This window comes from Methylobacterium sp. J-070 (assembly GCF_022829385.1).
Lineage (GTDB): Bacteria > Pseudomonadota > Alphaproteobacteria > Rhizobiales > Beijerinckiaceae > Methylobacterium.
On the sequence record NZ_JAKSXX010000066.1, the window covers coordinates 54,056 to 107,023 of the forward strand.

Annotated in this window: 47 protein-coding genes and 2 pseudogenes (1 of these 49 running past the window's edge); 33 read left to right on the forward strand and 16 right to left on the reverse strand. The window is 68.2% G+C overall.

What is annotated here, in order from left to right; translation table 11 throughout:
• From coaBC to MKL01_RS04930, 5 genes are all read left to right on the forward strand, one after another.
• Positions 1–334, forward strand: the 3' end of a protein-coding gene (gene coaBC / locus MKL01_RS04910; RefSeq protein WP_243904103.1) for a bifunctional phosphopantothenoylcysteine decarboxylase/phosphopantothenate--cysteine ligase CoaBC. It extends 935 nt beyond the left edge of the window; only the last 334 of its 1,269 coding nucleotides appear in the window; the start codon falls outside the window, past its left edge; it ends in the stop codon at positions 332–334.
• Positions 335–616: 282 nt separating this feature from the next.
• Positions 617–2,716 (forward strand): methyl-accepting chemotaxis protein, encoded by a 2,100-nt coding sequence (locus MKL01_RS04915; protein ID WP_243904104.1) that lies wholly within the window; start codon positions 617–619, stop codon positions 2,714–2,716.
• Between the two features lie 106 nt (positions 2,717–2,822).
• A complete protein-coding gene (locus tag MKL01_RS04920; RefSeq protein ID WP_243904105.1) occupies positions 2,823–3,239 on the forward strand; it encodes an FKBP-type peptidyl-prolyl cis-trans isomerase in 417 nt (138 codons plus the stop codon).
• 34 nt (positions 3,240–3,273) lie between these two features.
• A complete protein-coding gene (locus tag MKL01_RS04925) occupies positions 3,274–4,644 on the forward strand; it encodes a Wadjet anti-phage system protein JetA family protein (RefSeq protein WP_243904106.1) in 1,371 nt (456 codons plus the stop codon).
• Complete coding sequence (locus tag MKL01_RS04930; protein ID WP_243904107.1) at positions 4,637–5,257, forward strand: DUF4194 domain-containing protein; 621 nt, start codon at positions 4,637–4,639, stop codon at positions 5,255–5,257. Before MKL01_RS04925 ends, MKL01_RS04930 begins: the two co-directional genes overlap by 8 nt.
• 24 nt (positions 5,258–5,281) lie before the next feature.
• Here the strand turns inward: MKL01_RS04930 and MKL01_RS04935 are convergent, their stop codons facing one another.
• The gene (locus MKL01_RS04935) at positions 5,282–6,958 is read right to left on the reverse strand and encodes a methyl-accepting chemotaxis protein (protein ID WP_243904108.1); all 1,677 of its coding nucleotides are present in this window, start codon (positions 6,956–6,958) and stop codon (positions 5,282–5,284) included.
• Between the two features lie 172 nt (positions 6,959–7,130).
• Here MKL01_RS04935 and MKL01_RS04940 point away from each other — a divergent pair, with 172 nt between their 5' ends.
• Positions 7,131–10,568 carry an SbcC/MukB-like Walker B domain-containing protein gene (locus tag MKL01_RS04940; protein WP_243904109.1) on the forward strand — a complete coding sequence of 1,146 codons (3,438 nt, stop codon included), beginning with the start codon at positions 7,131–7,133 and terminating at the stop codon, positions 10,566–10,568.
• A gap of 207 nt (positions 10,569–10,775) precedes the next feature.
• Here MKL01_RS04940 and MKL01_RS04945 read toward each other — a convergent pair whose 3' ends face one another.
• Complete coding sequence (locus MKL01_RS04945; RefSeq protein WP_243904110.1) at positions 10,776–10,991, reverse strand: hypothetical protein; 216 nt, start codon at positions 10,989–10,991, stop codon at positions 10,776–10,778.
• Positions 10,992–11,395: 404 nt separating this feature from the next.
• On the opposite strand from MKL01_RS04945, the gene MKL01_RS04950 reads away from it, so the two are divergent.
• Genes MKL01_RS04950 through MKL01_RS04960 form a run of 3 tightly spaced genes read left to right on the forward strand, consistent with a single transcriptional unit; the run spans position 11,396 to position 13,551 of the window.
• The gene (locus tag MKL01_RS04950) at positions 11,396–12,523 is read left to right on the forward strand and encodes a S1C family serine protease (protein ID WP_243904111.1); all 1,128 of its coding nucleotides are present in this window, start codon (positions 11,396–11,398) and stop codon (positions 12,521–12,523) included.
• Positions 12,520–12,786: a hypothetical protein gene (locus MKL01_RS04955; protein WP_243904112.1), complete on the forward strand. Its 267-nt coding sequence runs from the start codon at positions 12,520–12,522 to the stop codon at positions 12,784–12,786. Before MKL01_RS04950 ends, MKL01_RS04955 begins: the two co-directional genes overlap by 4 nt.
• A gap of 3 nt (positions 12,787–12,789) precedes the next feature.
• Complete coding sequence (locus MKL01_RS04960; protein WP_243904113.1) at positions 12,790–13,551, forward strand: DnaJ domain-containing protein; 762 nt, start codon at positions 12,790–12,792, stop codon at positions 13,549–13,551.
• A 105-nt stretch (positions 13,552–13,656) separates the two neighbouring features.
• Here the strand turns inward: MKL01_RS04960 and MKL01_RS04965 are convergent, their stop codons facing one another.
• Positions 13,657–15,135 carry a D-alanyl-D-alanine carboxypeptidase gene (locus MKL01_RS04965; RefSeq protein ID WP_243904151.1) on the reverse strand — a complete coding sequence of 493 codons (1,479 nt, stop codon included), beginning with the start codon at positions 15,133–15,135 and terminating at the stop codon, positions 13,657–13,659.
• 292 nt (positions 15,136–15,427) lie between these two features.
• On the opposite strand from MKL01_RS04965, the gene MKL01_RS04970 reads away from it, so the two are divergent.
• The 5 genes from MKL01_RS04970 (at position 15,428) to MKL01_RS04990 (ending at position 20,745) form a co-directional block, all read left to right on the forward strand.
• A complete protein-coding gene (locus MKL01_RS04970; RefSeq protein WP_243904114.1) occupies positions 15,428–15,760 on the forward strand; it encodes a phasin family protein in 333 nt (110 codons plus the stop codon).
• Between the two features lie 305 nt (positions 15,761–16,065).
• Positions 16,066–16,452: an ATP-dependent Clp protease adapter ClpS gene (gene clpS / locus MKL01_RS04975; protein WP_243904152.1), complete on the forward strand. Its 387-nt coding sequence runs from the start codon at positions 16,066–16,068 to the stop codon at positions 16,450–16,452.
• Positions 16,453–16,489: 37 nt separating this feature from the next.
• Positions 16,490–18,979, forward strand: coding sequence for an ATP-dependent Clp protease ATP-binding subunit ClpA (gene clpA, locus MKL01_RS04980; protein ID WP_243904115.1), 2,490 nt, complete (start codon positions 16,490–16,492; stop codon positions 18,977–18,979).
• Positions 18,980–19,073: 94 nt separating this feature from the next.
• Complete coding sequence (locus MKL01_RS04985; RefSeq protein ID WP_243904116.1) at positions 19,074–19,364, forward strand: hypothetical protein; 291 nt, start codon at positions 19,074–19,076, stop codon at positions 19,362–19,364.
• Between the two features lie 49 nt (positions 19,365–19,413).
• A complete protein-coding gene (locus MKL01_RS04990; RefSeq protein WP_243904117.1) occupies positions 19,414–20,745 on the forward strand; it encodes a flavin monoamine oxidase family protein in 1,332 nt (443 codons plus the stop codon).
• Between the two features lie 150 nt (positions 20,746–20,895).
• Here MKL01_RS04990 and MKL01_RS04995 read toward each other — a convergent pair whose 3' ends face one another.
• Genes MKL01_RS04995 through egtB form a run of 3 tightly spaced genes read right to left on the reverse strand, consistent with a single transcriptional unit; the run spans position 20,896 to position 24,256 of the window.
• On the reverse strand, positions 20,896–21,960 hold the full coding sequence (locus MKL01_RS04995; protein ID WP_243904118.1) for an adenylate/guanylate cyclase domain-containing protein: 1,065 nt from the start codon (positions 21,958–21,960) through the stop codon (positions 20,896–20,898).
• A 34-nt stretch (positions 21,961–21,994) separates the two neighbouring features.
• Positions 21,995–22,969 (reverse strand): L-histidine N(alpha)-methyltransferase, encoded by a 975-nt coding sequence (gene egtD, locus MKL01_RS05000; protein WP_243904119.1) that lies wholly within the window; start codon positions 22,967–22,969, stop codon positions 21,995–21,997.
• A gap of 18 nt (positions 22,970–22,987) precedes the next feature.
• Positions 22,988–24,256: an ergothioneine biosynthesis protein EgtB gene (gene egtB, locus MKL01_RS05005; protein ID WP_243904120.1), complete on the reverse strand. Its 1,269-nt coding sequence runs from the start codon at positions 24,254–24,256 to the stop codon at positions 22,988–22,990.
• A 263-nt stretch (positions 24,257–24,519) separates the two neighbouring features.
• On the opposite strand from egtB, the gene murI reads away from it, so the two are divergent.
• Together murI and MKL01_RS05015 are read left to right on the forward strand one after the other, a co-directional pair.
• Positions 24,520–25,395, forward strand: coding sequence for a glutamate racemase (gene murI, locus MKL01_RS05010; RefSeq protein WP_243904121.1), 876 nt, complete (start codon positions 24,520–24,522; stop codon positions 25,393–25,395).
• A gap of 122 nt (positions 25,396–25,517) precedes the next feature.
• Positions 25,518–26,234, forward strand: a complete 717-nt coding sequence (locus tag MKL01_RS05015; RefSeq protein ID WP_243904122.1) for a cache domain-containing protein — start codon at positions 25,518–25,520, stop codon at positions 26,232–26,234.
• Between the two features lie 43 nt (positions 26,235–26,277).
• Here MKL01_RS05015 and MKL01_RS05020 read toward each other — a convergent pair whose 3' ends face one another.
• Positions 26,278–26,463, reverse strand: a complete 186-nt coding sequence (locus MKL01_RS05020; protein ID WP_243904123.1) for a hypothetical protein — start codon at positions 26,461–26,463, stop codon at positions 26,278–26,280.
• A gap of 610 nt (positions 26,464–27,073) precedes the next feature.
• Between MKL01_RS05020 and MKL01_RS05025 the strand changes: the two genes are divergently transcribed.
• Positions 27,074–27,283, forward strand: coding sequence for a hypothetical protein (locus MKL01_RS05025; RefSeq protein ID WP_243904124.1), 210 nt, complete (start codon positions 27,074–27,076; stop codon positions 27,281–27,283).
• A gap of 162 nt (positions 27,284–27,445) precedes the next feature.
• On the opposite strand, the gene MKL01_RS05030 is transcribed toward MKL01_RS05025, so the two are convergent.
• Complete coding sequence (locus MKL01_RS05030) at positions 27,446–28,171, reverse strand: GntR family transcriptional regulator (protein ID WP_243904125.1); 726 nt, start codon at positions 28,169–28,171, stop codon at positions 27,446–27,448.
• A gap of 151 nt (positions 28,172–28,322) precedes the next feature.
• Here MKL01_RS05030 and MKL01_RS05035 point away from each other — a divergent pair, with 151 nt between their 5' ends.
• From MKL01_RS05035 to MKL01_RS05045, 3 genes are all read left to right on the forward strand, one after another.
• Complete coding sequence (locus MKL01_RS05035) at positions 28,323–29,621, forward strand: MFS transporter (protein WP_243904126.1); 1,299 nt, start codon at positions 28,323–28,325, stop codon at positions 29,619–29,621.
• Between the two features lie 91 nt (positions 29,622–29,712).
• Positions 29,713–30,792, forward strand: coding sequence for a tartrate dehydrogenase (locus tag MKL01_RS05040; protein WP_243904127.1), 1,080 nt, complete (start codon positions 29,713–29,715; stop codon positions 30,790–30,792).
• A gap of 169 nt (positions 30,793–30,961) precedes the next feature.
• Positions 30,962–31,921, forward strand: coding sequence for an amidohydrolase family protein (locus tag MKL01_RS05045; protein ID WP_243904128.1), 960 nt, complete (start codon positions 30,962–30,964; stop codon positions 31,919–31,921).
• On the opposite strand, the gene MKL01_RS05050 is transcribed toward MKL01_RS05045, so the two are convergent.
• Positions 31,900–33,666, reverse strand: a complete 1,767-nt coding sequence (locus tag MKL01_RS05050) for a sensor histidine kinase (RefSeq protein ID WP_243904129.1) — start codon at positions 33,664–33,666, stop codon at positions 31,900–31,902. The two genes, MKL01_RS05045 and MKL01_RS05050, sit on opposite strands and share 22 nt — an antisense overlap.
• Positions 33,667–34,402: 736 nt before the next feature.
• On the opposite strand from MKL01_RS05050, the gene MKL01_RS05055 reads away from it, so the two are divergent.
• The gene (locus MKL01_RS05055) at positions 34,403–35,722 is read left to right on the forward strand and encodes a polyhydroxyalkanoate depolymerase (RefSeq protein ID WP_243904130.1); all 1,320 of its coding nucleotides are present in this window, start codon (positions 34,403–34,405) and stop codon (positions 35,720–35,722) included.
• Between the two features lie 22 nt (positions 35,723–35,744).
• On the opposite strand, the gene MKL01_RS05060 is transcribed toward MKL01_RS05055, so the two are convergent.
• Positions 35,745–36,632, reverse strand: coding sequence for a histidine kinase (locus MKL01_RS05060; RefSeq protein WP_243904131.1), 888 nt, complete (start codon positions 36,630–36,632; stop codon positions 35,745–35,747).
• 1,194 nt (positions 36,633–37,826) lie between these two features.
• Here MKL01_RS05060 and MKL01_RS05065 point away from each other — a divergent pair.
• A complete protein-coding gene (locus MKL01_RS05065; RefSeq protein WP_243904132.1) occupies positions 37,827–38,651 on the forward strand; it encodes an outer membrane protein in 825 nt (274 codons plus the stop codon).
• Positions 38,652–39,043: 392 nt separating this feature from the next.
• Here MKL01_RS05065 and MKL01_RS05070 read toward each other — a convergent pair whose 3' ends face one another.
• Positions 39,044–39,298, reverse strand: a complete 255-nt coding sequence (locus MKL01_RS05070; protein ID WP_243904133.1) for a hypothetical protein — start codon at positions 39,296–39,298, stop codon at positions 39,044–39,046.
• Positions 39,299–39,409: 111 nt separating this feature from the next.
• On the opposite strand from MKL01_RS05070, the gene MKL01_RS05075 reads away from it, so the two are divergent.
• Positions 39,410–39,949: a hypothetical protein gene (locus MKL01_RS05075; RefSeq protein ID WP_243904134.1), complete on the forward strand. Its 540-nt coding sequence runs from the start codon at positions 39,410–39,412 to the stop codon at positions 39,947–39,949.
• Positions 39,950–40,046: 97 nt separating this feature from the next.
• On the opposite strand, the pseudogene MKL01_RS36110 reads toward MKL01_RS05075, so the two are convergent.
• Positions 40,047–40,235, reverse strand: a pseudogene (locus MKL01_RS36110) (HU family DNA-binding protein); the annotation flags it as partial.
• Between the two features lie 635 nt (positions 40,236–40,870).
• Here MKL01_RS36110 and MKL01_RS05080 point away from each other — a divergent pair.
• Complete coding sequence (locus MKL01_RS05080; RefSeq protein ID WP_243904135.1) at positions 40,871–41,047, forward strand: hypothetical protein; 177 nt, start codon at positions 40,871–40,873, stop codon at positions 41,045–41,047.
• A 309-nt stretch (positions 41,048–41,356) separates the two neighbouring features.
• Here the strand turns inward: MKL01_RS05080 and MKL01_RS05085 are convergent.
• Positions 41,357–41,659 (reverse strand): annotated as a pseudogene (locus MKL01_RS05085) (hypothetical protein); the annotation flags it as partial.
• Positions 41,660–41,748: 89 nt separating this feature from the next.
• Positions 41,749–42,804: an SDR family oxidoreductase gene (locus MKL01_RS05090; protein WP_243904136.1), complete on the reverse strand. Its 1,056-nt coding sequence runs from the start codon at positions 42,802–42,804 to the stop codon at positions 41,749–41,751.
• A gap of 796 nt (positions 42,805–43,600) precedes the next feature.
• On the opposite strand from MKL01_RS05090, the gene MKL01_RS05095 reads away from it, so the two are divergent.
• Positions 43,601–44,287 carry a hypothetical protein gene (locus tag MKL01_RS05095; protein ID WP_243904137.1) on the forward strand — a complete coding sequence of 229 codons (687 nt, stop codon included), beginning with the start codon at positions 43,601–43,603 and terminating at the stop codon, positions 44,285–44,287.
• 153 nt (positions 44,288–44,440) lie between these two features.
• Here MKL01_RS05095 and MKL01_RS05100 read toward each other — a convergent pair whose 3' ends face one another.
• The gene (locus tag MKL01_RS05100) at positions 44,441–45,028 is read right to left on the reverse strand and encodes a hypothetical protein (RefSeq protein WP_243904138.1); all 588 of its coding nucleotides are present in this window, start codon (positions 45,026–45,028) and stop codon (positions 44,441–44,443) included.
• A gap of 364 nt (positions 45,029–45,392) precedes the next feature.
• On the opposite strand from MKL01_RS05100, the gene MKL01_RS05105 reads away from it, so the two are divergent.
• From MKL01_RS05105 to MKL01_RS05135, 7 genes are all read left to right on the forward strand, one after another.
• The gene (locus MKL01_RS05105; protein WP_243904139.1) at positions 45,393–46,145 is read left to right on the forward strand and encodes a hypothetical protein; all 753 of its coding nucleotides are present in this window, start codon (positions 45,393–45,395) and stop codon (positions 46,143–46,145) included.
• Positions 46,146–46,337: 192 nt separating this feature from the next.
• Entirely contained in the window at positions 46,338–46,628 is a 291-nt protein-coding gene (locus MKL01_RS05110; protein WP_243904140.1) for a hypothetical protein, read from the forward strand.
• A 21-nt stretch (positions 46,629–46,649) separates the two neighbouring features.
• The gene (locus MKL01_RS05115) at positions 46,650–47,027 is read left to right on the forward strand and encodes a hypothetical protein (RefSeq protein WP_243904141.1); all 378 of its coding nucleotides are present in this window, start codon (positions 46,650–46,652) and stop codon (positions 47,025–47,027) included.
• Between the two features lie 348 nt (positions 47,028–47,375).
• Positions 47,376–47,969: a helix-turn-helix domain-containing protein gene (locus tag MKL01_RS05120; protein WP_243904142.1), complete on the forward strand. Its 594-nt coding sequence runs from the start codon at positions 47,376–47,378 to the stop codon at positions 47,967–47,969.
• A gap of 95 nt (positions 47,970–48,064) precedes the next feature.
• Positions 48,065–48,844, forward strand: a complete 780-nt coding sequence (locus tag MKL01_RS05125) for an aldolase (RefSeq protein WP_243904143.1) — start codon at positions 48,065–48,067, stop codon at positions 48,842–48,844.
• A 66-nt stretch (positions 48,845–48,910) separates the two neighbouring features.
• Complete coding sequence (locus tag MKL01_RS05130; protein WP_243904144.1) at positions 48,911–50,257, forward strand: MFS transporter; 1,347 nt, start codon at positions 48,911–48,913, stop codon at positions 50,255–50,257.
• Positions 50,258–50,318: 61 nt separating this feature from the next.
• A complete protein-coding gene (locus MKL01_RS05135) occupies positions 50,319–50,552 on the forward strand; it encodes a hypothetical protein (protein WP_243904145.1) in 234 nt (77 codons plus the stop codon).
• 117 nt (positions 50,553–50,669) lie between these two features.
• Here the strand turns inward: MKL01_RS05135 and MKL01_RS05140 are convergent, their stop codons facing one another.
• Entirely contained in the window at positions 50,670–52,049 is a 1,380-nt protein-coding gene (locus MKL01_RS05140) for an MFS transporter (protein WP_243904146.1), read from the reverse strand.
• Positions 52,050–52,372: 323 nt separating this feature from the next.
• Between MKL01_RS05140 and MKL01_RS05145 the strand changes: the two genes are divergently transcribed.
• The coding region (locus tag MKL01_RS05145; protein ID WP_243904147.1) for an alpha/beta fold hydrolase at positions 52,373–52,968 on the forward strand (596 nt) is incomplete at its 3' end.

Sequence of the window (52,968 nt, forward strand, 5' to 3'; positions counted from 1 at the left end):
GGACGGCAGCGGCCCGGCACCGCTGCCCCTCGTCGAGAACCCCGACATCCTCGCCACCGTGGCCCGTCTGGACACGGGGCGTCCGCCCCTCGTGGTGGGTTTCGCCGCGGAGACCGACACGGTGCTCGACCACGCGCGCGCCAAGATCGCCCGTAAGGGCTGCGACCTGATCGTGGCCAACGACGTGTCGGCCGCGGGCGGCGTCATGGGCGGGACAGAGAACGCGGTCCATCTGATCCACCGCGACGGCACGTTGGATAGCTGGCCGCGCCTCGGCAAGGACGAGGTCGCCCGCCGCCTCGTGGCGCATCTGGCCGGCCTGCTGGCTCGCTGACGCCGGTACGCCGCGCCCGGCTCCGGCCGTAGGGCGTTGGAGGACGACCGGACGTCTCCGTGATCGCGATCCAGGATGTATATTGTCTTCGGTAAATATTTTCCTACTTCTCTTACTCTCCGAACGGATCATAATTCAATTTTGCAAATCAAGTGCCATTCGTCGCGCGACTACATGCGAAGGTTTTTCTTGAAAAATAATTGAGCACGTCCGATTTTTCTGTCCGGAAACGTGATTCGCTGCGGATCCGTCTCTCTTTCATCGCGCCGCTGGAGATGAGCGATGGTCCGCCTGCGAAACGTCTCGATCCGCTCGACGATGGGCCTGGTGTTTGTCGTCCTGGGATTGATCATCGTCATTTACGCGACGCAAGCCCTCATCGGGGCACGGCGCCAGGCGGACCGATCGGAGGCGAGCATCGCCCTGGTGCGGGCCAGCCGCGCACTGCTCCAGACGCTCTACGCGATGCGGCTGGAACGCGGCGCGACCCTGCAGTTCCTCGCCGCCGCCGAGCCCATGGATGCGGAGACCCTGGCGTCGCTCTATGCGGATCGGCAGCGCGCGGTCACCGGCCTGGATAAGGTGACGGCGCTCGTGGGCGACATGGGTCTGCCGGCCGTCAGGGAGGCGCTCGGTCCGCTCCGGACGGCGCGCGAGCGGGTGGAGCGCCTCCGCCCCCGGGTCGATGCCGCCCTGCGCGTGTCCAGGATCCAACGCGACGGGGCCGTCACCCAGGAGGCGCAGACCGCCTTCCTGGCCATGCTCGACGCCCTCGGGGCAACGACGGATGCGGTGGATGCCGCGATCCCGCGCTCCGACACGATGCTCGGGCGCGACCTCACCCTCAAGCGGGCCGCTTGGGCGACCCGCATGGCGAACGGGGCCGTCGCCCTGCGGGTACAGGCCTCCCTATCGGCCGGCACGTTCTGGTCGCCCGCGGAGGCGATGGCCGCCGCCGAGGAGCGGGGCCGGCTCGACGCCTCCTGGAAAACCGTCATCGAGACGGCATCCGGCCTCTCGGACCCGGTCCGGGCGGCCTTCGAGAAGGCCCGCGCCAACAACTTCGAGGGGGCGGCCCTCGCCCGTCGCCTCACGGTTGCGACCGCGCTGGCCCAGCACGCTCCGCCGGGGATCACGCTTCAGGAGGCCCGGAAGCTCGACACGCCGGAACAGGCGACCCTCGTGGACCTCGCCTCTGCGGCCCTCGACGAGATGGTCGAACGGGCCGAGGCCCTGGCGCGGGAGGCGCGGGGCGGCCTGATCCTCAACCTTGCCGCCCTGCTGGTGTCCGGCGCGCTGGTCGCCCTCGGCCTGGTGGCGCTGTTCCGCGTCGTCCTCGGGCCGATCCGGACGATGACCGGAACCATGCAGGCCCTGGCTGACGGCGACGTGTCCGTGGCGGTACCGCTGCGCGACCAGGACAACGAGCTCGGCGCCATGGCCAGGACGGTGCAGGTGTTCAAGGACAGCCTGATCCGCACCCGCGCTCTGGAGGCCGAGGCCGCCCAGACGCGGATCGCCGCCGAGGCGCATCGCAAGACCGGCATGCATCAGATGGCCGAGCGCTTCGAGACCGCCATCGGCGGCATCATCGGTCGGGTCTCCGCGTCCGCCACGCAGCTGCAGGCCACCGCCCAGACCATGACCGCCACCGCGACCCGGACCGCAGGCCAGTCCACCGCGGCCGCGGCGGCGGCCGAGCAGGCCGCCTCCAACGTCAACACCGTGGCGGCCTCGGCCGAGGAGTTGGGTTCGTCGGTCCAGGAAATCGGCCGGCGGGTCGACGGCTCCGTCAAGCTGGCGGTCGATGCGTCCGCCGAGGCCGGCCAGACGGGGGCGCTGGTGCAGGAGCTGAGCAGCGCCGTCGGCCGGATCGGCGACGTGGTCGGCCTGATCTCGGATATCGCCGGGCAGACCAACCTGCTGGCGCTGAACGCCACGATCGAAGCCGCCCGCGCCGGCGAGGCGGGCCGCGGTTTCGCGGTGGTCGCCTCGGAGGTCAAAGCCCTGGCCGATCAGACCGCCAAGGCGACCGGGGAGATCTCGGCACAGATCGCCAGGGTCCAGGCCTCAACCGGCCAGGCGGTGAAGGCGATCGGCTCGATCACGGCCCGCATCCAGGAGATCAGCGACGTGGCGCTCTCGATCGCCGCCGCCGTCGAGGAGCAGGGTATGGCGACCCGGGAGATCGCCCGCAATGTCGGCCAGGCCGCCGCGGGAACCGGCGACGTGACCGGCAACATCAACGGCGTGGCTGTGGCCGCCGAGGAGACCGGCAGGGCGGCGAGCCAGGTTCTCGGCGCGGCCTCCGAGCTGTCACGCGGGGCCGACCATCTCTCCGTTGAGGTCGAGCGCTTCCTCGACACCGTGCGGGCGGCCTGAGCGACCGCCCGGACGAGGATCGCCGGCCTCCCTGGCCTGCACCGGCCCGAGTCGATAGAAGGCCCCCGACGGCCGGCGCGCACGGCGCCGGCTCCAGGGAGAAACCATGCCTCGCCTGTCCCTCATCGCCGGAGCCGCGTTCATCGCCATGACAGCAGCCGCGAATGCCGAGATCGTCACCCTGCCCTCGGGCCTGAGATACCAGGACGAGGTCGTCGGCACCGGCCCCGAGCCGAAGGCCGGGCAGCAGGTCACCGTCCAGTACACCGGCTGGCTCGACGAGGGCGGCAAGAAGGGCACGAAGTTCGACTCGTCCCGCGACCGCAACCAGCCCTTCTCCTTCCCCCTCGGCGCCGGACAGGTCATCAAGGGCTGGGACGAGGGCGTCGCCACCATGAAGACCGGGGGCAGGCGCACCCTGATCATCCCGCCGGCGCTCGGCTACGGCGCCCGGGGTGCCGGCGGCGTGATCCCGCCGAACGCCACGCTGATCTTCGACGTCGAGCTTCTCGGCGCGAAGTAGGCCACGCCTGCGCGACGGCGCGAGACCCCAGAGAATGCTGTTCGCGCAGCTGCCCGACGAGCTGTTCAAGCCGCTGGCCTCGTCGAGCCGCGGCTTCAACGCCGCCCTGCTCCTGCACCTGCACCGGCGCGTCCTCGGGGCGGAGCCGGTGCGCAAGGCCGAGCTCCTGGCCGAGATCGGTGATTTCGCCGCCGGCTGGAGCGATCCGGAGGTCGGCGGCGACGAGCCGATCTCCGCCGACCCGGCGGAGCGCCGGGCGGCGCTCTACCGGCGTCTCCTCGAGACCGGCTGGCTGCTCGAGCGTCGCGAGCGCTACGTGCCGGTCGTGGAATTCGACCCCGAGGCCCGGCTCCTTCTCGAGGAGCTGTCGCGGCTGGAACGGGGCGAGACCCGCTCGTACGGCGGGGCCGTGCTGGAGGTGCTCGGCGGCCTGGAGAGCGCCCTGTCGGATCCGGGAAGCCGGTCGGAGGCGCTCTCGAACGCGGCGCGGGCGGCGGCGGCCTTCCTGGCGCACGTGCGCGGTCTCGCCGCCGGCATGCGCAAGGTCGAGGAGCGGATCCTGCGCGAGCCCGACCGCGCCAAGACCTTCCGGCTGTTCTTCGAGGAATTCGTCGAGCGCCACCTGATCAGCGACTACCGGACGCTGCACACCCGCTTCAACCCGTTCCGCTTCCGCGCCAGCGTGGTGCGGGAGGCCGGCCGCGCCCTGCGCGACGTCCTCACCGTCCGGGCTCTAGCCGAAGGCCTGATCCGCGAGGGCCGCAGCCCCGATCTCGACGCGGCCCAGCGGGCGGTCCGGGGGGACCTCGCCCAGATCCTGACGGTGTTCGAGGGGCTCGACAACCATCTCGACGCGGTCGACGCCGTCGTGGCGCGCCTGGAACGCCGGATCGGGGCCGCCCTGCACGTCATGGACCGGCCGGATCCGAGCGGGGTCGAGCGAGTTGCCGCGATGCTGCGCGCCGTCGGGGGCTCGGAGATCGCCCCGGAGGTGCCGCCCGATGTCTCGCTGGTGCGTCCCCCCATCGGCCACGCGCATCTCCAGGCGCCGCGGGCGCGCAGGAGCGCGATCGACGTCGAACCGCTGCCGGACGTGGACGACGATCCGGTGGTCGACGCCTTCGCGGCCGCCAAGGCGGCGTTCCGCCGCCGCACCACCGTGACCCCCGAGAGCATGACCGCCTTCGTGGAGGCCCGGCTCGCCGAGGCGCCGAAGCTGCACGGCTCCGAGATCGTCATCGCCACCGTGGACGACTTCATCGTGTTCCAGCGCCTGCGCGAGATCGACGTATTGTTCGATGCGGCGCTGGGCGCCCGATACGCGCTCACGCGGCTGCCCGAGCGGGTCGCCAACGGCTGGCTCGACTGCCCGGATTTCGTCCTGGAGCGGCAACGCGGTGCTTGAGGGGTTCCGCGCCATCATCGACGGCGACGAGCCCCCGCCCCCCGGGGCCCGGGCGCCGGACGCCGAGGAACTGACCCGCGCCCTCCAGGTCCTGCTGAAGGGCCAGGTGATCTACGCGGATACGCAGGGCATCGGCCGGTCCTACGAGATCGCCCGGCACTACGCGCCGTTCTTCACCGATTACTTCGCCTGCCTCGGCTACGCGGTCACGCTGTCCCACCGCGACCAGATGGTCTCGCTGAGCCCGGCCGCAGACGCGCCGCGCCACGACATCGTCTCCGAACGCCTGCGCAAGGACGAGACCCTGGTGCTGCTCGCCCTCCGGCTCCTCTACGAGGAGGGCCTGCGCGACCACCGCGCCGGCACCGACGGGATCGTGGCCTGCACCACGGACGAGATCGTCGAGAAGATCCGCAGCGTGGCGCGGAACGAGCCCCCCGAGGAGGGGCGTCTCGCCGACATCCTGCGGCTCTATGCCAAGCGCGGGGGCCTGCGGCTCGGCGAACGCGACCGGGTCGAGCGGGTCACGCCGCTCGCCCTTCTGCCGGGCCTGACGGTGCTGGCGTCCGACGCGTGGCTGGAGCGCCTGCGCGCCTGGTCCGAAGCCGGCTGAGGCCGACCGGGGCCGGATCGCCGATCAGGCCGCGCGCACCGTTGCGAGGAAACGCTCGACCTCGGCCCCGAGATGGTCCGCTTGGCCCGTCATCTCGGAGGCCGAGGCCAGCACCTCTTCGGCCGCCGCCCCGGTCGCGTCGGCCGCGTCGGCGACATCCGTGACGTTGACCGTGACGGCTCCGGTCCCGACCGCCGCCTGGGCAACGTTGCGGACGATCTCCTGGGTGGCCGCCCCCTGCTGCGCCACCGCGGACGCGATCGAGGTCGCCGTCTTGTCGATCTCGCGGATGCGCGTCGCGATACCGTCGATCGCCCGGACGGCGTTGCCGGTCGAATCCTGAATCTGCCCGATTTGCCGGCCGATCTCCTCGGTGGCCCTGGCGGTCTGACCCGCCAGCGCCTTGACCTCGGCCGCCACGACCGCGAAGCCGCGGCCCGCCTCCCCGGCCCGCGCGGCCTCGATCGTCGCATTGAGCGCGAGCAGATTCGTCTGTTCGGCGATCGCCGAGATCACCGCCACGACTTCCCCGATCCGCCGCGCCCCGTCGCTCAGATCCTGGACCAGACCGGTCGTCGAGGCCGCCTCCCGGACGGCCACCTTCGCCAGGTTCGCCGAAGACACGACCTGACGGCCGATCTCGTCCACTGAGGAACCGAGTTCCTCGGCTGCCGACGCCACCGTGTTGACGTTCGCGGCGGCTTCCGCGGCGGCCGCGGTCGCGCCCGTGGAGCGGTGGGCCGTCCTGGCTGCCGTCGCGGCGAGGCTCTGGGCGGTCCCCTGCAACTGCGTCGCCGCCCCCGCGACCGTCCGGACGATACCGCCGATGGCGGTCTCGAAGCTCTCCGCGAGGTCGCGGATCGCCTGCCGGCGCCGGGCTTCGGTGTCGGCGCGGGCCTGGGCGGACGCGTCCTCCAGGGCGCGGGCGTTCAGCAGGCTCTGCTTGAAGACCTGCACGGCCGCCGACATGTCGCCGATCTCGTCGCGCCGCCCCACGGAGGGCACCGCCACCGCAGTCTCGCCGCCCGCGAGCCGGCGCATGGCGTCGGCCATGCGGGAGATCGGGCGCGAGACGCCGAGCAGGGCGTAGAGCGCGGCGGCCACCGCGACCGCCAGCGTGATCGCCAGGATCACCACGGTCCAGGAGACGGCGCTCGCCTGGCTCGCCCGGACGGACCGGCCGGCCTCCGTCATGGCCCTGACATGCAGATCCACCAGCGCGCGTGCGGCCTTCGATGCCTCCTGGTAGTGGGCGTTCATGGCACCCCGGTAATAGGCCATCGCGGCCTCGCGCTGACCGAGTCCGAAGCCGCGCAGGCGATCCCAGTCGTAGAACTGGACCTTGAGCTTGGCGGCCAGGGTGTCGAACAGGGCCTGCTCGTCCGGCGCGGAGATCCGGGCCCGATAGGCCTCGACCGCGGCGGTCCGGTCCTTGAGCAGGTCTTCCACCGCCTTGCGGCTCGTATCGCGCTCGGCCTCCGTGTCCGCCGTGGCCGACCGGACCTGGAGAAGGCGCGCCTTGACGACCATCCCGTCGATCGCTTCCGCCGCATTCAAGGATGGGATCGCGCGATCGAGCAGCTCGGTCAATCTCTGATCGATAAATCGTATTCGCGCGATCGTCGTACCGCCCTGAATGCAGGCTGCCGCCAGCATCAGGAGAAAGAGACCGCTGAGCTTCAGCTTGAGGCCGGCGCGCATAACGTCACCGTCTGTTTCAAAGTCCGCGAGGATAAGCTTGAGATGACTTCCGGCAAGCGCGTGTTTCGATGACGAGTTGATCGGCGGCGGGCTCTGTCACCGGCTTGCATCCGCCGCCGAGTCCGGCCAACTGGGCCGGTCATCGTCCGCCCCGGCCCGGCTCACCGACATCGTGTACGTCCTCACCGACATAGCCCTCTCGAACTGGTACCTGATCCGCCGCGAGCAGATCCGTCTGCGTGGCGCCGCGGCGCTGGTCGGGCCGACCGGGGCCGGCAAGTCGACGATCTTCGATGCGGTCGGCACGGTGCTGGCGGGCAACAACGCGAGCCGGCTCGCCCTCAACGCCTCGGCCTCCGGGCGCAGCGCCCGCACGGTCCGCGACTATTGCCTCGGCTGGATCAGCGACCCGGCGGAGGGCGGCCGCCCGACCCGGGAATCCTGCGAGACCGTGCTGGCGCTGGTCTTCGAGAACCCCGCATCGGGCCGGGTCGTGACGGTCGGGCTGGCGCTGGCGGCCCGTGCCGCGGAGCCGAAGGAGACCGTGCTGTCGCGCTTCATCGCGGTCGGCCACCGGTTCGAGATCGCCGATTACGCCCGCACGGCCCCGGGCGGCAGCTTCACGGCCCCCTGGAACGAGATCGCCGCGGACCTGCGCGCCCGGGCGGCGAGCTTCACCGAGTACCGGACCTCCGGCGAGCGCTTCACGGCCGATGTCCTGGCCACCCTGCGCGAGGGGGCACCGGCGCCCGAGCCGCGCCATTTCCTGCGCAGCTTCGCCAATGCGGTGGCGTTCAAGCCGATCTTCGACACCAGCGCCTTCGTGCGGGCCTTCGTGCTCGACCCGGAGCCGCTGGATGTCGAGCGCGTGCGGCTGTCGATCGCCAACTGGCGCCGCCTCCTGGAAACCATCGCCGAGCTGGAGAGCCGGCTCGCGCGGCTCCGCCGCCTGCGCGATCGCTACGACGCCTGGAGCGAGGCGATCCTGGCGGCGGCGAATCACGAGCTGCGCGCAGCGAGCGCCGATCTGCGCCGCCGCAGCCTCGACCTCGTCGCGGTCCGGACGCGGCTGCGCGAGGGCGCCGATACGTTGCGCATCGCCCGGGAGCGGGTGGCCGCGAGCCGCGGCTACGTGCGCGAGATCGATGGCGAGATCGCCGAGAAGAAGGCGCTGGCCGCCGGCGCCGGCGCCGAGGGGCGGCTCGCCGCCTCGACGCTGGGCCTGTCGATGCTGGACCGCGACCGGAAGGAGCTGGTCGGACGGATCGCGGAGCTCGTCGGTCTCGTCGGCCAGATGGGCAAGCTTCTGCCCGTCGCCCCGATCCTGCGCCAGAGCTGTCCGCAGGCGGCCCGCCTGGCCGAAGCCTGCGCCCGCGCCGGCCTGCGGCGGGAAGCGCCCCCCGAGGAGGCCCTGCGCCCCGACGGTCCGCTCGCCGAGCTGAGGGACGGACTGGCACGCCTGCCCGAATTCGACGAGGCCCTGGAGCGGGCCGCCGAAGACGCGGCCCTGAAGGCGCGGGCCCAGGAGAGCGTGGCCGAGCGCACCGCGCCGCGCACCGGCGCCGGTCCCGTGGCGCGCCTGTCGTCGGACACGGTGGCGTTCCGCGGCGAGCTGGCGAAGCGGGGCATCGACGCGGTGCCGGTCTGCGAACTCGCCGAGATCGTCGATCCGAACTGGGGACCGGCCCTCGAAGGCCTGCTCGGGCGCGCCCGCGAGGCGCTCGTGGTCGCGCCGGACCGGCTGAACGAGGCGCTCGGGGTTCTCCAGTCGGGCCGCGACCGGTTCCACCGCTGCATCCTGGTGAAGACCACCGACACCGCCAAGCAGCGGGCGCGCCGGTACGACGATGGACCGCTCACGGTGATCGAGACCGCCGATCCGCACGCGGAGGCGTTCCTGGGCGTGCGGCTCGGCGGTTACGACCTCGCCCGCGACGATGCCGAGCTGGGGCGCCTCGCCCGGGCGGTCGCCCCCAGCGGGCGCACCACCGCCGGCATGGCCTACTCGGTCACGCGCAGCGTCGATCTGCTGATGACCCGCGGCCATCGGGGACCGATCGCCGACAGCCGCCGGAGCCACGAGGTGGCGGTGGCGGAGGCGCGGCGCCTGCGGGGCGAGGCGGCGGTGCTGCGCGAGGCCGCCCGCACCGCGGCGGCGATCCGCGCCCGGATCGCCCGCGGGCTCGACGACGTGGACGCCCTGCGGGCGGAGCTCGACGGGTTGGACGGCCGGCGGCGCACGCTCCAGACCGAGCGCGAAGGAATCGCCAAGCAGGATTCGACCGGGCTCGCCGCCGAGATCGCCGCGCTCACGGCGGAGCGGACCGGCTACCTGCGGGAACTCTCGGAGGAGCTGGAGCCGAAGCTCGACCGGCTCCTCGCCGACGAGGCGGCCCTGCGCGCCCGGCTGGTGCCCATGCGTGAGGCGGCCCGGGCCGCGCTGGCGGCCCGACGCGCGGCGCTGCGCCAGCTCGTGGGCGGCGACGCCGCCCGCGTGCGTCTCGCGCGGTCCGAGCCGTTCGAGCCGGGCCCGATCGCCGAGGCGCGCCGTGCCCTCGCGGGCCTGGACGCTAAGGCCGCCGGCTCCCGGGCGACCGCCGAGCGCGCCCTCGCCCGGGACTCCGCCGAGGCGGCCCGCTCGCACGGGCGGATCGCCGAGCGCGAACTCGCGGAGGCCTGCGCGGCGTGGCGGGTGGAGAATCCCCTGAACGCGGGCGACGCACCGGCCATCGACGGGTTCGCCTGGGTCCGGCGCGAATACGAGGCCGTGGAAGGCCACGAGCTGCGGCGCTACCGGGCCCAGGCCGAGCGGGCCGAGACCGAGATGCGCCGCCTCATGACGGAGGATCTGCTGACGCGGCTCGCCGACCGCTTCGAGCGGGTCCATGCCCGACTCGAAGCCCTGAACGAGCGGCTGTCGGCCCGCAGCTTCACCGGCCAGACCTATGCGTTCGAGGCCGCGGTGGACCGCCGCTACGCCGCCGTCCACGCCCTCGCCACCGAGACCGCCCGCTCCCCCGAGGCCGCCCAGGCGCTGCTGGCCGGCGAGGCCGAGGGTCCCATGGCGGCGGCGCTGGCGGAGATCACCGCGCTCATCGCCGGGGACGAGGACGCAGGCCGGCTGGCGGATTACCGCAATTATTTCGTGTACGAGATCGGCATGCGCGACCGGGCGGGCAACCGCACGACCATGTCGGCGCGGGCCCTGCGCGGTTCGGGCGGCGAGGCGCAGGCGCCGTTCTACGTGGCGATCGCTGCGTCGCTCGCGAGCGCCTACTATCCAGGGGATCGGCCCGGCGACGAGAATCCCGGGCTGGGTCTCTGTCTCCTCGACGAGGCGTTCTCGAAGCTCGACGTGCGCAACAGCCAGGCGCTGGTCGACCTCTACCGGGCCTGGGGCCTGCAGCTGCTGATCGCGGCGCCGGAGGACAAGCGCACGACACTCACCGAGGTGATGGACACCATCGTGACCGTCTACAAGAGCCCGGACCTGACCTCGGTTCGCATCGAGGCCGAGCATCCCCTGGAGGCGGCCCGGCGGGCGCTCCACGCAATCAACCCCGATCAGGTCGGGATCGAGGCGTTCCGCCCGTCGGACGCCGCGGAGTGAGATCCGACGTGACGCGTGTCCCGACGCGTCCGCGCTTCGTCATGCTGGATCGCCGGCGTCCCCGGATCTCAAGCCCCGTGGCGCGGCCCTCAGATGGCGGGGCCGGGGCGAGCCAGACCGTCCTCGACGCCGCGCGGGTGGTCGCGTCGCGTCATCGGTGGCCGGGGCCGCGATCCCCGGTATCCGCGATCTTCGTCGCGCCGATCGTCAGTTCAGGTAGGTGCGGATCCAGTTCGGCGAGAGGATCTCGCCCTCTTCGGTGATGATCCAGGGCTGCTTGGCGGGGTCGGCCAGGGCGCCGGCGGCGGCCTTGATTGCCTCGCGCAGGGTGCCAAACCGCTCGGGCTGCGCCAGCGGGGTGCTCGCCGGGGCCGTGCGCCAGATCGTCAGATCGGCGGGCCGTTCCAGAGCTTCGGTTTCCATGGGTACTCGTCCTTCCGAACCGTTTTGGACCGTTCAGATCGCCGCCGCGCGGCAGAGCCAGAGAGCGGCGGGGATCGGTGGTCTGAGCGTCAATGCAAGCATCTCTGCGGCAGCTTTGCGATCAATTCGGGCGGTTTCCGAAACCAGAGCCCTGTGCCGAAGCACCAGAACAGGCCTGGGAGGAAGTTCCGTCACCGTAAAGCCCGCATAGGGCCCGCCGTGAACTTGCGAGAATTGTGGCTCTCGAATGATGACCATTCCGTTAGCCGGTCTGCGCCGCCCGCCGCCGTGCGCCAGAACACGTTCCGGGCGCGTCGGCGGCGCCGCCTCTCCGTGTTGACGCCCCGATCCTGAACGCGCACTTAAGGCCCGCGCCCGCCGAGGGCCCTGTTTCGGAGACGCCCGTGCCGGATCGCACCGTGCGCATCGTGCTCGCCGCGGTTCTGGTCCTGCTGGCGCTCTATGTCGCCGAGCCCTACCTCCAGCCGCTGCTCTACGCGGCCAACACTCCCCGGGCGGTGACGGCGCGGGGCGATCTGGCCCAGTCGGAGACGGCCACGATCGCCCTGTTCGAGCGGGCGAGCCCGTCCGTCGTCCACGTCTTCGCACAGGGTGCGGCACAGAACCGCGATCTGCTCGACCTCGACGAGGGCGGCGAGCAGGGCGGAACGCAGACCGGAACCGGCTTCGTCTGGGACGGCGCGGGCCACGTGGTGACGAACACCCACGTGGTGCAGAACGCCGCGCAGAGCGGCGGCTCCGTGTCGGTCCGGATGAGCGACGGTACCGTGGTGCCGGCATCCCTCGTCGGGTTGGCTCCGTCCTACGACCTGGCGGTCCTGCGGCTCGGGCGCGTGGCGCAGATGCCGCCGCCGCTGGCGATCGGCACCTCGGCGGATCTGAAGGTCGGCCAGTCGGCGTTCGCCATCGGCAACCCGTTCGGTCTCGACCACACGCTGACCACCGGTGTGATCAGCGCGGTCCGGCGGCGGATGCCGACCAGCGAGGGCCGTGAGTTGTCCGGCGTCATCCAGACGGATGCGGCGATCAACCCCGGCAATTCCGGCGGCCCGCTGCTCGATTCCGCCGGCCGGCTGATCGGCGTCAACACCGCGATCGTGTCGCCCTCGGGCGCCAGCGCGGGGATCGGCTTCGCGATCCCGGTCGATGTGGTGAACCGGGTCGTGCCGGAACTGATCCGGGTCGGCCGGGTGCGCAACCCCGGCATCGGCATCATCGCCGCCCAGGAGGCGGCCACGGCACGCCTCGGCATCGACGGCGTGGTGATCGTGCGGGTCCTGCCCGGATCGCCGGCGGCCCAGGCGGGCCTGCGTGGCGTCGCTCCGCAGACCGGCGACATCGGCGACGTCATCGTGGAGGCCAACGGCCGCGCGGTCCACCGGCTCGCCGACCTCACCGCGGCCATCGAGGAGACGGGGCTCGGCGCGCCGGTCACGCTGAAGGTCGAGCGCGACGGGCGGGTCCGGCAGGTGCGCCTCACCACGACGGACGTGGCGGAGAACCGGCGATGAAGGCCAGGACCCGTCTTTCGCTGTCCCCTCTCGTCCTTGTTGCCGCGCTCGCCGCCGGCTCGGTCCGGGCCGCCGAGGCGCCGCGGCGGTCTCGCCTCTGCCCGGAGGATCTGCCGGAGGGCGTGCACCTGCCGCCGCCGCCGGGCTGCGGGATCGATGCCGGCAAGCCGGTGCCGCGCCGGAGCGGTGTCTACGACCTCGGCGACGGAACGACGGTGCGGGTCGGCGGCCGGGCCTCGGCCGAGTACGGTGTGCGGCGCTGAGCCATGGTGCTGATCGCCGGGCTGCTCGCCTGCCTCACGCTCTGGTGGCTGTCGAAGAACAGCCGCGGGCTCGGCCGCAGATTGGCCCGCGCCGCGGGCCAAGGCGTCGGCGCCGCGTTCGGGCCGGCGCGCCTGCCGACCTTCGGGGCCTTCGCGCTGCTCGCCGCCGGCTTCCTCCTGCTGCACGGAAACCTCGTGCTGGCGGCGCTCCTCGGCCTCGGCGGCGTCTGGATGATCGAAGGGCAGGCCTCGATGACCGCCCGGCTGAGACGCCTCATCGGGCGTGCGACCGGTCGCGAGCGCGTCGACCGCCCGGAGCGCCGGCTGCGGACGCCGATGCTCGAGGCGATGCTGAACCCGGACGGCAGCCTGCACACGGGCCGGGTCATCGCCGGGCCGAACGCGGGCGCGTGGCTCGACGCCCTGCCCACCGAGGCGGTGGTCGACCTGCTGCGCCTCTGCCGCCGGAGCGACGCCGCCGGTGCCGTGCTGCTAGAGCCGTATCTCGACCGCCGGGCGCCCGGATGGCGTGTAGACGCTGAGCGCGATCGAGACCCGCGGCCGGGCCGCGCGCCGAACCCAGGGGCGATGACGCAGGAGGAGGCGTACCAGATCCTGGGGCTTCAGCGCGGGGCGACCGCTCAGCAGATCCGGTCGACCCACCGGTCTCTGATGAAGCGCGCCCACCCCGACCAGGGAGGCAGTGCCGAGGAGGCGGCGCGCGTCAACGCGGCCCGGGACAGGCTTCTGAACCGACATCGCTAAACTCCACGCGCGTTGTCAGAAAGTGACTGATGCTGGACCGCGGAGGGAACGCTTCCGCGGCCTTACCGTGCCGACGCGCCCGCGCGTCGCCTGGTGTCGTTCCGCTCAGCTCCGGGTCGCGAAGCAGCTGAAGCCGCTCCGCTTGACCGCCGAGCAGGCATCCTGGGCGGAATCCTGTTCGGCGAAGCCCGAGAAGCGGGCGCGGAAGAGCGTGGTCCCGCCATGCTCGACCTTCACCGTGTAGGGGGCCGCCTTCGAGAGGCTGCTGCCGACCTTGGCGCGCGCCTCCGAGAGCATCGCGCGGGCCTTGGTCTCGTCATCCATGGCGCCGAGCTGGATCACCCAGGCGGTCGGCACGACGCGGGCGCCGGAGACCGCCTTCGGGGGCTCGTCGCGCTCGGTCGAGGCGACGCGGGCGGCCGACTTGGTCGCGCCGGGGAAAGGCGGCTGGGCGTTGCCGGCCCCGGCATAGGCCTGCGCGGCCTTGGGCAGGCCCTGCGGACCGGGCTTCCAGGTGCCCCCCGGTGTCGTGGTCGAAGCGGCGGCCTTCGGCGCGAGGTCGAGGGGCTCGCCGGTGGTGCCGGTGGTCTCGACGTCCTCGTCGTCCGCGGAGGCGACCTGCGTGCGGGTCCGGGAGGCCGCGTCGGCGACCACCGCCGGGCGGGCGCGCTCGGCCACCTCGGTGACCGGCGGCGACACCCGGGCGCCGGCATAGGCCCGCGGCAGGCTCGCGCGAACCAGATCGACCATGATCCGGTCACGGCTCGCGCCGGACTTGCCGCCGAGCACGATCGCGACGATCTGGCGGCCCTCGGACTTCGCCGCGGTCATCAGGTTGAAGCCGGAATCCCGGGTGTAGCCGGTCTTGATCCCGTCCACGCCCTCGACGTTGCCCAGCAGATGGTTGTGGTTGCCGATCACCCGGCCGCGGAACGCGAAGGACCGGGTCTGGAAATAGCGGTAGTAATGCGGGAAGCGGTCCTGGATCGCCCGGGCGAGCACGGTCAGGTCGCGGGCGGTGGTGAGCTGATCCGGGTCGGGCAGGCCCGAGGCGTTGGCGTAGTGCGTCCGGCTCATGCCGAGGGCGTGCGCCTTCGCGGTCATCATCTGGGCGAAGCGCTCCTCGGAGCCGGCGATGTTCTCGCCGATCGCGCAGGCCACGTCGTTCGCCGACTTGGTCACGATCGCCTTGATGGCGTCCTCGACCGCGATGGTCTGCCCCGGGCGGAGCCCGAGCTTCGAGGGTGCCTGGGCGGCCGCGTGGGCCGAGATCGTCAGATCGGAATCGAGGGCGAACTTGCCGCGCTCCATCTGCTCGAACAGCAGGTAGAGCGTCATGACCTTGGTGATCGAGGCCGGGTGGCGCAGGGCGTCCTCGTTGACCGCGTGCAGGGTCTTGCCGCTCTTCACGTCCACCACCATGGCGGCGTAGGGCGGGCTGTAGCCGCCGCCGGCCCGCGCGTGGTGGTGATGACGCCCGCGCCGCGCCTCGGCTGGCGCGGCCAGCGCCGTCAGGACCGCCGCGGCCGCGAGGGCGGCCGGCAGCGCGGGAATCGTCCGGGAGCGGCCCATTACGCTACGCATCACGCCTGATTGCCTCGCGGAACCGGCCCTCGCCGGTCGTGTGTCCTGGCAGGGTCCGCGCCGATCGCGTGGCCCTGCTGCATCATCGGAGAGTTAGGCAAGCGCAGTTACAGGCCCGTTAATGCCGGCGGTTCGAAGACCGGATCATGCCGGCACGGACACAACTTATCGGAGCCCGAGGCTCCGGCTTGACGGTGGCCGTTGCGGCGCACACAGTCGGCGGCGATCCGAAGGCGCCGTCGCCGCTGGTCGCGCTCGGCCCTTCGGGACGGTCCCGATCTGGAAGTCCGCCATGCAGCCGCGCCCCGCCTCCCTAGCATTCCCGCCGGCCGCCGGGTTCAGCCTGGCGCTGCGGTGCTTCGGGCATGCGAGCCGCGCGGGCCAGGCCATCGGGATCGAGTGGCTCGACTCCGCCAAGCAGGGGCTCGACGACCTCGCCGCCACGACGCGACGGCTCGCGACCGCCCGGGGTCCGGGGGAGGTCCTGGCGCTTCAGACGGCGTATCTGAGCCGCGCCGGCGCGCGCGCCTCGACCCGCTCGACGGTGGCCGGCGACCTGATGGCGCGCTGCGCCGGCGATCTTCTGCAACCGGCGGCGACGCCGCGTGCCGGCCGGGCCGCTTGAGGCACCCGCCGCCGGGACGGGCAGCCGACCCGCGGACGCGCCCGCCCCGGCCGCGGCGCCGGTCTGTCGACCCCTGCTGCGCGGCCCCGCATGACCCGAGCGCGTCGGCAGGCGTGCGCCCGGCGCAAGCTTCACGGGGCGGACAAGTGCGCACAGGAGTCTGGCGAAGTCGGCTCACCGTCTGTAGATTAACGATCATGGAGCCGGGCGCTGCTCCCGGCAGGGTCAGGACAGGATCGTCCGCTAGGATCGGCGACGCCCGCTCCAATCGAGGGATCGGTTCGACGCACATGAGACAGGTCCCCATGCAGGGCACCGCGAGTTCGACGAGGAGTCACCAGCGGGCACGCGCCGCGGCCACGGCGTCCGGATCGCGCTCCCCGGGAGGCGATGACCGGTCCAACACCGCGATCATCACCCGCACCAAGACGCGCACCAAGCGGCCGAGCCTGTACCGCGTGCTCCTCCTGAACGACGACTACACGCCGATGGAGTTCGTCGTGCTGGTGGTCGAGCGGTTCTTCAACAAGAGCCACGAGGATGCCTACCACATCATGATGCACGTGCATCAGAACGGGGTCGGCGAGTGCGGAATCTTCACCTACGAGGTCGCGGAGACCAAGGTGACGCAGGTCATGGACTTCGCGCGCAAACACCAACATCCTCTCCAGTGCGTTATGGAAAAGAAATAGGCGCCGCTCGCGGTAGGCACCCACACAGAGGCCAGCTTTGCCAAGCTTCTCACGCAGCCTAGAACAAGCTCTCCACCGCGCCCTGGCGCTCGCCGGGGAGCGCCGTCACGAATACGCGACGCTGGAGCATCTCCTGCTCGCCCTCGTGGACGACCAGGATGCCGCCGCGGTCATGCGCGCCTGCAACGTCGAGATCGACGCGCTCAAGCGCAGCCTCGTCGACTACGTCGACACCGAGCTGTCCAACCTGACCGGCGACGGGCGGCAGGACGCCAAGCCCACGGCCGGGTTCCAGCGCGTGATCCAGCGGGCGGTGATCCACGTCCAGTCCTCGGGCCGCGAGGAGGTGACCGGAGCCAACGTGCTGGTGGCGATCTTCGCCGAGCGCGAGAGCCACGCCGCCTACTTCCTGCAGGAGCAGGACATGACCCGCTACGACGCGGTCAACTACATCAGCCACGGCATCGCCAAGCGCCCCGGCGCCTCCGAGTCGAAGCCGGTCCGCGGCGCCGAGGACGAGGGCGCCGCCGAGCGTCCGAGCGACGACGGCGATCCCCGCGGCGGCGCGAAGAAGAAGGGCGACGCCCTGGACGCCTACTGCGTCAACCTCAACAAGAAGGCGCGGGACGGCAAGATCGACCCGCTGATCGGTCGCGAGACCGAGGTCCAGCGCACCATCCAGGTGCTCTGCCGCCGGCAGAAGAACAACCCGCTGCTGGTGGGCGACCCCGGCGTCGGCAAGACCGCGATCGCCGAGGGGCTGGCGCGCAAGATCATCCAGCACGAGGTGCCGGAGGTGCTCGCCGACGCCACGGTGTTCTCCCTCGACATGGGCACCTTGCTCGCCGGCACCCGCTACCGGGGCGACTTCGAGGAGCGCCTCAAGCAGGTGATGAAGGAGATCGAGGCGCACCCGAACGCGATCATGTTCATCGACGAGATCCACACGGTGATCGGCGCCGGCGCGACCTCGGGCGGGGCCATGGACGCGTCGAACCTGCTCAAGCCCGCCCTGGCTTCGGGGACGCTGCGCTGCATCGGCTCGACCACCTACAAGGAGTACCGCCAGTACTTCGAGAAGGACCGCGCCCTGGTGCGCCGGTTCCAGAAGATCGACGTCAACGAGCCGTCGATCCCCGACACGATCGAGATCGTGAAGGGCCTGCGCCCGTATTTCGAGGAGTTCCACAAGCTCAAGTACACGACCGAGGCCGTGAAGGCCGCGGTGGAGCTGTCGGCCCGCTACATCAACGACCGCAAGCTGCCCGACAAGGCGATCGACGTGATCGACGAGACCGGCGCCTCGCAGATGCTGGTGCCGGAGGCGCGCCGCAAGCGCGTCATCGGGATCAAGGAGATCGAGGCGACCATCGCCACGATGGCGCGGATCCCGCCCAAGACCGTCTCCAAGGACGACGCGGTGGTGCTCCAGCACCTCACCGAGAACCTGAAGCGGGTGGTCTACGGCCAGCCGAATGCCATCGAGGCCCTGACCTCGGCGATCAAGCTGGCCCGCGCCGGCCTGCGCGACCCGGACAAGCCGATCGGCTCGTACCTGTTCGCCGGCCCGACCGGCGTCGGCAAGACCGAGGCGGCCAAGCAGCTCGCCTCGTCGCTCGGCGTCGAGATGCTGCGGTTCGACATGTCGGAATACATGGAGCGCCACACGGTCAGCCGCCTGATCGGCGCGCCCCCCGGCTATGTCGGCTTCGACCAGGGCGGCCTGCTCACCGACGGGATCGACCAGCACCCCCACTGCGTGCTGCTCCTCGACGAGATCGAGAAGGCGCACCCGGACCTGTTCAACATCCTGTTGCAGGTCATGGACCACGGCAAGCTCACCGACCACAACGGCAAGCAGGTCGATTTCCGCAACGTCATCATCATCATGACGACGAATGCGGGTGCGTCGGATCTGGCGAAGTCGGCCTATGGCTTCACCCAGAGCAAGCGGACCGGGGACGACGTGGAGGCGATCAACCGCCTGTTCGCGCCGGAATTTCGGAACCGCCTCGACGCGATCATCTCCTTCGGTCATCTGCCGAAGGAGGTCGTCGCGAAGGTCGTCGACAAGTTCGTCCTCCAGCTCGAGGCGCAGCTCGCCGACCGCAACGTCACGATCGAGCTCTCCGACGAGGCCCGGGACTGGCTGGTGGAGCACGGCTACGACGACGCCATGGGCGCCCGCCCGATGGCGCGGCTGATCCAGTCCACCATCAAGACGCCGCTCGCCGACGAGGTGCTGTTCGGCAAGCTGAAGGACGGCGGTGCGGTCCGGGTGGTCGTGCGCAAGCCGGAGGATGCCGAGGCCAAGGCCGGCGCCAAGGACAGCCTGGGCTTCGACTTCCCGGCGGGCCCGGTGACGCCCAAGCCCGAGAAGGACGTGACCAACGCCGCCAAGCGCCACAAGCGCGCCAAGCCGCGCACGGCGGCGCGCAAGAAGAGCCCGAAGGACGACAAGGGCGGCGGCGGCGGTTCGGGCGGCGGCGTCCGGACCGTGCCGAAGGTGCCACTCGTGCGTGCCTAATGGTGTGCAGGCGGGTCGGCGGCCTTCCGGACTAGGGGCCGCCGGTCTATGACCGCCGCCGCGACGCGCATGCGCCGCGGCGAGGAGGCGCCCGATGACCGACAACCTGCACGAGGGACCTCTCTCCCCCGTCGCTCAGCCGGCGCCCCCGAAGCAGCAGCTGACGCGGCGCGAGGAGCGCCGGCGTCGGCGCCGTCGTCGCCGCCGCGGTGAGGAGGTGCTCGCCTGGGTGCTCGTGCCGTTGATCTGTTTCGGCGTCTACTGGGGCGTGAGCGCCGGCTTCACCTTCTTCGGCACCTCCCCCGGTCAGGTCTGGGACCAGCTGATGCAGGTCAAGGCCATGATGGAGAAGCGCTCCAGCAACCCGGCGGCGGGGCGCGGATAGCGGAGGGCCCGCAACCGGCGGCTCCGGGATGTGTCCCAGTGGAGGCGCCATGGAACCGGCCCGAGCGCACCCGACCCTCTCGAGGCCCACCCGCCGGGCGATCCTCGCATCCGCCCTCGTGGCGGCACCGGCGCTGCGCGCCACCGCCCGCGGCGGCACCGTGGTGATCGTCGGCGCCGGATCGGCCGGCCTTGCCGCCGCCGCCGCCCTGCGCGCAGCCGGGCAGAGCTTCACGGTCGTGGAGGCGCGGGACCGGATCGGCGGGCGCGCCTTCACCGAGCGGGCCCTGGGTGCCGACTGCCCGTTCGATGCCGGCGCCGAATACATCCACTGGGCCGAGCGCAACCCGTGGGCGCCGATCGCCCGGCAGGCCGGGGTCCGCTTCGCCCAGGAGGACGGCTGGGCGCGGAGCTTGGTCATCGACGGCAGGCCCGCGACCGACGCCGAGAAGGCCGAGCGGCGTGCCGGCTTCTCCGGCCTCGATGCGCGCCTGCAACCCAAGGGAACCGGCGACCCCTCGCTGGCGGAGGTCGCACGGACCGGCGGACCGGCTGCCGAGCAGGCCGCCGCGGGCTTGAGCCGGTTGTCCCTGGGCGAGGATCCCGATCGGGTCTCGGCCGTGGATTACGATCGCCTGTGGTCCGGCGGCGACCTGTGGGTGGACGGCTACGGCGACCTGGTCGCGCGGCATTTCGCCGATGTCCCGGTCCGTCTCGGCTGCCCGGTCCAGGGGATCGACTGGTCCGACCGCGAGGTTCGGGTCGAGACGGCGCGGGGTACGCTGACGGCGGCGGCCGTCATCGTCACGGCCCCTGTCGGCGTTCTGAAAGGCGGCGCGATCCGGTTCTCGCCCGGCCTCCCCGACCCTGTGCACGGTGCACTCGCGGGGCTCCACATGGGCGCCTATACCAAGATCGGCCTGCGGCTCGACCCGGCGAAGTTCGATCCGGCGGCGTTCGGCGATGCGGTGTCGATCGGGACCGGCGGCCCGACCCTCTATTTCGAGATGGGGCCGTTCGGCCGATCCCTGGCGGTGGCCAATCTCGGCGGCGATCTCGCCCGCGACCTGTGCGACGCCGGCGAGGCGGCCGCGGTCGCTTTGGCGACCGAGCGTCTGGGTGCGATCCTGGGCGCCAAGGCGTCCGGCGCGGTGCTGTCCGGCCGGCTCGCCGGCTGGTGGACGGATCCCCATGCCCGGGGGTCCTACTCGATCGTAGCCCCCGGACACGCGGACGCCCGGGACCGCCTGCGTGAACCGGTCGGCGGGCGGATCTTCTTCGCCGGCGAGGCAATGGCCGGCGGCGGAGCCATGACGGTCGGCGGCGCGACCCTCGACGGCGAGCGCGCCGCCCGCGACGTGCTCCGGGTGCTCGGCACCTGATCGGTTCACCTCGCACTCGGACCGGGTGCGCCGGCCTCCCGCACCGGCACACCTGTGGCCACGATGCATGATCCGCCCCGGTCGCAGGCGTCGGCATCAGAACGCTCGGGCTCCGCCGCATCGCGGTGGTCGACCCGCGCGTGCCGCGCTTCATCCCGGCGTCGCACTGCCAGGATCGGGCGGCGCCGGCATGCCCGTGGCGGCCCGGCAGCGGATCGAGGCCAGGGACAGGGGCTCCTCGCGCCCGCGCAGGGCGTGGGAACCGAGGTCCTCGGCGACGAGGTCGTCGGGTAGCGCACCGATCCGGCCGAGGAGATCGGCCGAGACCAGGACGTGGGCATTCAGGGTCTTGGACAGTGCCTCGAGCCGGGCCGTCGTGTTCACGACGTCGCCGAAATACGCGATCTTGTGCCGCTGCAGCCCGATCTCGGCGGTGACCACCGGGCCGCAATGGAGCGCGGCGCGGAACTCCGGCACCTGACCGAAGCGGCTCCGCCAACTCTCGGCATCCGCCGCGAGACGGTCGGCGAAATCGAAGACGCAGCGCAGGCAGGCGGCGTCGCGCAGGCCCTGCTTCATCGTCCAAGTCACCAGCGCCAGATCGCCGATGTAGTCGTCGATCGAGCCGCGCGTGCGCGATACCGGCAGCGCCAGGGCGTTGAAGACCTGTCCCAGATAGGCCTGCGCCGCGTGATCGCCGTATCGATCGGCGAAGCGGGTCGAGCCGGCGACGTCGAGGAACAGGAAGATGCGCTCCTCCCGGATCGGCCGATGGTATCGGCCGATCAGCAGATTGACGAAGACCCCCGGTCCGATCAGGTCGCGGACGCGGAACACGAACGCCACGAGGGCCGAGATGCCGAGCGCGTAGAGCAGGCCCGTATCGGTCATCAGCATCGCGTTCCGCTCGCTGTACATGAACCGGAACAGGCGATTGAGCACGGTGCTGGCCAGCGCGTTACCGGCGATGATCATCGCGATGTACAGCGCCACCGTGGCGAGCAGGAACAGCGGCGTGGCGAGGCCACGGATCCGCTCGCGCACAGCCGGGAGAAGGAGCCGGCGCTCGTAGAGCATGATCGGCGTGCCGATGATGGCGCCGCGGATCGCCGATCCCGCCAGCGGCCCGACCGCGAAGATCGTTCCGTAGAGCACACCCGCCAGGGCCCCGAGCGCCGGCGCGACCAGGAAGAAGCCGGATCGCGGGAACCGCATCGGTGCGTTCACCGGCCGGCGCGCCGGTCGCCCCTCAATCCAGCCGCAGGGCGTGGACCGAGAACAGACCCTCCGGATCGCTCCAGACTTCGAGCCACGTCCAGCCGGCCCGTTCCGCCAGGGCCCGGAAGGTCGCGACCGTATACTTGTAGCTGCTCTCGGTATGGATCGTTTCGCCCGCCGCGAAGGTGAAGGTGTCGGATCCCACAGCGACCGCCTGCGCCTCCCGGGCGACGAGGTGCATCTCGATCCGCGACGCGTCCGGATTGAAGACGGCCCGATGGGCGAACGCGGCGGGGTCGAAACGGCCGGCGAGCTCGCGATTGATCCGGGTCAGGAGATTGAGGTTGAACGCTGCCGTCACCCCGGCGGCGTCGTCGTAGGCGGTCTCCAGGGTCGCGGGATCCTTCACGAGGTCGACGCCCACGATCATAAGGGCGCCTTGCCCCAGGATCCGTCCGAAGCGACGGAGCAATTCCTCGGCCTCGGCCGGCTCGAAATTGCCGATGGTCGAACCGGGGAAGAACCCGGCCCTCGCCTGCCCGTCGAGGCTCGCCGGCAGGGCGAAGTCGCGGGTGAAGTCTGCGACCACGGGCTCGACACGCAGATGCGGGAAGTCGCCGCTCAGGGTCTCGGCCTGCGCGCGCAGGAATTCGCCCGAGACGTCCACCGGGACATAGGCGGCGAGCTTGTCGAGGTGCCGGAGGAGCCTGCGGAGCTTCACCGTCGAGCCGCTGCCGAACTCCACGAGGGCCGCCTTCGCCGGCAGCAGCGCCGCGATCTCAGGTCCCCGCCGGTCGAGGATGCCGATCTCCGTGCGGGTCGGGTAGTATTCCGGCAGCCGGGTGATCGACTCGAACAGGGCCGAGCCGGCGGCATCGTAGAAATACTTCGGCGACAGGGTTTTCTGCGGCTTGGACAGGCCGTCCCGTACGTCGGCGAGGAAGGCGAGTTCGGCCGAATCCAGCGCGACCGGGGTCGCGTCGGGGAATGTGGGCTTGATCGTCAAGGGGGCCTCCGGGGCGCGTCAGGCGGCGTCTGCGAGGCGCAGGCCCGTGAACTGCCAGCGCTGGTGCGGGTAGAAGAAATTGCGGTACGGCAGTCGGGCATGGCCGGCGGGAGTGGCGACCGACGACCCGCGCAGCACGAACTGGTTGGACATGAACTTGCCGTTGTACTCGCCGAGGGCACCCGGCAGCGGCCGGTATCCCGGATAGGCAAGATAGGCGCTGCGGGTCCATTGCCAGACGAGGCCGAAGGCGTCCGGCAACTGCCCGTCCCGGGCGGCGACCTCCCATTCGAACTCGGTCGGCAGGAAGCGCCCCGCCCACCGGGCGTAGGCGTCGGCCTCGTAGTAGCTCACATGCGTGACGGGCGCGTCGAGGTCCACCGGACGCAGGCCGCCGAGGGTCATGGTGGCCCAACCGGCCCCGTCCCGGCGCCAATAGCCCGGAGCGTCCCAGCCTTCGGCCGGGCCCGCATACCAGCCGTCGGAGAGCCACAGCTCCGGCTTGGCGTAGCCGCCATCCTCCATGAAGGCGTGCCACTGGCGGTTGGTGACCAGAGCCCGGTCGATCCGGCCCGCCGGGATCAGCGCCTCGTGCCGGGGCGACTCGTTGTCGAACGAGAACCCCTCCCCGTCATGCCCGATCCACGCGATGGCCCGGTCGAGGCGGACCTGACCCGGGAGCGATGCGGCCGCCGGAAAACGCCACTCGAGTTCGTAGGCCGGTCCGAGCGGGTTCTGCCCGAAGGCGTGCAGGATGTCGGTGAGGAGAAGCTCCTGGTGCTGTTGCTCGTGGTAGAGCCCGATCTCCAGGATCGGCAGCACCGCCTCCAGCCCGCCCTCCGAGGCCTGCCCGAGGAGCGCTACCACCGCCCGGTCGACATGCGCGCGGTAGGCCGTGACCTCCGCCATGGTCGGTCGCGTGATCAGGCCGCGCTGGAACCGCGGCTGCCGGGGGCCGGCGGCCACGTAGTAGGAATTGAACAGGTAGTGCAGACGCTCGTCGTAGATCGCGTAGCCCGGCAGGTGCTCGCGCAGGAGGAACTGCTCGAAGAACCAAGTCACGTGAGCCCGATGCCACTTGGTCGGGCTGGCGTCGGCCATGGATTGAACCTGCTGATCCTCCGCCGAGAGCGGCGCGGCGCGGCGCTCGGTCTCCCGCCGCACGTGGCGGAAGGCGGCGATCCAAGCCGCGCGGTCGATCGGACGGGCGGTCACGGCGGGCGGCGGGAAGGCCGCGGCCTCTTGCCCGGATGCCTGGTCCAGGCGCAGTGCGGCCGTCGCTGCCATGACGCGTGTCCTTTTCCTCAGACCGACTCCAGAACGATTTCCTCGAACGCAGGTCGGCGCGCAGAAGATATGTCCCGCGGGGGTCCAGACAACCTCTGCCGAGGAGGTCGCCTACCGAGCGCGTTCGCCGGCCTGTTCGCGCCGGCCCCGCCGGGGTTAACCGAACCTGTTGGGGATTGCGGGTCTTTCTCTCGCCGCAGTCAGTTCGCTTTAACCCTCGCGACGGAGAGTTCGGGACGCGCGTTCGGGAGTCCACGGTACCCATGCGGATCGATCTGATGGCCGGCGCCAGCCTGTCCGCCGCCGCGTTGCGCGGTGCCGCCGAACCGACCATCCTGGTCTTCGATTCCGGGCTCGGCGGCCTGACCGTCCTCGACGCCGTGCGCCACGCCCGTCCGGACGCCCGCTACGTCTATGTCGGTGACGATGCGGCCTTCCCGTACGGCCGGCTCGGTGAGGCGGCGCTCGTCGCCCGGGTGCTCGCCGTGATGGAACGGCTCGTCGCGGTTCACCGGCCCGACCTCGTGGTCATCGCCTGCAACACGGCCTCGACCCTGGTCCTGCCCGCCCTGCGGCAGCGTTTCGCAACGCCCTTCGTCGGCGTGGTGCCGCCGATCAAGCCCGCGGCGGCGGCGACGCGCTCGCGGCTCGTCTCGCTTCTGGCGACGCCCGGGACCGTGGCGCGCTCCTACACGCACGACCTGATCGCGACCTACGCCGGCGCCTGCGCGGTGACCCTCGTCGGCTCGCCGAACCTCGCCGGGTACGCCGAGGCCGAGCTCGCCGGCGCCCCCGTTGACGATGCCGCCCTCGCCGCCGAGATCGCTCCCTGTTTCGTGACGGAGCCGGATGGCCGGCGCACCGACGTCGTGTGCCTCGCCTGCACGCACTATCCGCTCCTGCTGCCGCGCCTCGAAGCCGTGGCGCCCTGGCCGGTGACTTGGATCGATCCGGCGCCCGCGATCGCCCGGCGCGTCATGCAGCTGATCGGTGCCGTCCCCCGCCAGGCGGACGGGCACGGCACGGCGCTCGGCGCCTTCACGGCCGGAAGCTGCCTGACAGCCCCGTTGCGGGCCGCGCTCGCCGACAGGGGGATCAGCGACGTCGCCGTCGAGGCGATCCCGCTGCTTCTGCAATAGGGAGGCGGCGACCGAGGCAGCACGGGCCGATCCGGCAAAACCGTCCCGGGCGCTTGCCAATTCAGTCGGCACAGTCTCTGATTGACCCGATTCGACGCGATGTCTGAATTCGGGAGAAGCCGATGACGCTGAAAGCTTCATTGCTGGCGGCTACATTATTCATCGCGGTGTCGACGATCGCGCCGGCCCTGGCGTGCGGCGACGGCGAGGCTCCGACCTCCTGCGACGATCCGAGCCCGAACGGGTTCGCGTCTTGGATGCTGGGCCGCGTCGATCGGGCCCTGAAGACCGACAAGGCGCAGGCGCTCCAGGATTTCACCGACGGAGCGCGCGGGTTCCGGACCGCCGACACCTACGTGTTCTGTGTCGGGCCGGACGGCATCATGAACGCCCATCCGAGCCCGCTGCTCAAGGGACACGACGTGCGGGACCTGCACGACAAGACCGGCAACCACTTCATCCGGACGATGATGGACACCGCCAAAGCGGGGCAGATCTCGGTGATCCGCTACCTGTTCCCCAAACCCGGCAGCACCATCGAGGAACCCAAGACCACCTACTACACCCGGACCGGTGACCAGACCTGCGCGGTCGGCGTGTACGATGTGGACGTCAACGCTCCCGCGGTCGCGACGGCGGAGGGCCGCATCGCCGCCCTCCGTAAGAAGCTCGACGGCGAGATCCCGAGCAGCGCGCGGGCGGACTGGACCGCCTTCCTCGAGGCGTTGAACGCCCGGGGCGACGAGAAGGCGACGGCCATCGCGCAGGCGCGGCGGGAGCTGACGGCAGCGGCGACGGCGCTGGATCAGGCCGGATCGAAATCGGCGGGTGGCGAGTAGCCCAGGGGCGGCTCAGGTTCCATCCGGCGCTTCGGCGGCGGCGTTAAGGCCGTGCTGCGGGGCTCGGCTGGCTCATTGCCGCGACGCTCCGCTCGGCGGATGCGTCCGCCTCCGTCGGGACGATCAGATGCACGAAGAGCATCCCGGCGGCGACGATCAGCGCGAGCGCCACGATGCGCCACAATTCGAGGATCGGCTCCTGAGGCGGCCCGTTCGTCTCGCTCGGCATCGCTTCCCTTTCCGATCCCCGCGGACCCTGATGGGACACCCGGAGGATGAACGCTTCGTTAAATGCACCCCCGCGCCCGGGCCTCGGTCCGGCCGGATCCGAAGCACCATCCCGCGGCCGCGCCCGGGATGCGGAGAGCCGCCACAACCATGCTGGCGTCAGCGAAGGACCGAGCGGGGGGATGCACCCCGGCACGGCCCTCGCCGGATCCTCTGCTCATCGCGGAGCCGAAATGGCCGATGTCGGCGGCGGCGCGCGGTGCGTGATCGCACAGACGTACCGCGGCGCGCGCCGCCGTGCCCGACCGTGCCGTCGCCAAGACGACGCCCGGCCGAAGCCACGGAGGCGGTGCGCTGCTCCGGCTCTGCTCCAGACAGGGGTTCTGTCCGCGCGCGCCACGGGTTTTCGCGATCCGGCAGGCGATAAGAGACCTTCGCTGACTTGCGTAGGGGAAATTCCGCCGCTGTGCAGAATTCCCGACCGGGATTTCCACAGCCGGTGCTCCGCCGATACTGTATATCCTCCTCAGAGCTCAAGCTTGTCCAGATTCCGCCGCAATCTCCTGCGGTTCTGGTCTCTGGCGCGTGGATCTCCGACGCAGGAGTGCCCGATGTTCGAGAGCTGTTTCTGGGGTGCGGCGCTCGTGGCGCTGCTCGGCACGGCCGGGCTGGTGGCGATCGGAGCCAGCTATCAGCCCCGTATCGGTCTGTTGGAGGATGATCCGCGCATCCTCGATCCGCGCCGGGTCTTCGGGCGCAAACGGCGGTGGCGCCGCGTCCCCGCCGTCGCGCGGCGCCTCGGCCTGTCCCTGCTCCGCTGATCCGAGTCGCCGCCCAGGTGGCGATTGCAGTGCGGGAATCTGATTGCGCCGGACAGCCCGACCCAGCGAGGCCGGACGATCTGCGCGAGACCGGGATTTCGGACGACGCGACGGCGCTAACCCCAGCCGCAGCCGGTAGCCTCCGCACCGCTGGCCGAGGCCCTAGAGGTGCTTGAGGCCGTAGCTGTCCAACAACGGCAGCAGTTCGTCCCGGGCGCGGATGCGGTGCTGGCGCGCGGCATCGAGGGCCTCGACGGCATCGCCCGCCCGCACTGCGCGGGCGATCCGCCGATGCTCGGTCACCGACGCCTCCAGCGTCCGGCGCAGATTGAGCGTCAGCATCCGCGCCCGGTGCGACTGGTCGTTGATCGCCTGCACGATCCGGCTCATCCGCCCGTTCCGGGCATGCTCGATCAGGGCGGCGTGAAACGCCCCGTCGGCCCGCCCCCAGGCCGGGAGGTCGCCGCGCGCGTGCGCGTCGGCCATCGTGTCCGTGTGGGCATCGAGCGCCTGCGCCGCGGCGAGGCGCTCGCCGTCCGGGAGTGCCGCCACGAGTTCGGCCGCGCGGCCCTCCATGGCAATGATCACGTCGTAGATCTCGCGCATGTCGTCGGGCGCCAGCGCCAGGATCAGGATGCCCTTGCGAGGCAGGACCCGGACCAGCCCGTCCTCTTGCAGCCGGATCGCCGCCTCGTGGACTGGCGTGCGGCTCATGCCCAGCCGGAGGGCGATCTCCTGCTCGGAGGCCTGATAGCCGGGCGCGAAGCTGGCATCGCGGATCGCGGCCCGCATCGCCGCGTAGGCGTCGTCGACCAGCGATGGGCGCTTCTCGCCCTCGTCGGCGCCCGTCGGCACTGCCCGACCGCCGCTGGGCTGCATCCGCGCCATCGCCCGCTCCCCCCGACCCTGATGCCCTATCACCAGCCAAGCCGGCCGTGGAACAGCCGTTGACACGTCGTCCTGCCCGATCTAGCAGTATTCAAGCTTGCATGGAAGATGGCGCGCAAGAAGCCGTCACCCGGTGCAGCGGGAGGATACGATGGGCGGCTCGCTCGAACAGGCTACCATGCGGCGCGTCGCGTGGCGCCTCATCCCTTTCATCTGCCTGCTGTACTTCGTCGCCTTCATCGACCGCGTGAACATCGGCTTCGCGGCGCTGACGATGAACAAGGATCTCGGCTTCTCGTCGACCGTCTTCGGGTTCGGGGCCGGGGTGTTCTTCTTCGGCTACTTCCTGTTCGAGATCCCCTCGAACATCATCCTCGACAAGGTCGGCGCGCGGCTGTGGATCGCCCGGGTGATGATCAGCTGGGGGTTTCTCTCGGGAGCCTTCGCCTTCATCACCGGAGCGACGAGCTTCTACGTCCTGCGCTTCCTCCTCGGCGCCGCCGAGGCCGGGTTCTTCCCGGGCATCATCCTGTATCTGAGCTTCTGGTTCCCGGCCCGCTACCGCGCCGCGGTGGTGTCTCTGTTCATGGCGGCGGCGCCGCTCTCCGTCCTGTTCGGCTCCCCCGTGTCGAGCCTGCTCCTCGAGATGGACGGTCTCCTCGGCCTGCACGGCTGGCAGTGGATGTTCCTGGCCGAAGCGCTCCCGGCCGTCATCCTCGGCATCGTGGTGCTGTTCTACCTGACGGATCGACCCGAGAAGGCGACCTGGCTGGCCGACGAGCAGCGGGCGTGGCTCGTCGCCGAGATGGAGGCGGAGCGTGCCGGCAAGCGGGCGAACGCCCGGCACAACCTTCTGAGCGGGCTCGCGGATCCGCGCGTGCTGGCCCTCGCGCTGATCTACTTCGGCACGTCCGCCGGCCTCTACACGCTGGGAATCTGGGCGCCGCAGATCATCAAGGGCCTCGGCCTGTCGACGATGCACGTAGGCCTGCTCAACGCCGTGCCGCCCACCGTCGCGGTGGTGGCGATGGTGCTCTGGGCGCGCCATTCCGACAGGACGGGCGAGCGCACGTGGCACGTGGTCATCGCCTGCCTTGCCGCCTCGCTCGGTCTGGTGCTGGCGGGGGCCGCCAGCACCGTGGTCGCCGTCATCGCCGCGCTGAGCCTCGTCAACGTCGGGATCAGCGCCGCCAAGCCGCCGCTCTGGGCCATGCCGACCATGTTCCTCTCCGGCTCCGCGGCCGCCGTGGGCATCGCCACCATCAACGCGATCGGCAACCTCGGCGGCTTCGTCGGCCCCTGGGTGATCGGCTGGATCAAGGACCGGACCGGCAGCTTCGCGGGCGGCCTGATGTTCGTAGCCGGGCTGCTCGTCGTCTCGGCCATCCTGACTCTCGTCGTCGCCCGCGCCGGGCGGCGCAGCGCACCCGCGGGGGTCGTGGCGCGCTGAAGTTCCCCCGGTCGCTTCGATCGTTCACGGTCGCACGCTTCCGCCGCAAGACCGACGACCCCTTTGGCACAAACCGTTCAGGAGACTCATCATGACGAAGACCTATACGATCGCGGCCATCCCGGCGGACGGCATCGGCGTCGAGGTCATCGCGGCCGGCATCGAAGTCCTCGACGCACTGGCCGAGAAGACCGGGTCGTTCAACTTCCGCTTCGACCATTTCGACTGGGGTTCCGACTACTACAAGGCCCACGGCGTCATGATGCCGGCCGATGGCCGCGAGCAGATCCGGAACCACGATGCGATCTTCTTCGGTGCCGTGGGCGCGCCGGACGTGCCCGACCACATCACCCTATGGGGCCTGCGGCTCGCGATCTGCCAGCCCTTCGACCAGTACGCCAACGTCCGGCCGACCCGGATCCTGCCGGGCATCACCAGCCCGCTGCGCCACGTCTCGGGCCCCGAACTCGACTGGGTGATCGTGCGCGAGAACTCGGAGGGCGAATATGCCGGGGTCGGCGGCCGGGTGCACCAGGGCCATGCCAACGAGGTCGCCACCGACGTCTCGATGATGACCCGTTCGGGCGTCGACCGGATCATCCGTTACGCGTTTCAGCTCGCGCGGTCCCGGCCGCGCAAGCTCCTGACCGTCGTGACCAAGTCGAACGCTCAGCGCCACGCGATGGTCATGTGGGACGAGATCGCCGCCGAGGTCGCCAAGGACTTTCCGGACGTGACCTGGGACAAGATGCTGGTCGACGCCATGACCATGCGCATGGTGACGAAGCCCGAGACCCTCGACACCATCGTGGCCACCAACCTGCACGCCGACATCCTGTCGGACCTCGCCGCGGCCCTCGCCGGCTCCCTCGGCATCGCCCCCACCGCCAACATCAACCCGGAGCGCACCTTCCCGTCGATGTTCGAGCCGATCCACGGCTCGGCCTTCGACATCACCGGCAAGGGCATCGCCAACCCGGTCGCGACCTTCTGGACCGCCTGCCAGATGCTGGAACACCTCGGCGAGCCGGCCGCGGCCGAACGGCTGATGCGCGCGGTCGAGCGTGTCACTGCGGATCCGGCTCTGCACACGCCCGATCTCGGCGGACGCGCGACGACCCGGCAGGTCACCGACGCGGTCATCGCGGCGATCCGGGGTGACAACGCCTGAGGCGGACCATCGTGGAGGCCGCCGGGAAACCGGCGCCTTCCTCCAGGCGTTCGAACCGGACGCGCTTCGTAGCCGCCGCTCTCCGGACCGCCGATGCGGCCGGTCCAGCCTCTGTCACACAGGAGGGCCGCCGCACGCACGGCAGGTCCCGCAGCATCGGGAGGATACGATGACCTCATGGAACCCCAGCCGGCGCGGCGTCCTCGGCGGTGCCGCGGCGGCGGCCATCGGCGGCTCGCTCGGCGCGGACCCGCGACCCGCCCACGCCCAATACGCCGTCCGCTACTCGACCGGCAGCGAGGCGCCGACCTTCAAGGTCCCGCCGAACGCCACGGATTGCCACTTCCACATCTACGACAACCGCTTCCCGCCAGCCCCCGGTGGTCTTCCGGCGCCCGACGCAACTCCGGACTACTACCGGGCGCTGCAGGCACGCATGGGCACGAGTCGCGGCGTCGTTATCCAGCCCTCGCTCTACGGGATCGACAACCGCCCGACGCTCGAAGGCATGGCGGCCCTCGGCCCGAACTTCCGCGGCGTGGTCGTGGTGAACCCCTCCGTGAGCGATGCGGAGCTCCGTCGGATGCACGATCTCGGGGTGCGCGGGATCCGCTTCAACCTCGCGCAGGCGGGGGCCACGACGCTCGACATGCTGGAGCCGCTGTCGCGGCGGGTCGACGCGCTGGGCTGGCACTGCCAGATCAACATGACGGGCGCCGATATCGCGGCCGCCGCCGACACCTTCCTCAAGATCCGCGGCAAGCTGGTCTTCGACCATCTGGCCCATTGTCCGCAGCCGGCCGGCGTCGCGAGCGACACGTTCAAGCTGATGCAGCGTCTCCTCGACCAGGGGAACACCTGGGTGAAGCTGACCGGCCTCTACGCCGACACCAAGGTCGGGCCGCCCACCTACGGGGATGCGGTCGCGGTGGCGCGCGCCTTCGCGGCCGCGGCACCGACGCGGTGCGTCTGGGGGACCGACTGGCCGCATCCCACCGAAAGCCAGTCCAACAAGCCCGACGACGCCCTGCTGCTCGACCTCCTGCCGACCTTCGTTCCCGACGAGGGAACCCGCACCCGCATCCTCGTCGACAATCCGGCCGAGCTCTACGACCTCCCGAAGAGCTGATCGGAGGCTGCCCCCGATGTCTGCGTGACGGCGGACGCGGGATCGCGGAACGACGTGAAGCGGTCCGGCTCATCGAGAGGCACCCGCAGGGCGCAGCGGACGCCATCGGGCGGAAATGTCAGGTCGACGGTTCCGCCGAGTTCCCGGCTGATGCCGCCCGCGATCAGGCGCGTGCCGAAGCCGCTGCGCCGGGTCTCCGCCACGGGCGGTCCCCCGCTCTCGCGCCATTCCAGGGCCAGGACCCGGGTGTCGTCGTCCGTCGCGGCGACGCGCCACCGGATGTCGATCCGACCGTTCTCGGTGGCGAGCGCCCCGTACTTGACGGCGTTGGTCGTCAACTCGTGGATCGCCATGCCGAGCGCCAGGACGTAACGGGGCAACAGTTCGACGTCGGGGCCGTCCAGCGCGAAGCGGCGCACCGTCGCATCCTCGAACGGCGCGAACGCGTTCTCCAGCACCGCGCGCAGCGATGCGCCGCCCCAATCGTCCTGCGCCAGCAGGTCGTGCGTCTTCGACAGCGCCAGGATCCGCCCCTCCAGACGCACGCCGCCATCGTCGTCGCGCGGTCGCTGACGAACCAGTGACTGAACGGTCGCCAGGGTATTGCGCACCCGGTGATTGAGTTCGTGCAGCATCAGCGTCTGACGCTCCTGCAGGCGCCGGCTCCGGGCGATCTCGGCGCGCAACTCGCCCTCGCGCGTCTGGAGCGCGGCCGCCATGGCGTCGAAGGCCTCGCCCAGCTGACCGAACTCGCCGGGACCGGCGAGGCCGCTGCGCGCGTCGAGCGCGCCGGCCCGCCACGCCGCGGCGGTCTGGATCAGCCTCTGGACCGGCTGCCGGATGAAGGCGCGCCCGGCCAGCAGCGCCGCCGCGATCGCCAGGGCGGCGCCGAGGCCGATCAGCACGAGTCCGCGGCGAGTGGCGGCGTCGATATCGGCGAACGCCGTGGCCGGCGAGACCCCGACCGATACCGTGATCGAATCCAGCCCCCCGGGGCCGGTCTCGGCCACGGCGGTGATGCGTGGCCCGCCGTTGAGGCCGGGCAGATCCGCCACGTCCCCACGATGTTGCGTCAGGGCCTCCCAGAAGGGCGGGGGAAGCGCCTTGCCGACCCAGTCGTCGTGGCCCGGCAATCGCAGGAGCACGGTTCCCCTCCGGTCGGCCACCGTCAGGACCGCGTCCGGCGGCAGTCCGGCGGCGGCTTGGCGGGCGGCCAGATAGGACAGGTCGATGCTGGTGATCACGATGCCGTCCGCCCTGCCGTCCGAACCGGGGATGGCCAGGGCGAACTGGATGGTCGGCCGCCCGGTGACGCGCCCGGTCAGGACCTCGCCGACGGCGAAGCCGCCGGAGCGCATCGCCTCCTGGAAGTAGGACCGGTCCGCGACCGTGTAGGCCCCGGGTGAGGATCCGAGGGTGTTGCAGCGGATCCGTCCATCCGGGTCGGCGACGCCGAAGAAGAACGATCCCGGGACCTTGTCGACGACGCGTTTGAGATAGGCCGTGCAGCTCTGGGCATCCCGGTTTCGGATCACCGGCAGCTCGGACAGCAGCCCGAGGATCTGTCGGGCCCCGCGCCCGAAATCGCCCAGGTCCGCGGCGACGCCGCGCGCGGTCCGCAGGGCGTCGCTGCGCACGGCGGCGCCGCGGGCGCTCCGCAGGGCGTATTCGTTGTAGCCCTGGATGGCGAGCGCCGGGACGAGGGCCAAAGCCATGAGCCCAACGATCCGCTTCGTCAGTGACATCAAGGATGCCGTCCTGCTCCTCGGTACCCTCTCGGCGCGTTCCGGGACCTGGGCGCCAAGATAGGCGGCGGCCTCGTTTGGGGAAGCGCATGCAGGCGCGTGCCGCAGCGGCGGCCCGGTCGAACACGCCCGGGACGGAGATGTTCACGGTCTTGATCGCAGACGCCGACGCTTCGGCCAAAAGGAAAAAGGCAAAGCGAAGGTGGAGGCAGGTTTCCGATCGCAGCATGATCGGCCGGGCGTCTCGCGGGGGGCGTCGAGCCGGAACGGTGTCCTGTCCGGGACGCGTCGCATGCCCGTCACTGCCCATCTATAGCGGCCGAGCTACGGCGAAAATTCCGGACCCTCCGCTTTCGTTCCGCACTCTCGCCCAGGTCGCGGCGGGCCTTCCAGCGTCCCGACATCAAGGCCGGGGGCACCGTCTGTCGGACGAACCGCGCCGCCTTCAGCAGGTCCGATCATGCCGCCCCGAGGGGCTCGCCGCGATGCGCGCGGGCACGGCCTCAGGCCCGGAACCTCAGCTGGCCGCTCTCTGACGTCCTGTTGCAGGAATGATACGGCGGGGCGGTTCCTCTATTGTCGGTGGAAAGACACCGCCTCAAACACCCCGCGATGCGCATTTTTGTGCAATAGCTGTCGCAAGAAATAACGCCTTGGATTGGGAACCGCATCATAATGCACAAACGTTAGGCGTTGTGGAGTTGCGCGGTTCAGGGCCGCCAGAGGACACACCCCTATGTTGTACCTGATGCGTGACGCCTACGATCAGCTGCTGTCGCCCATGCGGGTGGCGGCGGAGATGGCGCGGACGGTCTGCGAGAACCCGTTCAGCCCCCTGGCTTATGCGCCCAGCAGCCGTGCCGTGGCCGCCTCCTGCGAACTGTTCGAGCGCGCTACGCGCACCTATGCCAAGCCCGCCTTCGATCTGGGGGTTCCGGAACGCGTGGTCTGGGAGCGGCCGTTCTGCCGGGTCATCGCGTTCGGGGAGCCGTCGACCAAGCCGAAGCTGCTGTTGGTGGCTCCGCTGTCGGGACATTACGCGACCCTTCTGCGCGGCACGGTCGCGGCCTTCCTCGAGACCCATCAGGTGTTCATCACCGACTGGGCGGATGCCAAGAAGGTGCCGCTCTCGGACGGGCGCTTCGACCTCGACGATTACGTCGATTACTGCATCGCCATGTTCACGGCGCTCGGGCCGGATCTCCATGTCGCGGCCGTCTGCCAGCCCTCGGTTCCGGTCCTCGCTGCCATCGCCCGGATGGAAGCGGTGGACCATCCGCTGGTGCCGCGCTCCGCCGTGCTGATCGGAGGCCCCATCGATACCCGCCGCTCGCCCACGGCCGTCAACAGGCTCCCGCAGGAGCGGAACATCGGCTGGTTCGAGCGCCATTGCATCCATACGGTCCCCTGGACGCACCAGGGCCAGGGCCGTTCGGTCTACCCGGGCTTCCTCCAACTGGCAGGCTTCATCAGCATGAATCTGGACCGTCATCACACGGCCCAGTGGGACATGTTCAATCACCTCGTCCAGGGCGATGGCGACTCAGCGGCCAAGCACCGCGAGTTCTACGACGAATACCTCGCTGTGATGGATCTGACGGCGGAATATTATCTCCAGACCGTCGAGACGGTCTTCATCGAACATTGTCTGCCCAAGGGCGAGATGCGCCATCGAGGCGAGCCGGTGGACCTCGGGGCCATTCGGCGGTGCGCGCTGATGGCGATCGAGGGCGAGAAGGACGACATCACGGGTATCGGTCAGACCCGGGCCGCCCTCGAGCTGACGTCCAATCTGCCGGACGGGAAGAAGGCCTATCACCTTCAGTCAGGCGCCGGGCATTACGGCGTATTCAACGGCTCACGCTTCCGGGCCGAGATCGTGCCCAAGATCGTGGCGTTCATGGCGACGCAGGGCGAGGCGCCCATCCAGCTCCCGCCGCCGGAAAGCGCCTCGATTGCCGTGCGCGGTGCCGAACCACGCCTGGAGGTGCCGGCGACCTTGATCGCCGACAGCGTCGTCGCGGCGCGCACGCTCGCCGCGGAACTGCACGCGTAGCGGCTGATCTCGCGGCGCGAGGCTAGTGTACCGTGCCGCCGAGCGCGACGCGTACGGCCTGCCGCTCCGGTTCGGCCGGCGGCAGACCCATCAATCGTCGGGCCTGCCGCTCGAGCAACGCGGCGCGCTTGTCGAGGACATCGCGCTGGCGCCGCCGTTTCTGCTCCAACTGGGCCAGGATCCGATCGCGCTCCGCCATGGGACCGGACCAGCCGTCGATACGCTCGCAATCGCTCAGGTACTCGAATTCGACATCGGCGAGCGCAGCCAGGGTGACCTGAAGCAGACCTGTCAGATCATCGAGTTCCAGCCCCGTCCGTCGCGCGATCGGAGCCACCACCGTTCGCGGATCGGCGCAAGGGTCGATGGAAGCGTCGGCCGATGGCTCGACCGGATGATACCAATTCAACCGTGACACCCGGACCAGCACGTTCGAGACGGCGACGATCGTACCCGACGCATCCCGCAACGGCGTCGGGTACGGCATGAACGGGATCCGCGTGCCGTCCGGCCGCTCCAGGATCGCCTGCGCCCCGCGCAGAGGCCGCCCCTCCTTGAGGGTCAAGGCGATCGGACTTTGATCGAAGGGCAGGACGACGCCCTCGAGGGTGAAGATGCGCCAGCATCCGCACCAGCGCGTCTTGCCGAGCTCGGGATGATAGCCCCACAGGTCGGCGGCCGCCTCGTTGTAGTAGGTCAGCCAGCCTTCCGCATCGGTCGTGTAGACGGGAGACCTGAACGTCTGAAAGACATCGGCCGGAGGCGGCTCGTAGTTCCATCCGCGATCGGGGCCGACCCAGTCGAAATCATCGTCGTCTGGAAACATACCGCACTCCCTCGACCGACGGGCGAGGAGATGCCCGTCAAAGCATTCCGGTCGCCCCCCTCTGTCGCGGGTGCATGGAGCCAAGCCCGTCCGGGGACGAGTTCTGCTCTTCAAGGACGCAGGACGCGTCGCACTCCAGATCGTCCAACGATACGGGATTGTGCCTCGAAGCTCCCGGGGGCGGTTGCTCCTCGACGCCATAGCCGGCACAGACCGGCCTGGGCTCTCCCGCATTGCCTTGTACGGACACCGCTGTCTCGCACGAAGCTTTGATGACTTCAAGCGTGATTTTTCTAACGTCTTTGCGACTAAGGAGTATATTCTTCCCAATATAGCAGATGTGCACAACTCGATTGCTGACGTGCCACTCCCGAACGTTCGCCTGTTTGCGGCATTGCTGTCGGACCCCTGCCGAAGATCATCCGATCCGGGGCTGGGAACAGCGTCGCTTTGGTATGAAGCTGAGCGCATCGCGCCTTGACAGACATGCCGCTGACCGTCCGGCCAAGCAACACGAGGCGCTCGGCATCCTGTCAAATCACAGCTTCAGATCGTGACCGTCGACATCTGCAAATGGACCTGCCGGTACAAGAGCGCAGGCTCCATTCCGACCATGAACACAGGGTGTCCGCGGCGGCATCAAACGCTTGGAACCTTCGAACGATGGCGGGCCGTTTGTCCGCGCCGACGCTGATGGCTGTATAGGAACTCGCGATGCGGCCGCTCGGCGCGGCGGTCCGGCTTTCGGCGGCCCCCGGATCCCGCTAGCCGCTTCGCCGGACCCAGCCCGCCGTTATGCCGTGGGTCGTGGGCTGGACGGAGGCATTCCCTCGGAGCGCTGGCCCAAGGTCGAGGTCCGGTCAGGACAGCAGCTTCATTCCGGAGCCATCCGGTCGCCGGGCCGGATTTCGAGAAGCCGCTGATGATCCCGTGTGCAAATAGGACGAAGTCCAAAATTCAGAAAGAACAAAGCGTGGCAACGACTTGGTGGGCGAGTGTCCGTCTGATTGTGTCCTGGAAAGGGGCGCAGAGAGCGTGAGGCCCGAGATTTTTCTGCCGAACGAAGGGATTAAAAAGTCTTCCAACCCGTTTGTCTTACACCTGAAAGAACAGGGCGATGTCACCCCCTATGTGGTGCAGCGTTTTTCAATCTAGTCGGCACGACAAGATAGGCCATTCCTGGTTATATACGTGAGTGTTGCTCATCCGATACATGATTTCATTCTGCATTGATCCATCCTGCGCCACCATTCTGGTCGCAGAGGGAAAATTGCAGTCATGAGAAAGCTACTGGCCACGCTGGCCGCGTCCACGGCTCTGGCTGGCGCCGCCTCGGCCGCCGACCTGCCGCGCCGGGCAGCGCCGCCGCCGATCTTCACCCCCGTGCCGGTGTTCACCTGGACCGGGGCCTACTTCGGTATCTACGCCGGCTACGCCTACACCGAGTCCGATACGATCCGAACCGTCGGCATCGGCGCCCTTCAGAGCAACGTGAACAACCTGCTCCGCAGCCCGGCGGTCCGCCTGCCACAGGACGGCTTCACCGCCGGCGGCCAGGTCGGTTACAACTACCAGTTCACCCCGGGCTCGGGCATCGTCGTCGGCGTCGAAGCGGATGCCGCGTACATGGACCTGCAGCGCACCGGCGTGCAGTCGATCTTCCGCCCCGCCTTCAATCCGAACGTCCTGACCAACACCTACCGGACGGATCTGAGCTTCCTCGGCACCGTGCGGGGTCGCGTCGGCTACGCCTTCGACCGGGTCTTCGTGTACGGCACGGGCGGCTTCGCCTATGGCGACGTGACCCAGCGGGTCGGCTTCCAGACCGGCAATCCGCTGACCTACTTCGGCAGCCGCTCGCGAATCGACACCGGCTACGCCTACGGCGGCGGCATCGAGTACGCGCTGCCGACCGATTCCTTCCTGAACATCTTCCGGTCGAACGCTGTGACGCTCAAGGCCGAGTACATCCGTTACGACCTCGGCAGTCACAATCTGCTCGTCGGTTCCGTCGGCGGTCCCGGTGTCGGCTACATCTCCCGCTTCCGGACCGAGGGCGGCATCGCCCGTGCCGGCCTGAACTTCAAGTTCGGCTCGTACTGAGACCGATCGCGCCGCGCTCGGCGGCGCGAGGAGATGCGGCAGGCGGGCGGCCCTTCAGTGCCGTCCGCCGCTACGCGTTCGATTGGCCTCCGGATCCCCAGCCCGATCAGACTGGCCGCGAGGTCTGCAGCGCCCCAGGAGCAACCCAACTCCTGGGGCGTTTGCCGTTCTGGCCTCCCGTCTCGTCCGCGATCCGTGCGTGCTGACCGGCCGCCCGTGAGGGCGCCGCGGGAGGCGACAGCCGAGCCGCAGCCATTGGACGAGATCCTGCCCTGGCGGAGCCGGATTGATGGAGGTTTCTGGCGCGCCGCATGTCAATTCCGGAGCGGGCAGCGTCATCTTGCGCCGCTGCCCGGAGCCGCCACGCGTCGCGCAGGGGCGGGCGGCGCCGATCATTCCCGGACAGGCTTCGGCTCCGGCTTAGCAGCACGCATCAGGCTCTGGATCACCCTCGGTGGCCGGCCTGCCTTCTGGGCGATCTCGGCCTCCTGCTGCTCGACGAGATCGCGGGCCGGCTGGTCGCCATCCAAGCCGCCCAGGATATCCATCGGCACGCGACGGTTCGAGGCGCGGCTCCCATCCTCGAACACGACGTCGAACAAGACGGTGCCTCGATCCTGAGGCAATTGCTTCACGCGCTTGGCCATGCCGGGCTGATACGCGGGCAAAATCGGCAGCGCCAGAACGACGGATGCAGTTGACGGTATGAGCGCACGGCGCGAGTCTCACTGCGGGGGCCGGCCACGGAGTTAGCCACCATGAGCGACTTCGATCACATCCTAAATTGGAAGCTTCTCGCGGGTTCTCACGCCTTCCCGGGCCCGGATGGAGGCACCTGCATCAACGAGGCGGCCATCGTCGCCTGCGGGTATCGCTATCAGTCCGTGACTTCGGTCGGTTATATGCCCGACTGCTTCTCGCCCTCGATCTGTGGGCTCGCTATGCGGTTGAACGACAACGCAACCGATCTGCAGCGGCAGCGCCTGATGCCGTTCGTGACGCGGCTGGCCTGTGCGGACACACCGAAAGTGGAGCGAGAACGAGCCAGTTACATCGATGCCCGCATCGATCGGAGCGTGTTTTTCACCCGTGAATTCCAGTTCGAGGACGAACTGCGTGTCCTGGAAGGCGCACTCGCGATCGGGCGACAGGCCGATCCGCTCGGCGTGGCCGAGACGGCGACCCGGCTGGATGCAGCCCGCAATCGAGCCACCCCGGTGAAGAAGCGCTCGGATTCTCTGCCCGCGAAGGTGAAATCTTGGTTCGGCCTGTCTCAGGCCCTTGAGGGCGTCGACTGACAACGCAAGTGCGATAGCACCTGCGGACACGCAGGCGCGCGGTCAGGAAGCGTTCGGTCTCCTGCTCGGGATCGATCTCGACGCGATTGAGCCGGGGCTGGATCGTCTCGCCCGGCCTGACGGGGACGTGCGTCCTGGCTTCGACCGCGCTCACTTGACCGGATCGCGGATTGGGTGCGGTCCGCGGCTCGTGCTGCCGGGTCTCGAATGCCCCGAAGCCGTGCGGCTCGACCCGGTCGCCATCCACCAGCGCCTCGATGATCCGATTGAGGATCGACGTCGCGAGCGCTTCGGCCTCGTGCGCGAACGGATGCCGGTCCGGGCCGCGATAGGGGCAATCGTTCGGACCGGGTCATGCGCACGAGATTCTGAGACCCTAGCCCGGCGTGCAATCGCGGCGCCGCACCGTTCTCCGAGCGATGACTGAACCGTTCCGGCCCGAGAGTCTTCCAGCGTGTCGTGAGCCGACATCGGGTGAGATCAGCATCGATGGAGAGACCGGGAAAAGCCCACGGGCGCCCGAGGCTGTTTGTGGATGCGGAACCGAAGAAAGGCCGCCGGCGGGCAGCGGTCGACCCCGATCGATCGGACCCCGCGGACGATGGCGCGAGCCGAGCCATCCCGTTCTGCGGGTGTTCGACCGGGCGGACGGATGATCAGGACGATTCCGCAACGTGCCGATAGGGAGTAGTCTGTATTCGAATCGCCCTTTCGGCGACGACGGTCGGCTGCGGTGGAGGTAAAACGATGGGTTTGCTCGCCTTCGTTCTGATCGGCGGCCCCTGGGTGGCGGCAATCGCTTGGCTCTGGCACCGTGAAGGTGGGCGCATCAGCATGACCATTCCTCACGCCGACCTCAAGTGACGCGGGCCCACAAGGCTTTCTAGGGCGCCGCTCGACCTGGATGCTCTGAAGGCGCTCATGGATGTCGTCGCGGTCGCGCTCCTTCTGGCCCTGGCGGCCGAGAATGCGGCGCTGCGCGAGCAACTCACGTCTGCCCAGGACATGCTTGTCGAGACCGTGAGCGATGCTGGCCGCCTGCACGCCCGCGTCGAGGCTCGGAGGGCCGACCTGGACGCGTGGCGGGGGTGGCACTGACAGGAATGGGACGGCGCACGGCCTAGGGGAACGGTTGCTCGGGCATCTTCTGGCGATGTGCCCACACCAGACCCCGGTAGGTGCTGCTCAGCGTCGCGACGCCAGGTCGTTCGCCCAGGAAGCTGTCCACCATCTCCACGGAACGGGAGACGGCAGCCTCGATGTTTGGCGCGCTAAAAGTCGTGCTCTGGATATCCACGCTGCCTTGAGGCCGGGCTCTGGCGATCCGCAAGTGATACCGCATGGCCGCCTACCGCGCTCACAGACGGATCGTCGTGATATGGGGTCGGGCGTCTGGCTTTCAGGCGCAGGCTCCCATGAAAGATCGCCCGCCGCCTTTCGCCGGAACAGCGTTCGCCATCGCCTGCGTTGATGCTCGGGCAAGTCGTGGATTGTGTGGCACCTCTGGCAGAAGGCCGCGTGGTCGGCGGCTGCGTGGTTCGAGGTGTCGTGATCCCGATGGGCTGCGGCCAGCACGACCCCGGTCCGGCGGGCTCGGCCGAAGAGGTCGATTTTCGACCTGATCCGGATCCGACGCTTTGCCCCATCACGCCACCGGCCTGCCCCGGCATCCCGCCAGCAGCCCGTCGCCCGGCCGAACCGGATCGCCATCGACAGCGCACACAGGCGCCCCCGACGGTGTGGCCACGGTCACGACGCGGTCTCGCCGAGGCATGCCCCTGCCACCTGTGCCCGCGGTCCTAAAGCGGCAGCACCTTCGCCTGCTGCAAGCGGCGGATGGCGGCGATGAAGGCCTCGGCGCTGTCCACGCTGTCTGCGAACCCGGCGCGCCGAATCTTGCCCATGTCGGAGACGAGGTCGAAGTCGCTGTGAAACACGAAATCGCCGAAGCCCCAACCCACGGCGCGTTCGTAGGGCTGGTCGTTCAAGCCCTGTTCCGTCACCAGCCGCGCCCAGGCCGGCGTCTTGCTCGCCATGTGGGTCGCCAGGCGAATCGGAATCGGTGGCCCGAGCGGCCAATCGAACGCGGCGGCAATCTTCTCCCAGACCCGCCGCCATCGGAACGGCTCGTGCACGTAGTTGAAAGCCTCGCCCTGCGCGGCGTCGGACGTCGCAGCCCAAAGGCTTGCCCGGCTGAGGGCACCGGCGTCCGTCACCTGGGCAAAAACGCCCTCATAGACGTGGGCTGGTCCCGGGAATCGGAACGCCGCGCCTTCCGCCCTGCACAAGGCCGCGTAGGCGCCGATCACCATGGCGATGTTCATGGCGTTCCCGGCCGCGTCACCGACCACCACGTCGGGACGCAGGATGGACCAAGCCGGACCGCCGCGATCCGCCCGGCCCCGCAACTCATCCTCTTGCGTGAAGTAGAAGTTCGGCCCGATGTGGCGCGGGTTCTCGTCCTCGTAGAACGGAGCCGGCACCGGCCCGAGATGGACACCGTAGACCTTCGCGCCCTGATACAGCACCACGCGCTTGAGCGGCGCGCCGACGGCTTCGAGCCCATCGAGAAGATTGCGCAGCATCGCGCCGTTCACGCGGTCCTCTTCCGCAAGGCTCGGATGGGGGGCGAGAGCGGCATAGAAGAGATGCGTGGTATCGCGGGCCGGAACGAGGGCGGCGCGGGTGGCGTCTGGATCTGTGAGATCGGCCGCGATGGCCTGTTTCGATCCGTGCAGCCGACGTGAGAGGGCGCGTGCGCGCCACCCTTTCGATGCCGCAAGTTCATGCATCAACGCTTTGCCGATGATGCCGTTTGCCCCCGCGACCAGGGCTGTTCGGATCTCTGCCATCATCGCTCGCTTTGGGTGCTGTCGGATCTGGGGGCTCCGCAGCGCCGCTTCGGTTGGATCGGATGCGCGACCGATGTGTGATCAACACCCGGAAGCCAGGTCTGTTCAGGACCCGGCATCTCCGCGCGCTCCGCCGCGGGTGTCGTCCTCGTCAAACACGGTCTCGGGTCCTCGTTGGATGGACCTCAAGCCGACGAGCAGCGCACGGTAAGCCGCTCATTGCTCGGGTTGCAGCGCGAGCCGTGTCGAGCATCGGTCGCCGCACGAGGTTCGGTTGGCGGACATCCGAGATGGCCGAGCCCTGCACCCGGAAGGCCCAACAGAAACGGCTTGCCGGCGGCGCCGGGCACCTTATCGATCTGGACCGGTTGGGATCAGGTCGCGTCCCACTTTTCGAGGCTCAGCGAGCCGGTGGGATATTCAGCGGAAAACTGCGATGACATCAGCAGTTGGTGCCCAGGAAAGGATTGTACCCACTGGGTCCGTTGATACAGCAAAAACAAGGACTTATGTGCTTCACGAACTTCAGCTGTGTACCACTGATGTGTGCCAAAACATAGACCCTAAGTATCTTTGGCACAGCATTTTCGTTGTCATAAGCATGTTGCTGCCGGATCAAAATTTTCCCGCTTAGATGCAGTCGAGCACCTTTGAAATTTTGAGCGGCATACGCGCAACAAGTGGCGAAGGACAACATTCTATGGCTTGCAATATTGATCGAAAGTCAGGTGACCGTGAAAACAAGGCGAAAAGGTGCGACTCGTACCCGTTGGAAACAAGTCAGACCTCAGATATACCTATGTCTGTAACTATCTCGTTCACCAATCCCGCCTACATTGCGAACTTGTCAAAAACCGAGCCGAATGAAGCTGCTGCACACTGTAAGATGGCTATGTCTTCTTTACATGGCGGTTTCAATCGCCGCAAATATGAATTGCTAGGTGCTATCGTCCGAATTGCTTACGATCTAACGGCAATTCGTAAAGCATGGGGAACTTCCTGTAAAAATCCCTTCTGGGAACAATTTAAAAGAAAGCCAAGAAATAGTTCTCGCGGACAAATGAAAGCGTTACGTCTCGTAATGAGGTTCGTTTTTGATGCAAAAACCAAAAATGAAATAAATGTTACAAATCGATATGCGAAAATGCTTGAGGAAGAATACAACAATAGTGTAGCGCCGACTAAGATAGCCGATATTATCGAGGAACACGGGGGTATCGAAGGGCTGAGAAAGGCTCGGGTAGGTGATCGTCGTAAAGAGCGATTGAAGCGTGAACGAGAGAAACACGAGCAGTGGGAAAGAGATCTGAAAAAAGATTTCGGAGATCTTGATAATAACGATGACAATAATAATAGAAAAGAAATTGTTGATAATAGATACAGTTTATCGAAGAAACAATACAAAAAATCAATCGTGGCGCTTAATAAATTTTATAAGTCAAGCACCAAATATCTAAAATCGTCGATCCGACAGCCGTCGATATAGTTTGTTCCAAGGCCCGGGATTTCAAGTCCTGGGCCACATTTGTATCCTCAAATTGCTCGAGCTCGGACCTTTTTGGCCTATAGATCTATTAATAATTTATCAGTTAAATTTTATTATTGATTCTAAAGCTGAGAATTCATTTTCAAACGTATATTATATTATTTTTTCAGATTTAGATTGAGGCAGTAGCAGAATTTCATCGGTTGTTATCTTGTTGTTGTATAATGACTTGAGCGTATAGCTGGTCGCCTCGCTGGGCGTATGAAAAATGGGCGCAAGATCGATCCGATCGATCCTCGATTTTCTATTGCAATAGGTATGCTTATTTTCTTCGACATGCTGATCGAGCGGTTGTCTCAAGCGGCAAGCCCGCGAATATGCCATCAAAGGATGCATCAGTATCGAGCCAAAATGGAGCCCACGATTCGGCGCCGTCAGACGAAACCCTTCTTTATTATGCTTGAAAACTGGAAAATCAGGGCAGCCAATCAGCCTTGGAATCACATTGTATGCAACTGAACTATCTGGCTTTCGATGAAAGCGCGTGCATAACTTTTTGAAAAATATAATAACTTCCTCCTGCATGACGGCTTTGGTTTTAATTTCCGAAAGCTTCATTTCTTCAAACATGAAAGTGACTATCCACCCCTGCCAGAAATGGTTCGTTATTAGGTTGTCAACCCAGGCTTCAAAGGCTTCTACAGTTTGACGGTTGCGAAAGCTGAGATTTCTAAAGGTCATGCTGCGATACTTTCCTTTTCTAACTTAACTGCTCCTTTGCGTCTTCCAGGCATGGTCTGCCATATAACATCGAGCAATTTGCCGATGAGTCGTTTATATTTGATCGCAGCGTCGGCATTAGTGGCGATATCCATCCGAAACCAATGACGTTGCTATTTGTTGTTATTTTACGAGTTTGCATCAACGTTTCTGTTTCTGCGCGGCCAAGTATAATCTTCAGTAGACTTGCTTCAGGCTTTGGCCGCAGCACGCATTGTAATTGGCATGCTAGTTTGGGGCGTTTGACCAAGCGCCTTGACGGGCCTGCAAGCGCGAGAGGACAGTCCGGGCAAGGCTCGAACTGAACCGCGTCCGAGAGGATGAGATGCCGATCACACGTCGCGAAGTGCTGGGCGCGGGCGCATCCCTCGCGTTGGGTGCCCTTCCAACAATCTCCGCCGCCCAGATCGCAGGTCCTGAAACTAGCGGGCAGGCAGATTGGGATGCTGGTGAAGTCGACCACCTGCTACCGACGAGCAGCCATGATCGCATCCTGATCAAGGCATCTTTCCGCCGGCCCCTCGATGGCGCCCCGGCGATGCTGGTCGGCGATCGGCGCGTCCCTGGCCAGCGCACTGACACCCCCGGCGCCTTCTGGCAGTTCCAGGCCGACGACTTGAAGCCGGGCACCGAGCACAAGCTCGCGCTGATCGGCGGGGATGGCCGGGCCTTGTGCCAGCCTTGGACCCTCACCACGATGCCAGCGCCTGACGACCGGCCCGAAAAGCTGCGGCTGCTGGTCTATTCCTGCGCCGGCGGCCATGACCTGTTCGCGAAGGCCGGCACCGGCTTCGAGTTCCTGTCGGCCGCCACCCGGCAGCGCCTCCTGCGTCGCGGCTTGTCGTTCGCCCCCGACGTGCTGATCGCCAACGGCGACCACGTCTACTGGGACCTACTCGCCCCCCGTGCCGCGCCGAAACTCGGCGCCAACCCCGCTGCCCTAGCCTATGCTCGCTTCGACCGTTCGGCCCCACTCCTCGGCGGCGCCAACGAGGCCGCGCTGCTCAAGGCCGCCGGCGAGCAGATCACGCCGCTCTACGGTACGCTGTGCCGCTCGACGCCGGTGTTCTTCCTGTAGGACGATCACGACCACTTTGACAACGACGAGGCCACCGACGCCGCCGTCACCTTCCCGCCCGACACCTTCACGCTGGAGGCCGCCCGCGCGACGCAGCGCCTGTGGTACCCGGAGTTCCTGCCCGATCCCAACCGCCCGGCTGGGCTGCCTGGCGCCGACCGGCCCGACCGACCTACCTCGCGACCATCGGGCTTGTCGGAGAGCTTCGGGACGCTGCGCTACGGGCGGCTCGCCGAGGTGCTGATCTACGACGTGCGTCGAACTTTGACGCTGGCCGGTCCGACCGCGGTGTTCGTCGCGCCGGAAGTCGAGGGCTGGCTTAAAGCCCGCGCGGCGGCGCGCGATGTCTCGCACGTGGTCAGCGTGCCCTCAAACCCACCCGGCTGGAGCGCCGGCAAGTGGGGCGAGTGGTACCCTGACCTGCTCGGCCCCGACGGGAAGCTTTCGGTGGCCAAGCCCAAGCCCTACTGGCAGTCCGGGTAGCTCGCCCAACACGACCGCCTGATGCAATCGCTGGCCGCGATGCCCGAGCGGATTCCTCTGGTGGTGAGCGGCGACCTGCACGCGATCGGCGAGGGCCACATGCGGCGCAGCGGCCAGCACGACTTCTCCGCCAAGCCGGTCGTAGCGGTGCTGCCGGGTCCGCTCGGCACGAGCACCGGCGGCTGGCCTTCGGAGTTCCGCGGAGTCGGGGCGCTACCGCCGAACCACCTCGACATGGAGGAAACCCTTAAGCCGATCGAAGAGAATGGCTTCATGATCATGGACTTCACACCCGAGACTGTGACGCTGCGCTACTTCAAGTGGAACCAGAAGACTGACCCGGTCGAGGCGATCGACACTCTAGAACCCTTCCGTACAACCAACCTGAGGCGTGCTTGACCAGCCCTCGCTGAGGTCGGCAGCCGGCGCAAAACGGCGATAGGACCAGACAGGCCGCCGGGCCAAGCTTATGTTGGCTGTAGGAGCGGCAGGAGGAACGTTGTCGCTGGGGCGCTATCACGGTGGTACCTATGTCGGCAGGGGCGGACTCGGTTGGTATCATGCGCACCCGCCTTGCCAGACCAGCCGCCACCGTAATGGCGAGCTTGGCCATGATCGGGCGGTCTGAGCAGGGGACAACTGTCTTATCCGCCAGACGGATGTCCGGACCCTGTGAGAACCTATCTACTCGTGCGCTTCGGCAGAGCGGCGCTGCCGTGAGCCCTTGATCCGCAGGAATCACTCTCGATGCTCTCCCCGCAGCCGACAGATGCAGCGCCGACGCCGAACTCTCGGACCACACTCGCCGCGCGCATCGCCTTCTTACGTCGCCAACAGGGCCTGACTCTCGATCAGCTCGCGAACACGACGGGATTGACCAAAAGCTACCTGTCAAAATTGGAGCGCGGCCTCTCCGTGCCGTCCATCTCAACGGCCATGCGCCTCGCACAAAGCTTCGATCTCAGTGTCGGCCAGCTGCTCGGAGAAAATCAGTACGCCGATGCCATCTCCATCGTCCGGCGAGGCGAGCGCCCGTCGTTCATGCGCAACGGCAGCGCGTCCGGCTACGACTACGAACTGCTGGCGGGCAACAAGCGATTCAAGAGCATGGAGCCATACATTATGCGTCCCCCGCTCGAATTTCAGGATGACCGACGTTTCGATCATGCTGGCCAGGAAATGATTTTTGTGATTTCCGGGGTCATAGAGCTGGAGTACGGTTCCGAGAGCCACATCTTACACGCTGGCGACTGCGCATATTTTGATGCACATCTTGCGCACCGTTCTCGTTCACTTGGACCTCTGATCGCCGAAGCACTCGTAGTCGTCACCCCAGAGTGAGTCGGCGCAAGAAGTAGCAACAGATGACCAATTTTCCTGCATGACACCTCGTGTCTTTTGTGGTGTCATTTGATCCTTCGCGAAGGAGGATCGTCATGAACGTCATCGTGCGCGACAAGGACACCTATCACCAGCAGACGACCGAGCGGATGAACCAGCATTTCGCGCTGCCCGAGTGGTCTGCCAGACAGAAGCTGGCGCTAGCTTGCCGCATCCTCGCAGCCGAAGGTCATGACTCGGGCCTCGCTGGTCAGGCGACTGCCCGAGGCGAAAGCCCAGGTACCTTCCTGATGCTGCGCTTCGGCTTGGGTTTCGACGAGATCACGGCCGACAACTTGCTGCTCGTCGACGACGACCTTAACGTCCTCGAAGGCGAGGGCATGCCGAACCCTTCGAACCGGTTCCATCTTTGGATCTACCGGGCGCGGCCGCACGTCGCCTCGATCATGCACACGCACCCGCCCCACGTCTCAGCCCTGTCGATGATCGGCGTGCCGCTCGCCGTCTCGCACATGGACACGTCGCTGTTCCACGAGGACTGCGCCTGGCTTCGCGAGTGGCCCGGCACGCCCATCGGCGATGAGGAAGGACGCATCATCTCGGATGCCTTGGGCACCAAGCGAGCGATCTTGCTGGCACATCACGGACAGCTGGCCGCCTGCGAGAGTGTCGAAGAGGCCACGATCCTCGGCATGTTCATGGAGCGCGCCGCAAAGCTTCAATTATTGGCAATGTCGGCCGGCACGATCCTGCCCATCGATCCGGCGTTGGCGCAGGAGGCGCACGACTACCGCCTCAAGCCAAAGGCGATCGCGGCGACCTTCGCCTACTATAGCCGCCGTATCCTGCGCAGCGATGACACCGTGCTCGGCTGAAGCCCCGCTTCGCGACAGGTCGAGATCGCCCCGGCCTCGACCACCCTCGTATCAATGGAGGATGTGATGGCTGAGGCTTCTCAAGCCGTGCGCGGCGTCGTGACAAAAGGGGCGGTGGCGGTCCAAAAGACCTTAGCGCAGCCCGTGCCGACCGCCCGCGTGGTTGTGGCAAGTGCCTTCGGCACGATTGTCGAGTGGTACGACTTCTTCGTCTACGGCACTGCCGCCGCTCTGGTGTTCGGAAAGTTGTTCTTTCCTGCCACCGACCCGCTGATCAGCACGCTGGCCGCCTTCAGCGTCTACGCCGTGGGATACCTCGCTAGGCCGCTCGGTGGCTTGATCTTCGGTCACTACGGAGACCGCATCGGCCGGCGCTCGATGCTGGTTCTCTCGCTGCTCCTGATGGGCTTCGGCACATTCTTCGTCGGACTGCTGCCGACCTACGAGCAGGCCGGCATCCTTGCACCCATCTGCCTCGTGCTGCTTCGGCTCATCCAGGCGATCGGGTTAGGCGGTGAGTGGGGCGGTGCGGTCCTGATGGTCGCGGAAACCGCGCCTGCCTCTAGGCGCGGACTCTTTGGCAGTTTCGTCCAGCTCGGCAACCCGGTTGGCCGCCTCGTCGCCACGGGCGTGTTCGCCCTAGCTACGCGCCTGCCAGACGCCGACTTCCTCAGCTGGGGTTGGCGCATTCCTTTTCTCGCCAGCATCGTGCTGGTCCTCGTCGGGCTGTTCATCCGGACCCGCCTCGATGAGACGCCGGCATTCAAGGATCTCCGACAAAGCGGTGCGACCGCACGGATGCCGGTCCTTGAGGCGTTGACGGCATTTCGTCGAGAGACGGTGACGGCGATCGGGCTCAAGGTGACCGAGGTCGCCTGGGTCGGCATCCTGACCGTTTTCGCCGTCTCCTATCTAACCACACAGCTCGGCATGGCGAAGTCCTTCGTCCTCGATGCCGTGACGCTGGCAACCCTCGTCGAGCTGTTCGTGATGCCGCTCTCGGGTTGGCTCTCGGACAAGTTCGGGCGGCGTGTGATCTACCTCGCGGGGACGGGCTTCGGGATCGCCTTCGCGTTTCCCCTGTTCTGGCTGCTCGCTACGCGCGAACCCATGATCATCCTCTTCACCATCGTCGTCGGCATTTGCTTGGCGCAAGGCATGGTCTTCGCCCTCCACGCGAGCTTTATGCCGGAGCTGTTTGGGACGCAGGTGCGCTACAGCGGCATTTCCCTCGGCTTCCAGATCGGTGCGGCGATCGGGGGCGGCTTGACACCCGTCATCGCGGCGGCCGCTGTCGGCTGGAGCGGTGGCGCAACGTGGCCGATATCGCTGTTTCTCACCGCGCTCGGGGTTCTAACGTTCGCAGCCGTGCTCAGCACGCGCGAAACGTCGGGATCCAGCATGGAAAATTAGATGACCATGTCGGCCGATGACAGACCTGCCGATGCGATCTTTCGCTAGTCACGAGGCCACGATGAGCCCTGGCAAGCCGGCCGATCCTAAAAGCCTCACATTCCTACGCCGCATCGCCGATGCACTTGGTATGCCGCTCAAGTCCTTCTTCCACGACGCTCCGCCCGGCGAAGACCTTCAGCTGGTTGAACTGCTGCACCTATGGAAAAGCATGACCGACCCTCAGGCCAAGAGCCGTGTGCTGGATTTAGCGCGACGGGAGGCCGCGCTATGCGGCGAATTGAAGCTAGATTGAAGATTTCTACGTAATCTCGATAATTGTTCCGGGCTTGCGATTATTGACGTGAGGGGGGCGGTACCAATTAGACTGTTATCCCAAATCTCAGATAAAGCCCTGCCGTATCTATCGGGTTTAAGGCGTCACTGCCAGACGCGTGAGGCTTATCACGCTCGCGAACCCAGCAAAGGCCGCCCCCAGCCCCATTGCCACGGCTGGTCCATCCGCTTCCGCAACCGCGAAGCAGGCCGCGACGAGGGCAGCGCCCAGGGTCTGGCCGAGAAGCCGCGCCGTAGCCACGATGCCGCTCGCTCCGCCTGAGCGGGTCGGCGGCGCGCTCGTCATGATGGCGCGCAGGTTCGGGGCCTGGAAGAAGCCGAACCCCGCCCCGCAGATCGCCATTCGCCAGATGATGTCGGAAATGCTCGGATCAGCAGGCAGCAGCGCGAGCAGCCCCATGCCGAGTGCCAGCCCGGCGAGCCCGATGCCGCCGAGCAGGCCGGGGGCGTAGCGGTCCGAGAGGCGGCCGGCCACCGGCGCCATCAGTGCGACCACCACGGGCCAAGGCGTCATCAGGAAGCCGGTCTCGACCTGCGAGCGGCCGAGCGTGTGCTGGAATAGGAACGGCAGCGAGACGAAGGCCAGCCCCTGCGCCGCGAAAGAGCACACCGCGGTCAGGGCTGATAAGGCGAACAGTGGGCGCGCCAGGAGATCGGCGGCCAGCATCGGGGCAGGGTGCCCGGTCTGGCGACGTAGGAGCAGGGTAAAGCAGGCGAGCGCCCCGGCGATCTCGAGAAGGATGCGCCAGACCGGCCCTTCATGTGCGGCCTCGCCCAACCCGAGCACGAGGAGCGCGAATGCGGCGGCGTTGAGCAGCGCGCCGGCAACGTCAAAGCTGTGACCGGACCGTCCGGTTTCCGGCAGCGCGGTCCAGGCCAGGGCGAGGGCACCGAGGCCGATCGGCACGTTGACGGCGAACAGCCAGGGCCAGGGCGCCGCCAATAGGATCAGCGACGCTACGGTCGGTCCGACCGCAAAGCCGACGCCGACGACGAAGGCGTTGAGCCCGACGCCGCGGCCGAGCTGATGCGCGGGGTAGATGAAACGGATCAGCGCGATGTTGACGGCCATCAAGGCGCTGGCCCCGATCCCCTGGAGCACACGCGCGGCGACCAGCGTCGGCAGGGACCAGGCCAGGGCGCAGATGAGCGAGGCGCCGATGAACAGGATGAGGCCGGCAACGTAGATCCGCTGCTGCCCGACGATCTCACCAAGGGCCGCGATCGGCAGTAGCGTCGCCACGACCGCGAGCTGGTAGGCGTTCACGATCCACACGGAGGCGCCGGGATCGACCTTGAGGTCGGCGGCGATGGTAGGCAGCGCCGTGTTGGCGATGGCGGTGTCGAGCGTGGCGAGCGCCACCCCGGTGAGCACTGCGGCCATCGCCCGGCCGCGTTGGCCCAGCGGTAGCCCGTCGTGAGCTATCGCAGTCGGCTTCAGGGTCGTGACAGACATGCGGAGGGAAGGTCTCGCGTTTCGAACTGACCTCGGACTGCGCCGCCTGCCGCGCCTTGGCAATTGCTCAGCCTCATCACCTCTGCGCGAGAGGGCGCCGCCATTTTCCCTCTGGGGAGAAGTGTCGACCCAAATGCATCGAGCACCCCAGCCATGGTCTAGGCCCCAGGCTTGGCGAACTGGCAGCCGGAAGCTGACGCTTGATACCCCTCACGAGGTCCGAATATCCCACACGAGGTCCGAAATAGGTTTGTCGTAATCCTTCCCTCAACCAATGACCGTCCAGCCGGAGCGCCCTATCTCCCATGCGAAGGAGATGGGCCATGCCGACTCAGACCGTCCTTGCCGCCGCCGCGCTGGCGCTCGCACACGGTTTGCCGCAGCCGCTTCCCTCGGTCTCAGCCACGACGAGCTACCATCGGGTCGCGGTGAATGGCGTAGGCGTCTTCTACCGCGAGGCCGGCCCGCGCGACGCGCCCACGATCCTGCTGCTGCATGGCTATCCGTCATCGTCGCGGCAGTGGGACGCGCTGCTGCCGCTGCTCGCCGACCGGTACCACCTGATCGCTCCGGACTACCCCGGCTTCGGCCAGAGCGACGCACCGCCATCCGGCCAGTACACCTATACCTTCGACAACCTCGCCTCCACCATGGACGGCTTGGTCCTTCACCTCGGCATCGAGCGGTACACGCTCTTCATGCAGGATTACGGCGGTCCAATCGGCTTCCGCATGGCGCTCGCCCACCCCGAGCGGGTGAGCGCGCTGATCGTTCAGAACGCCAACGCCTATGCGGAGGGACTTGGGGCCAAGTGGCAGGGCATCGCCCAGTACTGGGCCGACCCCGCGGCTCATCCCGAGCAGGTCGACGCCTTCACGTCCCTGGAAGCGGCCAAGCAGCGCCATCTCGGCACCAGCCC

What these genes read in the sequence shown, in the direction of transcription:
- MKL01_RS05130 (WP_243904144.1), top strand. Translation starts at nt 48,911, where the DNA reads ATGGCTGAGGCTTCTCAAGCCGTGCGCGGCGTCGTGACAAAAGGGGCG.
- MKL01_RS05015 (WP_243904122.1), top strand. Translation starts at nt 25,518, where the DNA reads ATGACGCTGAAAGCTTCATTGCTGGCGGCTACATTATTCATCGCGGTG.
- MKL01_RS04920 (WP_243904105.1), top strand. Translation starts at nt 2,823, where the DNA reads ATGCCTCGCCTGTCCCTCATCGCCGGAGCCGCGTTCATCGCCATGACA.
- murI (WP_243904121.1), top strand. Translation starts at nt 24,520, where the DNA reads ATGCGGATCGATCTGATGGCCGGCGCCAGCCTGTCCGCCGCCGCGTTG.
- MKL01_RS04990 (WP_243904117.1), top strand. Translation starts at nt 19,414, where the DNA reads ATGGAACCGGCCCGAGCGCACCCGACCCTCTCGAGGCCCACCCGCCGG.
- MKL01_RS05135 (WP_243904145.1), top strand. Translation starts at nt 50,319, where the DNA reads ATGAGCCCTGGCAAGCCGGCCGATCCTAAAAGCCTCACATTCCTACGC.
- MKL01_RS04970 (WP_243904114.1), top strand. Translation starts at nt 15,428, where the DNA reads ATGCAGCCGCGCCCCGCCTCCCTAGCATTCCCGCCGGCCGCCGGGTTC.
- MKL01_RS05065 (WP_243904132.1), top strand. Translation starts at nt 37,827, where the DNA reads ATGAGAAAGCTACTGGCCACGCTGGCCGCGTCCACGGCTCTGGCTGGC.
- MKL01_RS05105 (WP_243904139.1), top strand. Translation starts at nt 45,393, where the DNA reads ATGCCGATCACACGTCGCGAAGTGCTGGGCGCGGGCGCATCCCTCGCG.
- clpS (WP_243904152.1), top strand. Translation starts at nt 16,066, where the DNA reads ATGCAGGGCACCGCGAGTTCGACGAGGAGTCACCAGCGGGCACGCGCC.
- MKL01_RS04935 (WP_243904108.1), bottom strand. Translation starts at nt 6,958, where the DNA reads ATGCGCGCCGGCCTCAAGCTGAAGCTCAGCGGTCTCTTTCTCCTGATG.
- MKL01_RS04995 (WP_243904118.1), bottom strand. Translation starts at nt 21,960, where the DNA reads ATGCGGTTCCCGCGATCCGGCTTCTTCCTGGTCGCGCCGGCGCTCGGG.
- MKL01_RS04965 (WP_243904151.1), bottom strand. Translation starts at nt 15,135, where the DNA reads ATGCGTAGCGTAATGGGCCGCTCCCGGACGATTCCCGCGCTGCCGGCC.
- MKL01_RS05080 (WP_243904135.1), top strand. Translation starts at nt 40,871, where the DNA reads ATGGATGTCGTCGCGGTCGCGCTCCTTCTGGCCCTGGCGGCCGAGAAT.
- MKL01_RS04955 (WP_243904112.1), top strand. Translation starts at nt 12,520, where the DNA reads ATGAAGGCCAGGACCCGTCTTTCGCTGTCCCCTCTCGTCCTTGTTGCC.
- MKL01_RS04915 (WP_243904104.1), top strand. Translation starts at nt 617, where the DNA reads ATGGTCCGCCTGCGAAACGTCTCGATCCGCTCGACGATGGGCCTGGTG.
- MKL01_RS05050 (WP_243904129.1), bottom strand. Translation starts at nt 33,666, where the DNA reads ATGTCACTGACGAAGCGGATCGTTGGGCTCATGGCTTTGGCCCTCGTC.
- MKL01_RS05095 (WP_243904137.1), top strand. Translation starts at nt 43,601, where the DNA reads ATGTCTGTAACTATCTCGTTCACCAATCCCGCCTACATTGCGAACTTG.
- MKL01_RS05070 (WP_243904133.1), bottom strand. Translation starts at nt 39,298, where the DNA reads ATGGCCAAGCGCGTGAAGCAATTGCCTCAGGATCGAGGCACCGTCTTG.
- MKL01_RS05075 (WP_243904134.1), top strand. Translation starts at nt 39,410, where the DNA reads ATGAGCGACTTCGATCACATCCTAAATTGGAAGCTTCTCGCGGGTTCT.
- MKL01_RS05040 (WP_243904127.1), top strand. Translation starts at nt 29,713, where the DNA reads ATGACGAAGACCTATACGATCGCGGCCATCCCGGCGGACGGCATCGGC.
- egtB (WP_243904120.1), bottom strand. Translation starts at nt 24,256, where the DNA reads ATGGCAGCGACGGCCGCACTGCGCCTGGACCAGGCATCCGGGCAAGAG.
- MKL01_RS04985 (WP_243904116.1), top strand. Translation starts at nt 19,074, where the DNA reads ATGACCGACAACCTGCACGAGGGACCTCTCTCCCCCGTCGCTCAGCCG.
- MKL01_RS05140 (WP_243904146.1), bottom strand. Translation starts at nt 52,049, where the DNA reads ATGTCTGTCACGACCCTGAAGCCGACTGCGATAGCTCACGACGGGCTA.
- MKL01_RS05030 (WP_243904125.1), bottom strand. Translation starts at nt 28,171, where the DNA reads ATGGCGCGGATGCAGCCCAGCGGCGGTCGGGCAGTGCCGACGGGCGCC.
- MKL01_RS05115 (WP_243904141.1), top strand. Translation starts at nt 46,650, where the DNA reads ATGCAATCGCTGGCCGCGATGCCCGAGCGGATTCCTCTGGTGGTGAGC.
- MKL01_RS05055 (WP_243904130.1), top strand. Translation starts at nt 34,403, where the DNA reads ATGTTGTACCTGATGCGTGACGCCTACGATCAGCTGCTGTCGCCCATG.
- MKL01_RS04960 (WP_243904113.1), top strand. Translation starts at nt 12,790, where the DNA reads ATGGTGCTGATCGCCGGGCTGCTCGCCTGCCTCACGCTCTGGTGGCTG.
- MKL01_RS05045 (WP_243904128.1), top strand. Translation starts at nt 30,962, where the DNA reads ATGACCTCATGGAACCCCAGCCGGCGCGGCGTCCTCGGCGGTGCCGCG.
- MKL01_RS05100 (WP_243904138.1), bottom strand. Translation starts at nt 45,028, where the DNA reads ATGACCTTTAGAAATCTCAGCTTTCGCAACCGTCAAACTGTAGAAGCC.
- MKL01_RS05020 (WP_243904123.1), bottom strand. Translation starts at nt 26,463, where the DNA reads ATGCCGAGCGAGACGAACGGGCCGCCTCAGGAGCCGATCCTCGAATTG.
- MKL01_RS05125 (WP_243904143.1), top strand. Translation starts at nt 48,065, where the DNA reads ATGAACGTCATCGTGCGCGACAAGGACACCTATCACCAGCAGACGACC.
- MKL01_RS04925 (WP_243904106.1), top strand. Translation starts at nt 3,274, where the DNA reads ATGCTGTTCGCGCAGCTGCCCGACGAGCTGTTCAAGCCGCTGGCCTCG.
- MKL01_RS05090 (WP_243904136.1), bottom strand. Translation starts at nt 42,804, where the DNA reads ATGATGGCAGAGATCCGAACAGCCCTGGTCGCGGGGGCAAACGGCATC.
- MKL01_RS05025 (WP_243904124.1), top strand. Translation starts at nt 27,074, where the DNA reads ATGTTCGAGAGCTGTTTCTGGGGTGCGGCGCTCGTGGCGCTGCTCGGC.
- MKL01_RS04945 (WP_243904110.1), bottom strand. Translation starts at nt 10,991, where the DNA reads ATGGAAACCGAAGCTCTGGAACGGCCCGCCGATCTGACGATCTGGCGC.
- MKL01_RS05035 (WP_243904126.1), top strand. Translation starts at nt 28,323, where the DNA reads ATGGGCGGCTCGCTCGAACAGGCTACCATGCGGCGCGTCGCGTGGCGC.
- MKL01_RS05120 (WP_243904142.1), top strand. Translation starts at nt 47,376, where the DNA reads ATGCTCTCCCCGCAGCCGACAGATGCAGCGCCGACGCCGAACTCTCGG.